Here is a 55,786-nt window from a genome sequence, read left to right on the forward strand (position 1 = left end):
CGGCGCCAACGGCTGGACGATGGCCTGCGGCTCGGCACGGCTGTTGGCAGACATGGTGGGCGCCAAGGAGGCGGCCTTTCCTACCTCGCATCTGTTGCCCACGCGATTTTTGGCATAAAAAGTGTTGTCCTTGGGCAAAATGTACTGACACAATCCAGCCAGGGAGATGTTCAGCCCATGAGTCCAGAGCTTTCACAAAAACTTGCCGCCGCCGTGGACGGCATGCCCGCGTTTCCCAAAAGTGTGCAGCGCATCTTGGAGTTAACGCGCGACGTCAACAGCACACCCAAAGATTTGGTCGATGTCATCGACAAAGACCCGGTAGTCACGGTCAAGATCCTCAAAGTCGTCAATTCGGCGTATTACAGCCTGCCCAAGCAAGTCACTTCCATTGGTCATGCGGTGGTGTACCTGGGCTTCAACACCATCAAAAACCTGGCCTTGAGCATCGCTGCCATTGGCATGCTGCCCAAAGACAATGCCGCCGGCTTTGATGTGAACCAGTACTTGCTGCACTCGCTGGCAACGGCAGGTATCGCCAAGCAACTGGCCCTCAAGGTCAACGATGCAGACCCCATGGACTGCTTCATCGCTGGATTGCTACACGACTTCGGCAAGGTGGTGTTTGCGCAATTCATGCCGGCAGAATTCAAGGCGGCCCTGCAAATCAGCCGCGAGACCCAAAGCTCCCTGCACGCTGCCTTGCAAACCACTATTGGCGCTGACCATGCGGTAGTAGGTGCCATGCTGGTCGAAAAGTGGCGATTTGCCCCCCATTTGATTGACACCATCCGGCATCAGCGCGTGGACGACCTCAAAGATACGGACATGATTGCCTGCGTGTTCGCCGCCAACCAGATCAGCAAGAAATTGCAGTTCGGTTTTGCAGGCAACTATGGCATTGAAGAACTCCCGCCCGGTGTCCAAAAGCGGCTGGGCGGTACCCTGGATCAGGTCATTGCATCGATGGGGGACTTGAACACCCTGTTCGAAGAAGCCCAAGTGTTTGCCAAACTATGAAGGAAACGGCATGAAGGTGAAGTTCTGGGGGGTACGCGGGTCCATCGCATCGCCTGGGCCGAAAACGGTTCGCTATGGGGGCAATACCACCTGCATCGAGATCCGCACCGACAACAACGAGCTGATCATCCTGGATGCCGGAACGGGCATTTTCCCCCTGTCGCAGACACTGCTGGCCGAAATGCCGGTAACGGCCAATGTGCTGATCACCCACTCCCACTGGGACCACATCCAGGGACTTCCTTTCTTCATTCCGAACTTCATTCCCGGCAACACCCTGCGCCTGCACGGCTGCTTCGACCCGGTATCGGGCAAAGGCATCGAGCAGGTCATGGCCGTGCAGCTCCAGTACAGCTACTTCCCGGTGCGCGAAGCTGAAATTAAGGCCCGCATTGAGTACGTGACCCTGATGCCAGACCAGCCGATCCAGATCGGATCGGCCACCGTCACCCCCTGCCTGCTCAACCACCCGGTGATTGATTTTGGTTACCGCATTGAATGCAATGGCAAGTCAGTGTTCTTCACGGGCGACCACGAGCCGCCCTACAACATTTACGAACCCGGTGACGAGGCCTATGCGGAATACCAGGTGTTCGTGGATGAAAAAGAACGCTCCATCCAGGATGCCATCCGCGGCGTGGACGTCTACATTGCAGACAGCTCCTATACCGATGCCGAATACCCTGCCAAAAAAGGGTGGGGCCACGGCACCTTCAGCAGCAGCATTGCCAGCGCCCATGGTGCAGGCGCCAAACTGCTGTTTTGCACCCACCACGAGCCCACACGAAGTGACGATGCGCTCGAAGCGGCATTTGCCGAAGCACTGAGCACCAACGCCGCACTGACCCAGGGCATGGACGTTCGCCTGGCGCGCGAAGGCGATGTCTACGAATTCTGAGTGGGTACTGGGCCCGCAAGGCCCAGTTGCACTGCGTGCTTACCCGCTGTGCACCGTGCAGCAATCCCGGGCCCTGGAAACCCAGGCAGCCAGCGCCCTCCCCGACCACACCCTGATGCAGCGCGCTGGCCTGGCACTTGCCCGGCTCGCCCTGGCCCATGCGCCCCACGCACACAGCTTTTGGGTGGCATGTGGGCGTGGCAACAACGGGGGGGACGGCCTGGAGGCCGCCATACACCTGCACCGCTGGGGAAAAGTGGCCGTCGTCACCTTGCCGGAAGGTACCAATGCCTTGCCGGCAGACGCCGCGCGTGCCCTGCAACGTGCGCGCGACGCAGGCGTAGTGTTTGTGGATACGCAACCTACCGATTGGGACGTCTGCATAGACGCTTTGCTGGGCATCGGTTTGCGCCACGCACCCGATGGGGCCACGCTGCAATACATGCGTGCCATTCGCGCCGGGTCGGGCCTGGTGGTGGCGGCCGACCTTCCGAGCGGGCTGCAGGCGGACACAGGACAGCCTCCCGGTGAATGTGTGCGGGCGGACGTAACCCTGTCCTTTCTCGCCCTCAAGCCAGGCTTGCTCACCGCGCAGGGGCGCGACCTGTGCGGAGACCTCTGGCTCAACACCCTGGACGTTGAACCATCGACCTCGCCCTGCGCGTGGATCAACGCCCCCCAGATGCCTGCGGAACGCCCTCACGCGTCCCATAAAGGTTCCTTTGGCGACGTAGGCGTGCTGGGCGGTGCCACCGGCATGGCCGGCGCTGCGCTCCTGGCCGCCAGCGCGGCGCTGCATGCCGGTGCTGGGCGGGTGTACCTGGGGCTGCTGGACGCCACACAAGCGGGTGGTGCACTGGCGGCGCACCCCGAGCTGATGGTCAAGCCCCTGGCGCAGTGGAATTTGCATGCCATGTCGGTGGTGGCGGGTTGTGGCGGCGGCACAGACATTGCCACACATCTGCCAAATCTGATTCAAAACGCCCAGAACTTGGTCATGGACGCCGACGCGCTGAACGCACTTGCAACCCAGCCGGCCTGGACCACCGTGGTCAAGGCACGCAAGCCAGGCAGCACCGTGCTCACTCCGCATCCGCTGGAGGCCGCACGCCTGCTGGGATGCACCACAGCGGCCGTGCAGGCGGACCGCCTGGCCAGTGCCCATGCACTGGCGGCCCAATTCGACTGCACGGTCATTCTGAAAGGGTCCGGCAGCGTGATCGCCACGCCAGGCCAGGCAGCCCATATCAATCCCACCGGCAATGCGCGGCTGGCTACGGCTGGAACCGGAGACGTGCTGGCGGGCTTGGTGGGCAGTCTTTTGGCGCAAGGCCATGACGGCTGGCAGGCCGCTTGCCAGGGCGTCTATCGCCACGGGGCAGTGGCAGATGGATGGCAACACCCCCATGCGTTGACGGCAGGTGAGCTGGCCCGAAGCCTATAGAGACCGCCAACCATCGGCCCGTTGCCTGTCAGGTCACGGGAACCAAAAATTCACGGCTGATATGGGCGCCCAGGTCATTCACGCGGTCCAGGAACTGCGTGAGGTAGGCGTGCAGGCCAGTGGCGAGGATTTCGTCGATGCGGCCGAACTGCAGCTCGGCGCGCAGCTTACCGGCGCGGCGCAGGGTTTCGCTGTTCGGGTCGCTGGCCACCAGGCTCAGGTTGTTCACCACCTCGTTCAGGCTGGCGTGCAGGGAGCGCGGCATGTCGGGTTTGAGGATCAGCAGTTCGGCCACGCGCTCGGGCTTGATGACATCGCGGTAGACCTTGCGGTAGACCTCAAAGCCCGAAACGCTACGCAGGATCGCGCTCCAGTGGTAGAAGTCGTACTCTTGGTCCTTCTCGCTGGCGGCGCCAAAGAAATCGCTTTGCACGGCGTGGAATTTCACATCCACCAGACGTGCCGTGTTGTCGGCCCGCTCCAGGAAGGTACCCATGCGCATGAAGTGCAGGGCCTCGTCCATCAGCATGGTGCCCACCGTGACGCCACGCGACAGGTGGGAGCGGAACTTCACCCACTCAAAGAATTGGGCCGGGTCTTTCTCAAACTCCCCAGTCTTGATCATGCGTTTGACTTCGAGCCAGGTGGTGTTCTGCGTTTCCCACACCTCGGTGGTCAGCGTGCCGCGCACGGCGCGTGCATTCTCACGCGCGGCACTCAGGCAGGACATGATGGAAGACGGATTGCTCTCGTCCTTGACCATGAAATCCATGACCTCACGCGCCTGAATTTCGCCATGGCGCTCCTGGTAGCTGTAGAGCAATTCGCTGATGGACAGCAGACCCTGCCAGCCCAGTTGGGCCACGGCCTGGGATTGGGGCAACAGCGATGTCTGGTAGTTCACATCCAGCATGCGCGCAGTGTTCTCCGCCCGCTCGGTGTAACGGGACATCCAGAACAGGTGGTCAGCGGTTCTTGACAACATAAGGTGGTTCCTCCGCAGTTCGCTTATTGTTTTTGGGTTTGGGTCGCAGTGGCCACCGCAGGTGCATCGTCTTCCAGGATCCAGGTGTCCTTGGTACCCCCGCCCTGTGAGGAGTTCACCACCAGCGAGCCGTCCTTGAGGGCTACGCGGGTCAGGCCACCGGGCACCATCTGCACCGTCTTGCCGCTCAGCACATAAGGCCGCAGATCGATGTGGCGCGGTGCAATGCCACTCTCCACAAAGGTCGGGCAGCTGGAGAGGCTGAGCGTGGGTTGTGCGATGTAGCCACTGGGGTTGGCTTCCAGCGCCTTGCGGAAGTCCTCAATCTCGGCCTTGGTGGATGCGGGCCCCACCAGCATGCCGTAGCCACCCGCACCGTGCACCTCTTTCACCACCAGGTCTTTCAGGTTCGCCAGCGTGTAGGCCAGATCGTCCTTGTTGCGGCACATGTAGGTGGGCACATTGTTCAGGATGGGCTTCTCACCCAGGTAGAACTCGATCATCTTGGGCACATAGGGGTAGATGGACTTGTCGTCTGCAATGCCGGTACCCACCGCATTGCAAATGGTCACGTTGCCCGCCTTGTAGGCGCCCAGCAGGCCGGCGCATCCCAGTGTGGATGTGGGACGGAACACCGTCGGATCCAGGAAATCATCGTCCACGCGGCGGTAGATCACGTCCACCCGGCGCGGCCCCCGAGTGGTGCGCATGTAGACGAAGTTGTCCTTCACAAACAGGTCCTGCCCTTCGACCAACTCCACGCCCATTTGTTGGGCCAGGAAGGCGTGTTCAAAGTAGGCGCTGTTGTACATGCCGGGCGTGAGCACCACCACCGTGGGCTCTGCCGTGGTGGCCGGGCTGCTGGCGCGCAGGGTTTCCAGCAACAGGTCGGGGTAGTGCGCAATGGGCGCCACCCGGTGTGCGCTGAACAGGTCCGGGAACAGCCGCATCATCATCTTGCGGTCTTCCAGCATGTAGCTCACGCCACTGGGCACGCGCAGATTGTCTTCCAGCACGTAGTACTCGCCGTTACCCTTGTCGTCCGGTGCGCGCACGATGTCGATGCCGCTGATTTGGGAATAGATGTTGTTGGGGACATCCACGCCCACCATCTCGGGACGGTACTGGGCATTGCCCTCGATCTGCTCGCGCGGGACGATGCCGGCTTTCAGTATTTCCTGGTCATGGTAGATGTCGTGGATGAAGCGGTTCAGCGCCGTGACACGTTGTGTCAGGCCCTTCTCCATGCTGGACCATTCGTGCGCGGGAATGATGCGGGGGATCAGGTCAAACGGAATCAGGCGTTCGGTGCCAGCGCCATCCTCGTCCTTCTCGCCGTATACGGCGAAGGTGATGCCCACGCGGCGGAAGATCATTTCCGCTTCTTCACGGCGCTTGGCCATCATGTCGCCAGGTTGGCGCGCCAGCCATTCGTCGTAAATCTTGTAGTGGTCTCGTATCTGCTTGCCCTGAGTGAAAAACTCGTAGGGAAGCTGGGTGTACATCTCGTCGAATTTCCGCATAAAAGACCTCTCTGAACACGCTGTATGCAAGCTTAGTGCCACGGCCCCTACGCTCTGCTTATGCACCACTATGGCACATGATGATGCCAGTAACGACGATCCTCCTCCCGGGAACATGCCACATTTTGGGGCTGCTCCGAGTGCCAGCGCATGGCACCACAACGGGGCGATGACACCAAATTGATGCGCGCCTGTGTATAGCGCTCCACCACCGGTGCCGCAGGGTGGCCAAAGCGGTTGCGATACCCGGCCTGCACCAGCGCCCATTGCGGCGCCACGGCCTGCAGGAATTCGGGTGTGCTGGAGGTCTTGCTGCCGTGGTGGGGTACCAGCAACACATTAGCATGCAGGTGGTTGGTGCCCTGCCAAGCCTGCACCAAACGTGCCTCTTGCGCCGCTTCAATGTCCCCCACCAACAGCGCAGTGCGGACACCATTGCTGATGCGCAACACGCAGGACAGCGCATTGGGTTTGGGCGGCGGGCTGGCCCCATAGTCGGCAGGCTGCGGGCTCAGCACCTCGAACTGCACACCGTCCCACTCCCAATGCTGACCAGCCTCACAGCGCTGGGCTGTGCGCAACTGCTGCAGGGGGTGATCGGCCTCGATCGAACTCAGCAAGGCGGCTCCGGGCTGCATGGCCAGCACAGCGGCGGCACCTCCCACGTGGTCGATGTCGCGGTGGCTGAGTACCACTGTGTCCAGCGCCACATCCAATGCTTTGAGCAATGGCACCAACACGCGGTGGCCCGCATCGCTCTCCAGGCTGTAGCGCGGCCCGGCGTCAAACAGCAGCGCGTGCTGGGCGGTGCGCACTAGCACCGCATTGCCTTGCCCAATGTCCGCCACCAACAGCTCGAACTGACCAGGAGCCGGCAAGGCCGGGCGCCACAGCAGCGTGACCAACACCAGCGGAACACCCAACGCCCGCACCTGCCAGGGCACGGGTAGCACCAACACAATGCCACCGATCACCGCCACAAGCCCCAACCCCGGGGGTGGCAGAGGAAGCGTCAGCGCCGCACCCGGCCACGTTGCCAACCAGGCCAGCCACTGCCACAACAAGGCGATGGCCCACACGGCGCCATCCCACAGCCCCGGCACCAGCGCCCCCAGCATGGCCAACGGCGTCACCACCAGCGTGACCCACGGAATCGCCAGCAAATTGGCCACCAGCCCCACCACGGACAGTTGCCCAAACAGCAGCAAGGTCAGCGGCGCCAATGCCAGCGTGATGACCCATTGTTCCCGCAGCATGGCCCATACCTTGGAGCCAAATCGGCCGGCAGCCCCCGTATCTTCTTTACGAGCAGCTCCTGAATCTGTAGCAAACAGCACGCCCACCGCGACAAAGCTAAGCCAGAACCCGGCCTGCAACAGCGCCCACGGGTCAAGCGCCACCACCACGGCGCAGGCCAGCATCCACACCAGCGGCCATGGCCAGCGCGCGCCCGAGAGGCGCAGCAGGGTCACAGTGGCCAGCATCAGGCAGGTGCGCTGCGCGGGCACGCCCCAGCCGGCAAACACCGCATAGGCACTGGCCAGCAGCACCCCGCCAACCAGCGCAGCAGACGGCGCAGGCACCGCCAGGCACAGGCGCCGTGAGCGCCGCCACAGCCAACCCGTGAGCCACGCCGCCCCCCAGGCAAACATGGTGATGTGGAGCCCGGAGATGGAGACCAGGTGGCTGACGCCCGTGGCCCGGAACACATCCCAGTCACTGCGGTCCACCGCGGCCTGATCCCCCACCACCAGGGCGGCCATGAGCCCGGCGGCGCGCCTGTCGGACACTGCCGCCAGAATGCGGTCGCGCAGTACCTGCCGCGCCAGCGCCACCGGGGCGCTCCAGGTCTGGGCCAGGCGCTGGGGCGGCACATCTTTGTCGCCCGCCCGCACATAGGCCGTAGCCTGCACGCCCTGCTCCCACAACCACAGTTCAAAGTCAAAGCCATGGGGGTTGATGCCTCCATGGGGTGCCTTGGGGCGCAGGGTCAGCGTCCAACGTTCGCCCGCCTGCACCTCGGCAGGTACGCGCTGCAACCCTGCATGCTCACCCGCCAGTGCATAGCCGCCGGCGTACCACCCCACATCCATGCGCGCCGGCACCTCCACGGCTCTGCCGTCCAGCAGCGCCTGCTCCACGGCCAGGCGAAAGCGCAGGCCCGCCTCCGAGCGCTGGGGCATGTCGGTCACCACGCCAGTCACGCGCAGATCAGCCCCCTCCAGGCTGGGGTTCAAGGTGCTACTGGCAAATGCCGCGGCACGCAGGCCGGTGGTACCAAAACCCAGCGCCATGCCAGCCAGCAACACCGCGCTCGCGGCATGCCGCAATGCTATTGTTTTAGGAGCTATCTGCGCATAAACGACGAGGGCTAGCAACCCAAGCCCTATGTAGACCCAGGCCGACCAGAGCTCGGACTGCAGCAACTGCAGTGCCGTCCCCAACACCACGCCCAGCAGCGCCGCAAACACCGTGCGGGGCCAGGCGCTGGTGCGATAGGCGACAGAGAACATGGCTGCATGCTAACCCGGCTCCGAGCACCTCCCGAGACGGCCTGCGGTATGGCGCAGGACTTGCTTTACCCCCTGTCAACATCGATTGTTAGTATGGTGTTGGTGCAGCTACCGCTGCACAGGCTTCCCAGTGAGATTACCGAGAGACCGGCCCATGTCCATTCACGCAGCGCTGAACCACGTCACCCACTACACCTACGACCGACTGGTCAATCTCGGTCCCCAGGTCATCCGCCTGCGCCCTGCCCCCCACTGCCGCAGCAAGGTGGTGTCGTATTCGCTCAAAGTCGAGCCCGCCACCCACTTCATCAACTGGCAGCAAGACCCGTTTGCCAACTACCAGGGTCGCCTGGTGTTCCCCGAAAAGACCAAGGAATTCAAGGTCACGGTGGACCTGGTGGTTGAGATGGCGGTCTATAACCCGTTTGACTTCTTCCTGGAACCCGAGGCCGAAGAATTTCCCTTCACCTACGCCCCCGAGCTCAAGCAGGAGCTGGCGCCCTACCTGGCCGCGGACCCGGTAACACCCCTGGTGCAGGCCTACCTGGACAAGATCGACCGCACCAAGCGGCGCAGCGTGATCTTTCTGGTCGACCTCAACACCATGGTCCACAAGTCGGTGGACTACACCATCCGCATGGAGCCTGGTGTGCAAACGCCGGAGGAGACGCTGGCACTGGGCTCTGGCTCTTGCCGCGACTCGGCCTGGCTGCTGGTGCAGCTGCTGCGCAACTGCGGGCTGGCAGCACGCTTCGTGTCAGGCTACCTGATCCAGCTCGCCCCCGATGTGAAGTCGTTGGATGGCCCCAGCGGCACCGAGGTCGACTTCACCGACCTGCACGCCTGGTGCGAGGTGTATTTGCCCGGCGCTGGCTGGATCGGTCTGGACGCCACCAGCGGACTGCTGGCGGGCGAAGGCCACATTCCGCTGGCCTGCACGCCGCAGCCCAGTGGCGCCGCCCCCATCGAAGGCGGCGTGGACAAATGCGAGGTCGAGTTCAGCCACCACATGCAGGTCACCCGCATCTACGAATCCCCGCGCGTCACCAAGCCCTACACCCCCGAGCAATGGGCCAGCGTGATGGCCTTGGGCGACAGGGTGGACGCCGAGCTGGTGGCGGACGACGTGCGCCTGACCATGGGCGGCGAACCCACCTTTGTGGCGGTGAATGACCGCGACGCCGCCGAATGGAACACCGATGCCCTGGGCCCCACCAAGCGTGGCTTTGCCACCGAGCTGGTGCACAAGCTGCGCGACGAATACGGCCAGGGCGGCTTCCTGCACTTTGGCCAGGGCAAGTGGTACCCCGGAGAACAACTGCCACGCTGGGCTCTCAACATCTACTGGCGTGCGGACAAACAGCGGGTGTGGAACAACCCCGCGCTGTTTACCGACGAACGCAAACCCACCCACTACACAGCTGAAGATGCGGGCTACTTCATCCGCACCCTGGCGGGCAAGCTGGGCCTGACCGACAAGTACGTGCAGGCCGGCTATGAGGACACCTGGTACTACCTGTGGCGCGAACGCCGCCTGCCCGTCAATGTGGACCCTTTCAACGCCAAGCTGGACGACGAGATGGAACGCGCCCGCCTGCGCCGCGTGTTCGAGCAAAAGCTCGACTCCGCCGTGGGCTATGTGCTGCCGCTGAAGGTGGCGGACTCGGCAGGCCTGAACCCCTCACTGGCCGGCCCCATGTGGACCACAGGCCCCTGGTTCTTCCGCGACGAGCGCATGTACCTCATGCCCGGCGACTCGCCCATGGGCTTGCGCCTGCCGCTGGACTCGCTGCCCTGGGTCAGCCAGGCCGACTACCCCTACATGGTGGAACGCGACCCCACGGTGGAACGCGGCGCGCTGCCCCAGCACTCCACGTTTGCCGCGCGCTATGCGCCTGCGGTGAAGGTGTCTGCATCTGGCTCGAGCGGCGTGTCGCCCACCGGCCTGCCCTACCTCGCAGGCAACCTGGCCGCGTCCGAAGCGAGCCGCAAGCTGCAAACCCCGGCAAGCGCCGCCCGCCATGGAGACAGCAGCGTTGCACTCAACGCCCAAAGTGCCCTTCAGCCGGAACCTGCGCGCTACGCCGAAGCACCCAGCCGCTTTGAATCCGCCCACTGGATCACACGCACCGCGCTGTGTGTGGAAGTGCGCGACCCTCGCCGGGCCAGCGGCCCCAAGGCCGAGGCCGTGGGCGAAAAGTCCGGCGTGATGTACATCTTCATGCCGCCGCTGGAGCGCCTGGAAGACTATCTGGACCTGCTCGCCGCGATTGAGGCCACCGCCACCGAGCTGAAAATGCAGATCGTGCTGGAGGGCTACCCGCCCCCGCGCGACCCACGCCTCAAGCTGCTGCAGGTCACCCCCGACCCCGGCGTCATCGAGGTCAACATCCACCCGGTCACCAACTGGAAAGAGCTGGTCTACAACACCGAGTTTTTGTACAACGCCGCGTTTGAGTCGCGCCTGTCGGCCGAGAAGTTCATGACCGACGGCCGCCACACCGGCACCGGTGGCGGCAACCACTTTGTGATGGGCGGCGCCACGCCGGCCGACAGCCCGTTCTTGCGCAAGCCCGAGCTGCTGGCCAGCCTGCTGCTCTACTGGCACAACCACCCGTCCTTGAGCTACCTGTTCAGCGGCATGTTTGTGGGCCCCACCAGCCAGGCCCCGCGCGTGGACGAGGCGCGCAACGACCAGCTCTACGAGCTGGAAATTGCCATCGAACAAATCTACAAGAACCGCGAGCTGTATGGCCAGACCATGCCGCCCTGGCTGGTGGACCGCACGCTGCGCAACATCCTCATTGACGTGACCGGCAACACCCACCGCAGCGAGTTTTCCATCGACAAGATGTATTCGCCCGACTCCAGCACCGGCCGCCTGGGCCTGCTGGAGCTGCGCGCGTTTGAAATGCCACCGCATCCGCACATGAGCAGTGTGCAGCAGCTCTTGCTGCGCGCGCTGGTGGCGCGCTTCTGGAAGACACCGTACAAGGCCCCCGTCACCCGCTGGGGCACCGAGCTGCACGACCGTTACATGCTGCCCACCTTCATCAAAATGGACTTTGACGACGTGATGGCCGACATGAACTTGGCTGGCTACGCGTTTGACAGCAGCTGGTTTGCCCCGCACTACGAATTCCGATTCCCACTGCTGGGCGCGGTCAAGGCGGCCGGCGTGGAAATGACGCTGCGCAACGCGCTGGAGCCCTGGCATGTGATGGGCGAGGAAAGCTCGGCCGGCGGCACCGCGCGCTACGTGGACTCCAGCCTGGAGCGCATTGAAATACGTGTAACCGGCCTGAACGAAAGCCGTTATGTGGTGACCTGCAATGGCCAGGCCCTACCCATGCAGAGCACAGGCACCGTGGGCGAATTTGTGGCCGCTGTGCGCTACAAGGCCTGGAACCCGCCCAGCAGCCTGCACCCCACCATCGGCGTGCACGCACCGCTCACGTTCGACATCGTGGACACCTGGATGAAGCGTTCGCTGGGCGGCTGCCAGTACTTTGTGGCCCACCCCGGCGGGCGCAACTACGACACCTTCCCTGTGAACAGCTATGAGGCAGAGAGCCGCCGCCTCGCCCGCTTTGCGGCCATGGGCCACACGCCCGGCACGCTGGTAGTGCCACCCGCCACCATCCATGTGGCAGGCAGCAAGGAATTCCCGTTCACCCGGGATTTGCGCAGGGGCTAGACGCCCACTGGACAAATAAGGCGTTAGCCCCCGTGGAATATGCGCAAGCAGCTATCGAATAGATAGCGCTTCTGCTGTTCTCGGTGCCAGCATAGTGCTGGCGCGCTTGGTGAGCTGATGAAAGACTGCGGGTAGTGCAGAGGGGGCAGCTTTGCGGCGAAAGCCGACATTCAAATATTCACCCGAATGGGGGATGGGCTAGTGCCCACTGTGATGTGAGAATTGTTCGGATAAAAGCTGCGCTAGAAGATCCTACAAGTTTTGGCTTGACAGCACACACATTTCAAGCACGTTGAGGAGAACGCCGTATATGAAAGCGGCAACAGTAGCCCGAACCACCAAGTTCACTACCATCTTGGTGTTCACCGTTCTTGCAAGCGCCTGCCAAAACGGCCTTCAGGTGTCCTCCACTGACCGCGACAAAGTGTCTGCAATGTCCCAGGCAGGAAAGGCATATTACGAGGAGAAGTGCAAGACTGTTGCGGGCGAAAAAATCTATCGCACTGTGCCGGATGTTGAAGGCGTACTACTGATGAAGGTGCGGCCGGATCGCAGCCAGACCCAGTTGGAAGATCCAATGTGGCCCGGGGCTGCGTTTGCAATCGAAAGTTATGCCGATGATTACATCAAGACATTTTTGGGGTACGAGTATGGAACCGGCAATAACGACGGCAGCAAGAATCCAATTACTAGAGAGCATCGAGGATACATCGCACCTGAGAAACGCATGGGTGGCTTGCCCGGTTATCGCTATGTTGACGTGATAGATGCAGATGCCGCTGATGGTCAGCGTATTCGAATCAAGGGTATTTGGAAAGTAACAGGCAAAAAAGATGTCACGGCTTACAACGTCAAAGTCGAATTGGACAAGAACCCCAACTACGACTTGAACGTGTACAGCTACGTTCTCGATAAATCCTTCGCTACCGTACCGCTCCCTCGCTATGGAGTGACGTTTGAGGACCACGTCATTCCAGAGGAACGTGCCATCGGTGTAGCCAGCAGCACCGTCAAAGTGCTGGACTTAAAGACCAATGAAGTGCTCGCAGAGATGACCCGCTACGCGTATCGGCCTCGCGGCATACGCCTGACAGAGTGGCTGACCGCAAATAAATGCCCAGCCCACTACGTTGGCTCTGATGAAGCCACCCGTAAGTTTGTAGACAAAGTATTGATACCCAAGGGAGAGTAGAAGAATGACCGCACCGACCATCGCTGAATACCTGAAGTTCACCAGTGTCCAATTAAAAGCAGCCTGTAACATCTGATACGGCGATCGACGCTGACTTCCCATCAGTCGGTTCTTGGGCCTACTGTCCGCCGTCGAACGACTGCTTTGGAGCTTTGTGAAAGTCGGTTAACAGTCTGTAGACGCCTCGGCTTCGCGACGGTAGCGGTCTTACGACGGTGTCCTCCAGTTTGATACGAATTTGGCAATAACCACAGGAAATCCAATGTCCTTAACCCGCGCCTCGCTTAGCCTTGCACTCGTTGTTTGTGCAAGCGCAGCCTTTGCTGCTGACCAAATTCCGTCAGACTTAGTTGGTGTCTGGGCTACCGACGGCGCTGTGCTGAAAGGCCAACTGCTATTCGAGGGCCAAGCGATATATCTAGGCACGGATGGTGTTGGCGCCATCGTTGGCGGCCCACCGCCAATCGGGTTCAAAATTATCGCAACCTTCAATGCACAGAAGAACACACTTGAGTTCGACGTATACGAAGGTAAACAACGAGGCCCACACGGCTCGGTTACTTTCGACCTAATATCTAAAACCATTGATTCCGGTGCGCCGAAACATGACCAGTTGCACCGTAAATTCGACACTTTCCCAGATGAAACAAAGCGAGCGCTTGGCGTCATGTAACGACGGCTCACTCGTACGCAACGACTGCTTTGGAGCGCCGCGAATGTCTGCAGTCAGTCTATCGTCGCCTCAACCACGCAGCTAAAGCAGACCTTCGCAGAATCGACAGAATGGGGGAGATGATCTCTTTGGTCAGCATAAAGGACCACCCTATCCCTCGCACTGCGACATGTTCGTTTCCGACTCATTGACTCCGTAGTGTTCACTCCAGTTCTATCTGCGTACCAAATTAAGTTTTTCATCCAACGAAAGCCCATGAACCTCAAATACTCCCTATTACTCGCAGCAGCCTCTTTAATGCTGGCTTCATGCAGCGCACCGATGGCGAATAAATTCGCACCGTCAGACCCAGGCAGTGGTTATGTCTATGGGATTTTCCAGCTTCCTAAGTCAGACCAGAACTGCAACTTCGGAGCGGGCTTCATCCTCAAGGAGGTAGGGACTGCGGAGGAGCGGTTTCTGGCGTTCTCTAGGTCCGATCCCGTGTCTGTGTTCCCAATCCCACCCGGCAACTATCAAATCAAACAATTCGTCGCGAAGAACTGCTCAGGCTTGGAAGCGGATCGCAAAGACTTTTCTTCCCCGGTAGTTGCTGGGACGATTGAAGTAAAGCCTATGACCGCGCTCTACATCGGCAACTACGCAGCGCAAACATACATCGCCCCTGCTTCCAATGGCTCGGCAATGGAAATGTTGTTCTTGAGCCGCCTGTGCCGAGACCTTTCAATCACAACGGAAAAGTTCCGGACCGGTTGGCCCAACTTGTCCACACTCCAGTCTGTTGACGCCACATCGGGCGGGGAAGCTTGTATTCGCCCTGTTTCATGACAATCACCTAACGATTGCTTCGGGTCGCTGTGTGCGGGCGCCCACATGCCCGCCCTGTTGATGCTTTTCCGGTAACCACTCAACGGCGGCGCATTTTGGGCAACATGGCCAGAAGCACGCCGTCCTTGAGCACCAGGTGGTGAAAGATCGCAGCGCCGGCATGGGCAGCGGCCAGCCAGATGATGGCGTCGCCTAAAAAGCCATGCACATCGCCCCAGTCCGCCAGCTCGGCAATGGAGGAATTGGCGATGAGGGGCATCTGGTCCACACGCACGCCACCCAGCAGTGTCAGCGGATGCCCTTCGCTGCCCAACGCCAGAATGGCCGTCACGGGCAGCGCCAGCAGCAGCACCCACAGCGCAACGTGCACCAGCTTCGACGCCCACTGCATCCAGCCCGCCATGGCAAATTGCGGTGCAGCAGGCCGAAAGGCCACCCAGACCAGCCGCAGCAGGGTCAAGGCAAACACCAACAGACCCAGCGACTCGTGCCAAACGATGTCGCTGCGCGTGGCCGGGTCGACGCCATTTCGCATCAGGCGCCCAAACCCGCCGGGCCCAAGGATGAAGGCAATGGTCACGGCCACCGCCGTGATCCAGTGCAGGATACGACTCGCCGTGTCGTAGTGGGTCGAAGAGGTCTTGTTCATAGGTGGGTCCAAAGTGAATGAAGCCATTGTGAGCAACCATTGTTAACCGAACATTAAGGCATGGCTAGCCTTGCGTGAACCCGCTCGGCCGGGGCCTATCGACGTGCGGAGACGTACGGATTAACATGCGAATCACGTTGGAACAGCCAAAAAAGACTGGGATTTGAGAAAACAAGCATGCGAGTCGACCTGTCAGACGAGAGCTGGGCATTCCTCTCGACCAAGCCCGCTGGGCGCCGTGAGAACCGCTACGCATGGGTCGCCGTGCTGGCGTCTGCTCTGGTGTTCCTGTGTGCTGTGCCGTTTGCAAGAACACCGCTGGCCCAGTTTCCGGCCTTCATCCCCATCTATGTGTCCTGCCTGGTGATCTGTGACCTGATCACCGCAGCTCTGCTGTTCGGACAGTACAGCGTGTTGCGCTCATGGGCGCTGTTGGCAGCGGCAACGGGGTATCTGTTCACCGCCTGCGTCACCATCACCTATGCCATCATTTTTCCCGGCCTGTTTGCCCCACCCGGCCTGTTTGGCGCCGGCCCGCAGAGCACGTCGGCCTTGTACATGTTCTGGCACGCAGGGTTTCCGCTGTTTGTCATGGCCTACACGCGGTTGCAGACCAACGGTGCCAGCCCTGCACTCCCACTGCCCGGCGGACGCTCGCGCCAGAAGGCCCGCGTACCCATTTTGGGCAGCGTTGGCGCGGTTCTGGCCGTGGTACTGGCCTACTTCGTCTTTGCCACCCGCGGCCAAGCCTACATCCCCGAGTTTCTCCAAGGCAACGTGACCACCGCCCTGGGGCATGGCGTGCTGATCGGTGTGTGGCTGCTGAGCTTGGTCGCACTGGCGGGCCTCTGGCGTCGCAAGCCCCACACCGTGCTGGACGTCTGGCTGATGGTGGTGATGTGCGTATGGCTGTTCGATATCGCATTGGCTGCACTGCTGAATACCGGTCGCTACGACCTGGGCTGGTATGTGGGGCGGATTTACGGCCTGCTGGCCGCCAGCTGTTTGCTCATGGTGCTGCTCATTGAGGATGGCAAGCACTATGCCCAATTGGTGCGCCTCTCGGTGGCCCTGCGTGCGGCCAACACGCAATTGGCCCATTTGTCCCGACACGACGGTCTGACTGAACTGGCCAACCGGCGCTTTTTCGACGAGTACCTGGCCGAGCAGATTGCCGTGGCGGGTCGTTACAACCGTGCCCTAGCCCTGGTCATGTGCGATGTGGACCAGTTCAAGGCCTACAACGACCACTATGGCCACCAGATTGGCGACGCCTGCCTGCAGCAAGTGGCAGCGGCTATCCAGTCGTGCTGCAACCGCCCGGCGGACAAGGCCGTGCGCTATGGGGGTGAAGAATTTGCGCTCATCCTGCCAGACACCGAGCTGGCCGGGGCGGCCCGCATTGCAGAAGCCGCGCGTGAGGCGGTGTTGCGACTGCAAATTCCCCATGTGCAATCCTCCGTGGGCTCCCACGTCAGCATCAGCGGTGGTGTGGCGGTACTGCTGCTGCGCATGGACATGACGGCGCAGCAGCTCATTGCCGCAGCTGACGAAAGCCTGTACCGCGCCAAGAACCTGGGGCGCAACCGGGTAGTTTGCGCCTAGCCACGCCGCAGGTGTCAGTGCCAAAATGGCGCCGTACCGGCCTTACCTGGGCCCCGCAAGGAACACCACCATGACCCCTGCCCCCATCCCCAGCAACGAGGACGATCGCCTGCAGGCGCTGCGTGCGCTGCTGATTCTGGACACGCCGCCCGAAGAGCGGTTTGACCGCATCGTGGCCTTTGCGGCTGAAGAGTTCGACGTGTCGTCGGCACGGGTTTCCCTGGTGGACTCGGAGCGCCAATGGTTCAAGGCCGCCTATGGCGAGGAACAAGGCGAGTCACCGCGCGAGACTTCTTTCTGCGGTCATGCCATCCTCAAAAACACACCCCTGGTGGTGCCGGATGCGGGACAAGACCCCCGCTTTGCAGACAACCCCATTGTGACCGGGCCACCGCACATTCGCTTTTATGCCGGTGCGCCCTTGACACTGCCCACGGGGCACAACGTCGGTACGCTGTGCATCTTTGACAGCCAGCCCAAGGAAATGGATGCCATCGGGCTGGCCATCCTGGTGTCGCTGCGCGACCTCGTGGTGGAAGAACTGGTGCGCAGCGCCACGCCACAGTGAGCAACGCAATGCCATTGCACACCCACGACATTCTGCTGGTGGAACAAAGCGCCATGGTGGGCAACATCATCGTGTCCACCGCACGCCAGCTGAACATGCCCAAGGTCCGCCTGGTGACCAGCATCCGCAGTGCGCAGCAGCAGCTGGAAACGCAGCCTTTTAGCGGCATGATCACCTCACTGGAGGACGAAACCGCAGCACTGGAGCTGATACAAGGCCTGCGCGGCAGCGCGTTCAAAAGCCAGGCCAGCACGCCTGTGGCCATTACGGCCGCCCTGTGTGACGTGCACCTGGCCCAACGACTCAAGGTGCTGGACGTGCGCCGCATCCTGCTCAAGCCGTTCAAGATTCGCGATGTCGTCTCCACCATCGACCTGTTGACCCAACCGGCCATGGCCTGATTCGTCGAACGGTGGCCTTGTCACACAGCCCTAGCACGCAACTTGCATACTCAGGGTCTTTCACAAGGAAACACACACATGGCCTCGATCAATTTCATAGGCGGCGAAAAAGGCGGGGTGGGCAAATCGGTGGTGGCCCGCGTGCTGGCACAGTACTTCATCGACCAGGGCCGCGCCTTCACCGGCTTTGACACCGACCGCTCACACAACTCCTTCACGCGCTTCTATGCCGATTACGCCGCCCCTGTGGTGGTGGACACCTACGAAGGCCTGGACCTGGTGGCGGGGGTCTTTGAGGATGAACCGATTGAGGGCACCTACCCCAACGTAATCGTGGACCTGGCCGCGCAAACCGCACTGCCGCTGGCGCGCTGGGTCAAGGACTCGGACCTGGTCTCGCTGATGGCCAGCCTGGGCGTCACCGTGAATTTCTGGCACGTGGCTGACGCGGGCAAGGACTCGGTGGACCTGCTGGACCGCCTGGTGGCCACCTATGGTCCGGGGCCCAACTACATCGTGGTGAAAAACCTGGGTCGCGGCAGCGATTTCTCGCAACTACAGGACTCCGCAGCGCTCAAGAAGGCCGTGGCACTCGGCGGGCACGTGGTTTCACTCAACCAGTTGCACGAAGCCAGCATGCGCAAGATTGACCGGCAGAACGCCAGCTTCTGGGCCGCCATCACCCACAAGGGTGGCGAGGACGGCCTGGGCATGCTGGAGCGCCAGCGCGTCAAAACCTGGCTCAAAACCACCTACGCCACACTGGACACACTGCCGCTGGGTTAGCATGCAGGCCAGCATTGTTTAGAGGGAGTCCACCGATGTCGTTGCAGCCTTTTCACCTGGCCATTCCCGTCTATGACCTGGCCCTTGCGCGCCAGTTTTATGGCGAGGTATTTGGCTGTGCAGAAGGCCGCAGCAGCGCCCAATGGGTGGACTTCAACTTCTTCGGCCACCAGCTGGTGATCCACCTGGCACCCAAGAACGATTCACAAACCCACGCCCACACCAACGAGGTGGACAGCCACCACGTGCCGGTGCCGCACTTTGGCGTGGTGCTGGCCTGGGACACTTGGCACGCACTGGCCGAACGGCTGAAAAGCCGCAACACGGCCTTTGTGCTGGAGCCCGGTATCCGCTTCCAGGGTCAAGTGGGCGAGCAAGCCACCATGTTCCTGCTGGACCCCTGCGGCAACGCGCTGGAGTTCAAGGCCTTCAAAGACATGGGCCAGTTGTTTGCCAAATAGCCTCCCTCTCTGAACAGGTGCCCCATGGAAACATTGATCAGCGAATTCGGACGCGAAGTGTTCGATGCAGGCGTCACGGTGTTCAGCGTGGGCGACGCCGGTGAATCTGCCTATGTGATCGAGTCGGGATGCGTGGAAGTGCTGGTGGGCCCACCGTCGGCCCAGCAGCGTGTGGCCGTGCTGGCGCAGGGCGCCATGTTTGGTGAGGTGGCCCTGCTGGACCGCCAGGCCCGTACCGCCACCGTGCGCGCCCTGATCCCCACCACACTGGTCCGCATCGACCGCACCCACGTGGAGGAACTGCTGGTCCGGGCGGACCCGGTGATCCAGTACCTGCTGCGCCTGCTGCTGGAGCGCTTTCGCAACCAAACCCAGGGCGCTGACGCGGCCTTGCCCCCCACCCTGCCCCCAGCCGCCGAGGCATCGGCCGCCACCGATCTCCATGCGGCAGCGGTGCGCACGCTGTCGCTGGCACACGACCTGTCTGATGCGATCGACCGCGGCCAGCTAGACCTGTACTACCAACCCATTGTGCGGCTGACCGACGGGTCTCTGGCAGGGTTTGAGGCCCTGGTGCGCTGGCGCCATCCGCAGCTGGGCGTGGTGCGGCCCGACGAATTCATTCCCCTGGCCGAAAAAACCGGCCTGGTACACCGCATCGGCCAGTGGGTACTCAAGCGCGCCACCACCGACTGGCCGCTGCTGCGCCAGCGCTGCTGCGCCACGGCGCACAGCGCGCCCTTTGTCAGCGTCAACCTGTCGGCGCCCGAGCTGTGCAACCCCGGCATTGTGGAAAGCATTCGCGACTGTATTGCGAGCTCACACATCGCGGCCTCCGAGCTGCGCATTGAGCTGACCGAGACCGTCATCATCAGCAGTGTGGAGCTGGTCTCTAGCGCGATTGCGCAGCTGCGCACCATGGGCGTGGGCATTGCACTGGACGACTTTGGCACGGGCTATGCCGGGCTGGACTACCTGCAGACCCTGCCCTTCACAGCCATCAAGATTGACCGCGCCTTTGTGGCGCAAATGCACGATTCGGAACGCAGTTTCCAGATCATCAAATCGGCGCTGGAACTTTCACGCTTGCTGGGCATTGCCACCGTGGCCGAGGGCATTGAAGACGCCAAGACCGGCGCCATGCTGGCCAGCATGGGCTGCGACTACGGCCAGGGCTATTACTACGCGCGCCCCCTGCCGCTGCAAGACCTGCTGGGCGCTGCCCCTACATAGCCGGGCGCACCTTGCGCAAGCCGGTGTTCAGCGCGCGCAGGGCCTTCTCGCCGGCCGGTGTGCGCTGAAAACATACATAGAGGTTTTTCACCTCCAGCACCTTGGCATTGGTCTGCAACAGATGGGCCACCCGACCCACCTCGGGGTCGATGCGCACCAAATGCTGGTAGACGTGGCTGTCGATCACCACTAAGTCGACCCGACCGGCCGCCAGCTTGAGGATGTTGCTGCGGTCGTCCGGCGTCTCCTCGGCCAGCACGGTCTTCTGGGCAATGCGGGCATCCAGCTCTTCGGTGTTGACAAAGCCACGCACCACGCCAATGTGCCGACCCACCAGGTCGTCGTAGCTTGTCCAGTGCACGGGGCTGTCCATACGCTCCAGAAACACCATGGTGCTACGGCCTATGGGTTCGGAAAACAGGTAGCGGGCGGCGCGTTCGCGCGAGTAGTAGGCGGGGAAAAAACCAATGTAGGGCGAGTTGGTTTCGACCAGACGCACGGCCCGGGACCAGGGGAAAAACTCGATGGCCACCGAGGTGGAGGTGGCCTTCAGGGCTTCGGTAATGGTGGCAGATACGAAACCCAGGCCGGGCAAACCGGCACCCGTATAGGGTGCCCATTCCAGGGTGGACATTTTGTAGTCAGCCGCCATCGCCTGCGGGGCCAGATGGACCCACAAGCCCAGCCCAAGCCCTAGTACCACCAAGCTTCGCCACACAATTGCCATAAGGTCTCCAACGTTGCGTTTGCGGCATGTTTTCGTCATGGTAGCGCCCTTTTTGAGAAACCGGGCGGGCACGGGGCTTGCGTGCCTCCCGGCCATGCCAGGCCCCATGCGCTGGCATACTCTGCGCCAGTGATTTCCTCTTCCGATTCCCGCCCTGTGGACCCTGCGTCCCCCTCCACCGACGTGCTGGCCAGCGCGCGCGCCTGCACGGCTGCGGCCGAACACTACGACGAGCTGCGCGGCATGACCGCCGCCAAAGCAGGTGGCCACAGCACTGCCGACGCCCAATCCGCTACCAATTCCATAGCTGCTGGCGCAGAATTCACGGGGGCTTGGGGCCAATTCTTCTCCAATCTGGAAACCCCAAGCGGCACCGACATGGACGCGCGCGCCGCCAGTCTGCAGCGCCAGATCCGTGACAACGGCGTCACCTACAACGTGTATGCCGATGCCGAGGGTCCCCAGCGCCCCTGGTCGCTGGACCTGTTCCCGCTGGTGGTGGATGCCCCCAGCTGGCAGCACATCGAAGCCGGGGTGCAGCAACGCATGCGCCTGCTGGAGGCCGTGATGGCCGACGTCTACGGCCCGCAGACCTACCTGGCCCAGGGCCTGCTGCCCCCCGCTTTGGTGCATGGCCACCCAGGTTACCTGCGCCCCATGGCCGGCGTGCGCCCCGTGGGCGGGCGCCATCTGCATGTGGCCGCGTTTGACCTGGCCCACGGGCCTGACGGCAACTGGTGGGTAGTGGGCCAGCGCAGCCAGGCTCCCAGTGGCCTGGGCTATTTGCTGGAGAACCGGCTGGCGGTGTCGCGCCAGTTTCCACAGGCCTTTCAGGCGCTCAAGGTGCAGCGCCTGGCCGGTACCTACCGCGCGCTGATGGACAGCCTCAAGGCGCACTGTCCGGCCGGCGCCGATGCCCACATCGCCCTGCTGACACCGGGCCCGTACAACGAAACCTATTTCGAGCACGCCTACCTGGCCCGCTACCTGGGACTGAGTCTGGTGGAAGGCAGTGACCTCATCGTGCGCGACGAACGCCTGTTCCTGCGTACCCTACGCGGTCTGGTGCCGGTGCACGGCCTGCTCAAACGGGTGGACGACCAGTACCTGGACCCACTGGAGCTGCGCCCCGACTCCACGCTGGGCGTGCCCGGTCTGCTGCAGGCCATCCGCGCGGGCAATGTGCTGGTGGCCAATGCACCCGGCTCGGCCTTCCTGGAGTCCCCCGCGCTGCTGGGTTTTTTGCCGGCACTGGCACGCCATGCGCTGGGCGAGGAACTGAGCCTGCCGGCCTTGCCCACCTGGTGGTGCGGCGAGCGCAGCGCCATGGAAGACGCGCTGGCCCGCTTGCGCGAGCACACCATCAAACCCACCTACCCCGGCTCGGCCATCCACACCAGCTTTGAATCGGTGATTGGCCACAGCCTGGGCCAGACAGCGCTGGACGCCTGGGCTGGCCGCATCATGCGCCAGAGCGAGGACCACACGGTACAGGCCTATATGCCGCTGTCGCAAATGCCCACCTGGCACAGCAGCGGCCCCGGCCAGCGCGGCACCATGGTGTCACGCTCGGTGCTGCTGCGGGTGTTTGCCGTCTCCGACGGCCTGGACGCCTCGGGGCGCCCGCACTGGCGTGTGCTGCCGGGCGGCCTGGCCCGCGTGGCCGGCACCAGTGCGGACATCGCCAGCATGCAGCGCGGCGGCAGCAGTGCCGATGTCTGGGCCCTGACCGAGGGCGAAGTCGACACCACCACCTTGCTGCCCACGGCGCTGACCCCCGCCGTACTGGCCCAGCGCAAGCGCCTGGTGACCAGCCGCGCGGCCGAAAACCTCTACTGGCTGGGACGCTATACCGAGCGTTCCGAGAACACGCTGCGCCTGGCCCGCCTGACCCTGGAATGCCTGGGCGGCGAAAACCAGACCTCGGCGCCACTGCTGCAGTGGCTCTCGCAGTTAGCCGTGGCTAACACCCTGGTGCTGCCGGGCACGCCATCGGCCGTGCAGGCGCGCCGGGTGTTCGAACGCACACTGATCGCCAGCCTGGCCTCGGCCGAGGGCGCCACCAGCGTGGGCTTCAATGTGCGGGCCTTAAAGATGGCCGCCGCCACGGTGCGCGAGCGGCTCTCGCAAGAGCACTGGCACACCATCGTGCGCACCGAGGAAGAGCTGTTTTCCCAATGCGCACGCCTGGCCGCCCAGAGCGACTACACGCCCGCACAGGCCCTGCGCGTGCTGGGTGAGGTCAGCGACCAGCTGGCCGCCATCACCGGAGCGCAAACCGACCGCATGACGCGGGACGACGGCTGGCGCCTGCTGAGCATTGGCCGCCATGTGGAACGCCTGCACTTTCTGGCCAGCGCGCTGGCGCGCAGCTTTGAGACCGGTGCGGTGGACACCGACGGCGGCTTCGAGGCCCTGCTCACGCTGTTTGACAGCACCATCACCTTCCATGCGCAGTACCAGCAGAGTCGCGACATTGCCGCGTTGACCGACCTGCTGGTGCTGGACCGTGACAACCCCCGCTCACTGGCCTGGGTGGCGCACACACTGCGTGGCCGCCTGGCCAAGCTGGCGCAAAGCCCGGCGGGTGAGCTCAGCACCATGTCGCTGCAAGTGCCCAACCCCGATACCTGGGACCTGGCACACCTGTGCGAAACACCCGAGGGCGAGCCCAGCGCACCGGCGCTGCGCGCCTTGCTGGAGGGATTGAGCGACTGCGCCTTTGAGGTATCCGAGGACATCAGCACCACCTACTTCACCCACTCGGGCCAAACCAAACACAGCGTGGGCACCTGATGCTGTTGCAAGTCACGCACAACACCCGCTACGACTACCAGCCGGCCGTCGAGACGGCGCAGCACGTGGCCTACCTGCAGCCGCTGCGGCACGCCAGCCAGAACCTGCTGAGCCACAGCCTGTCCATCAGCCCGCTGCCTGCGCAGCAACGCAGCACGGTGGACGTGTATGGCAATGCACGCTGTTTTTTCTCGCTGCAGGTGCCGCACACAGTGCTGGAGGTGAAGGCCCAAAGCCTGGTGACCACCGCCCCCCACGCCCTGCCTGAGAGCAGCCAGCCCTGGGAGCAGCTGCGCGACCGCCTGCGCTACCAGGCCCACACACCGTTTGAGGCAGCCTCCGAATTCGTCTTCGCCTCGCCCTTTGTGCCGCGCCGCCAGGAGTTCTCCGGTTACGCAAGGCCCAGCTTTGTGGCGGGCGCCAGCGTGCTGGCCGTGGCGGTGGACCTGATGGAGCGCATCCACGCCGACTTCACCTACGAGAGCGAAAGCACCCAGATCAACACCCCTGCCCTGCAGGCACTGGAGCAGCGCAAGGGCGTGTGCCAGGACTTTGCCCACATCATGCTGGCTGGCCTGCGCAGCATGGGCCTGCCAGCGCGCTATGTCAGCGGCTACCTGCTGACCCGGCCCGCGCCGGGCGAGGTCAAGCTCATCGGTAGCGATGCCTCGCACGCCTGGGTCAGCGTCTATGTGGGCGACCTACCTGAAGGCCAGCGCTGGGTGGACCTGGACCCGACCAACAACCGCTGGGGCTGGAATGCGCCGGGCGTGGACTATGTGACCGTGGCCACCGGGCGCGACTTTGGCGATGTGTCACCACTGCGTGGCGTGATCCACGGCGGCGCCAGCCACACACTCACCGTGGGTGTGACGGTGGAAGAAATCCGCGGCGACAATAGCCGTTCCGAGCCCGCGGCTGTGGCTGCGCAAACACCAAGCCAGGGGCAAAGCCAGTCCCAGGGTGGTGGTCAGAGCCAAAGCCAGGGCGCTATCAATTAAGTAGCTGCTTGCGCAATACCCACGGGGGCTAGAAGCACTTTTTATAGAAAATGACAGGAAACATCATGAGCATTTACGACAAACTCACCGCCCTGAACATCACCCTGCCACCCGTGGCCGTGCCCGCTGCCGCCTATGTGCCCTTCGTGCAGACCGGCAACCTGGTGTTTATCAGTGGCCACATCGCCAAAAAAGACGGCAAGCCCTGGGTCGGTCAGTTGGGCAAGAACACCACGACCGAGGAAGGCAAAGCCGCTGCACGTGCCATCGCCATCGATCTGATGGGCACGCTGCACGCCGCGGTGGGCGACCTGAACAAAGTGAAGCGCGTCGTCAAGGTCATGTCCCTGGTCAACTCCACGGGCGACTTCACCGAGCAGCACCTGGTGACCAACGGCTGCAGCGAACTGCTGGGTGAAGTGTTTGGCCCGCAGGTGGGCGCGCACGCGCGCAGCGCCTTTGGCGTGGCACAAATCCCCATGGGCGCGTGTGTGGAAATCGAGCTGATCGCTGAAGTGGCCTAAGCCACAACCCAACCAACTAGTTCAACAGCAGCGCCGAGCCATGGTTGGTGCCCAGACTGGGCGCCACCTTGAACACGGCCACCGCCTGGGCTAGTTGGGCGGCCTGGTCGCGCAGGCTTTCGGCCGCGGCAGCACTCTCTTCCACCAACGCGGCGTTCTGCTGCGTCATCTGGTCCAGGTTGCCCACTGATTGGTTCACCTCGGCGATGCCCGCGCTCTGCTCGCTGGACGCTGCGGTGATCTCGCCAATCACGTCCACCACGCGGCGCACGCTTTGCACAATCTCCTGCATGGTGGCGCCCGCATCGGTCACCAGCTTGGTGCCCGACTCGACTTTTTCCACCGAGGTGCCGATCAGGCCCTTGATTTCCTTGGCGGCCTCGGCGCTGCGGCCGGCCAGACTGCGCACTTCAGATGCCACCACCGCAAAGCCGCGCCCCTGCTCACCCGCACGCGCGGCTTCCACGGCCGCGTTCAGCGCCAGGATATTGGTCTGGAAGGCAATGCCGTCAATGACGGAAATGATGTCGTTGATCTTTTTGCTGCTGGCGTCGATCTGCTGCATGGTGCTGACCACCTGCGACACCACCTCGCCCCCGCGCTGGGCCACGTTGGATGCATTGGCGGCCAGCGTGGCAGCCTGGTGGGCGTTGTCCGAGCTCATGCGCACCGCATGCGTCAAGCTGTCCATGCTGGACGCCGTGGACGCCAGGTTGCTGGAAGTCTGCTCAGTGCGCTGGGCCAGGTCGTTGTTGCCGGAGGCAATCTCGGTGCTGGCCGTGGCAATGCTGTCGGTGCTGTGGCGGACCTGCGAGACCATCAGGCCCAGCGAGCGGTTCATGGCCGCCAGCGAACGCATCAGGTCACCAAACTCGTCCGCCCGGGTTTCGTCCACGTGACCACTCAGGTCGCCTTCGGCGATGCGAGCGGCCAGGTCGTTGGCTTGCAGCAGAGGCTGCTTGATGGAACGGATCAGAAAGCCCGCGCCCACCAGAATGCCGCTGATCAGTACCACCAGCCCCAGGCTGGACATGAGGATGAGCTTGCGTCCCTCGGACTCAAAACTGTCACGCAGTGCGTCGTTGGCACTGTCCTGCATGGCCACAAAGTCCTGGTGGGCCTTTTGCAGGGCCAACACGGCGGGACGGTATTGGGTTTCCACGAACGCGCCCATCTCAGCGGGTTTGGTGACTTTCAGCAAGGCCGTCTGGTTGGTCAGATCGGCGAGTTGCTTGCGCAATTCCACAATTTTGGCCAGTTGGGCCTTGTCCGCTTCTGTGGGGTCGGCGGCTTCAATGGCTTTTTGCAGCTCCTCAATCTTGGTATTGCCTTGCGCAATTTCATCCTTGAAGGCCTTGGCCACGCCGGGGTCGACCGACACCACCACGGCATACGCCCGCGTCGCATTCACGTCCACCAAAGCCGCCCACTGGTTGGCGGCCTTGATCTGGGCGACCATGGCGGCGTTGACGGCGCCATAGGCTTCACGGGATTTGCGGGACTGCAGGGCGGTGAACGCAATGATGGCAGCCAGCAGCAGCACCATCAAACCCATGGCCGACCACAGCTTGGTGGCCAAACGCAGTCGGTCAAAACGCATTCCAATCTCCTTTAATTATTCTGTAATTAAATCACGGTAACCGTGCGCACAGAACGGAGAAATGACCGGATTTACCCTGCCCCCTCAGGCGTCAAAAGCCACAGCGCTTGGTCCTGCACACGGGCCAGCGCCGCCGCTTCGACCCGCGCCGGAGCAATGTCCGCGAGCGGGCGCAGCACAAAGGCCCGCTCCTGCATGCGGGGGTGGGGCACGGTCAGTGTGGGGCTGCAAATGGAGGCGCTGCCGTACAGCAGCAGGTCCAGGTCCAGCGTGCGGGGGGCGTTGCGGTAGGGGCGTTCGCGCCCGGCTTTCAGCTCCAGCTTTTGCAGCACCTGCAGCAAATCCGGCGCAGTCAGGGAGGTGGACACTTCGGCCACCGCGTTCACGTAGTTGGGACCGCTGGAGTCCATCGGCGCACTGCCGTAGAAGGGTGATTGTTGCGTAAGCGTGACTTGCGGCACCGCTGCCAGATCGCGCAGCGCCAGTTGCAGGGCGAGCACCGGGTCACCCAGGTTGGCGCCCAGGCCAATATAGGCCAGCACCCGGCTGCGCATGGGCTGGACCGTTTACTCGGCGCCGCCAGCGCCGCTGCCATCCCCGGCGCCTTTGGCCGCGCCAGAACGGCGGCGACGGCGGCGCTTGCGGGGTGCGTCGCTCACGTCCGAGGGAAATTCGGCCTCCGGCGCATCGTCACCTCCCACAGCGGGTTTGACCTGGGCGGGCGCAGTGTCCTTGGGCGCGCGGTGTACGCGCGGGGTCTGCTTGCGTTGCTGCTGCTCGGCGCGCACCTGGTCCACCATGTCCTGGCGCAGGTCGTCACTGGCCATGCTGAATTCCTGCCACCAGTCCGCCAGCACGTCGTCAATCTCACCCGCATCGGCGCGCAGGCGCATGAAATCGAACGCCGCGCGGAAGCGCGGTTGCTCCACCATGCCAAATGGGGTGCTGCCCACGCGCTTTTCAAAGCGGGGCTGCATGAGCCAGATCTCGCGCATGTCGCCAGCCAGTTTGCCGCGGCCGGACACATCGCCAATGCGGGCGTTGAACACGTCTTCGATCGCGTCCTGCAGCGCGGGATGGCTGTGCTGGCCGGTGCGGATGCGCTGGGCCCAGCCGTCGCGCACATCGGACCAAAGCACGCAGGCCAGCAAAAAGCTGGGCGCGACAGGCTTGCCTTCGCCCACGCGGCGGTCGGTGTCCTTCAATGCGGCGGCCACGATGCCCTGCTCGGCGCGCTCCACCACCACATCCAGCAGCGGGTAGATGCCGCGTGCCATGCCCAGCACCTTGAGTTGCTCCACCGAGGCCAGTGCGTGGCCGGTCTGCAGCAGCTTGAGCATTTCATCAAACAGGCGGCTTTGCGGCACGTCGTTCAGCAGGCTTTGGCTCCTGATCAGCGGTCCGGAGGTTTTAGCTTCGAGCTTGAAGCCCAACGGACTGAGCTTGGCGGAGAAACGGATGGCGCGGATGATGCGCACCGGGTCTTCGCGGTAGCGCGTGGCGGCATCGCCAATCATGCGCAGCGTGCGGCTCTTGGCGTCTTTCAGGCCATTGTGGTAATCCACCACGATCTGTGTCTCGGGGTCGTAGTACATGGCATTGATGGTGAAGTCGCGGCGCACCGCGTCTTCTTCCTGCGGGCCCCAGACGTTGTCACGCAGCACGCGGCCGGTGGAGTCCACCGCGTGCTTCATGCCCGCCAGCTCGCTCTTGCTGGTCTTTTCGTTGCCCGCCACCTGCTCGGCCGCGGCATTGTCCAGGTAAGCTCGGAAAGTGGAGACTTCGATCACCTCATGCTCGCGTCCGCGGCCATAGACCACGTGCACGATGCGAAAACGCCGACCAATGATGAAGGCGCGGCGGAACAGGCCCTTGACCTGTTCGGGCGTGGCGTTGGTGGCGACGTCAAAGTCTTTGGGGCGCAGGCCGACCAGCAGGTCGCGCACGGCACCGCCCACCACATAGGCTTCAAATCCGGCTTGCTGCAGGGTGCGCACGACATGGATGGCGCGCTCGTCCACCAGGTTAGGGTCGATGCCGTGCACAGAGACAGGCACTTCCACCCGTTTGCCGAACTGGGGCTTCTTGCCCACGGCGGACGGGGCTTTGCCCAGCAATTTGTCGATGAATTTCTTGATCAAGAGAAGGTTCCAAGCGGTCAGGGCCGCGGGTCAGGGAAAGAGGTCAAGTATGCGCCATCCGCGCTCTTGGGCCAGGGCGCGCAGCCGCGCGTCAGGGTTGGTGGCCACGGGAACGGTGGCCTTTTCGAGCAGCGGCAGGTCGTTCAGCGAGTCGGAGTAGAAGGTGGTGTGCACCTGGCCCCAGTCCAGCCCGTGGTCGGTCAGCCACTGGTTCACCCGCGTGACCTTGCCTTCGCGGAAGGACGGTACGCCGGCAATCTCGCCGGTGTACCAACCGGTACCGCCCGGTGCGGCGTCGCGTTCCAGCTCCACCGCAATCAGCTCGTCCACGCCAAAAGCTTTGGCAATCGGGCGAGTGACAAAGGCGTTGGTGGCGGTCACCACGATCACCGTGTCGCCCGCCACCTGGTGATCCTGCACCAGCTTGAGCGCTTGGGGTGTGATGGCCTTTTGGATCACAGCCCCCATGAAATCTTCGTGGGCAGCTATGGAATTGGTAGCACCCTGGCGCACGATCGCCGCCGTGGCAAAGCGCACGTAGGCGTGCACATCCAGGGTGCCGGCCTTGTAGTGCTCATAGAACGCATCGTTCTGGCGCTTGAACTCGGCCGCATCGGTCCAGCCACGGGCGGTGGTGAACTCGCCCCAGGCGTAGTCCGAGTCCAGAGGGATCAGCGTGTGGTCCAGATCAAATAAGGCCAGTTTCTTGAGAGTCATTGGTTGTCCAGCATGGCTTTGATCATCGGAATCGTGATGGCGCGCTGGGTTTGCAGGGCGTAGCCGTCCATCAGTTCCAGCAGCTCCATGAGGCTGCCCAGGTCGCGGCTGAAGCGGTTGAGCATGAAGTCCATCACCTCATCACTCAGAAACACCCCGCGCGCATCGGCAGCCTGGCGCAGCACCGCGCGGCGCTCGGGTTCGCTCAGCAACTGCAGGCCAAAAATATGGCCCCAGCCCAGGCGAGTGCGCAGGTCGTCGCGCAGCTTCAGCTCCACGGGGGCAAATTCACCCGCCGCCAGCACCGGGCGCTGGTGGGTCTGGGCGTTCACAAACCAGTTGAAGGCCATGTGCTGCTGCTCGGCGGTGTACAGGTGCACATCGTCCATGAGCACCGCGGCCCAGCCCTCCTCAAACTCAGCGGGCTCCAGCACGTTGGCGTCCATCCAGCCCACGCGGGCACCCTGCTCGCGCAGCGCCTCGCGCGCCGCCTTGAGCAGATGGCTTTTGCCACTGCCCTCTGGGCCCCAGAAGTAGGTGGGCACAGGCGAGCGGTTGTGCGCGCTGCCCTTGGCTCCGATCCATAGCTCTAGGTGCTTGAGCGCGGCCTCGTTGGGGCCGGCAAAAAAGTTGGCTACCGTCGGCCCGGCAGACAATCCGATGTCCAACGCTATCTGTTGCATCACCAAGTTTCAGCCCAAGTAAAGACGGCTGGCGAGATAGCCCGCCCGCATGCGCCGCACGGCCACCAGCAGCACGGCGCTGGCCGGCAACGCGATCAGCACGCCGACAAAACCAAACAGCTGCCCAAATGCCAGCAGCGCAAAAATCACCGCCAGCGGATGCAGGCCAATGCGTTCGCCCACCAGGCGAGGCGTCAGGTACAGGCTTTCCACCAGCTGACCCAGGCCGTACACCACCACCACCATGACCAGCGGGTAGACCAACCCGCCGCTGGAAAACTCCAGCAAACCGGCAAAAGTGGCCAGCACCAGCCCCACGCCAAACCCAAGGTAGGGCACCGCAATCGCCAGCCCCGTGAAGATACCAATGGGCAGGGCCAGGTCCAGCCCGAACAGAGCCAGGCCCACGCTGTAGCCCACAGCCAGAATTACCATGACCAGCAACTGGCCGCGCAGGTACTGGCCCAGCACTTCATCCGCTTCGGCCAGGAAACTGTCCACGCCCTCGCGCAGGCGCGGCGGCACCAGGTCGCGCACCTGGTTCACAAACCGGTCCCAGTCCATCAGCAGGTAGAACAGCGCCACGGGAATCAGGATGGCATTGCCAATGATGGCAAAGGCCACGCTGCCTCCCAATTTGAGGGAGGCGAGCACCGAAGCCAGCGCATCTTCCACATTGGCGTTCAGGTACTTCATGACAAAGCCCTTAATGCTGGCCACATCCAGCGAGACACGGATGCCCCACTGGGCCAGCCAGGGTTTGACCGTGCTGTTCAGGCTGTCCAGCAGCACCGGGAACTGCTCCCGCATCAGCGGCAGCTCTTTGGCAAAGATGGGCACGATGAGCAGCAGCACACTGAACAACACCACCACAAACATCAGCTCCACCACCACCACGGCGGCCAGGCGTGGCACCCGGCCACGCCCGACATCGTCCAGCCAATCCACCAAGGGGGTCAGCGCATAGGCCAACACGGCTGCCACCACGAAGGGGGCAAGCACAGGGGCCAACAACCACAGCGCAATCACCACCAAGCCCGCAATCAGGGTCCAGGCGGCGAATCTTTTTTGGGCGGTGGTGAGTTGCATAGAGGAAGGTAAAATCTGCGCAAATTCTATCGGGGTCTGCCTCTGCTCTGCCCCAAACGCCACCTCCCATGACCCAATCTGCCTCCCCCACTCCCCTTTCTTACAAAGACGCCGGTGTCGATATCGTTGCTGGCGACGCACTGGTTGAACGCATCAAGCCCCTGGCCAAAAAGACCATGCGCGAAGGCGTGCTGGCCGGCATTGGCGGTTTTGGCGCCCTGTTTGAAGTGCCCAAACGCTACAAGGAACCGGTGCTGGTGAGCGGCACTGACGGCGTGGGCACCAAGCTCAAGCTGGCATTTGAATGGAACATGCACGACACCGTGGGCATCGACCTGGTGGCCATGAGCGTGAACGACGTGCTGGTGCAAGGCGCCGAGCCCCTGTTCTTCCTGGATTACTTTGCCTGCGGCAAACTGGATGTGGACACCGCCGCGGCCGTGGTCGGCGGCATTGCCAAAGGTTGTGAGCTGTCCGGCTGCGCCCTGATTGGCGGCGAAACTGCTGAGATGCCCGGCATGTACCCCGCCGGCGAATACGACCTGGCCGGCTTTGCGGTCGGTGCGGTCGAAAAATCCAAGATCCTGACGGGCGCCGATGTGAAACCCGGTGACGTGGTGCTGGGCCTGGCCAGCCACGGCGTGCACTCCAACGGTTTCAGCCTGGTGCGCAAGTGCATCGAACGCGCTGAGGCCGCCGGCACGGTGCCCGCGACCCTGGATGGCAAGCCCTTCAAGCAAGCCATCATGGAGCCCACCCGCCTGTATGTGAAGAATGTGCTGACCGCACTGGCCGCTCACCCCATCAAGGCCCTGGCCCACATCACCGGTGGCGGCCTGCTGGAGAACATTCCCCGCGTGCTGCCCGAAGGCACGGCGGCCCACCTGAAGAAGGGCAGTTGGCCGCAAAGCGAACTGTTTGCTTGGTTGCAAGCCACCGCAGGCATTGACGACATCGAAATGAACCGCACCTTCAACAACGGCATTGGCATGGTCGTGGTGGTGGATGCCGCGAACGCCGAAGCCACGGCCGCCACCCTGCGTGCCAGCGGCGAATCGGTGCACACCATTGGCGTGATTGCGCCCCAAGGCAGCGGCGCACAAGTCGTCGTCGGCTGATAGGCAGACCGGGGCCTGTTGCCCCGGCGCCACCCCGTGCTAGTAAATTTATAGCTGCCTGCACAGGCAGTATCTGGACTTTTGGCACTTTTTAGCCCAAACTTTGTGCTTCGTTGGTTACCACACGGAGCAGCATGCCGGTCATTGCAGTCGTCAACCGCAAGGGCGGAAGTGGAAAAAGCACCCTGTCTACGCACTTGGCCGCCTGGTTGGCGCACCAGGGCGTGGCCGTCATGCTCGGTGATGTAGACCGCCAGCAAAGTACCCGGGCCTGGCTTAAACGCCGCAGCCCCACCCTTCCTGCCATCGCACCCTGGGCGCTGGACCAAAAGAACGTACTGAAAGTGCCACCGGGCGTCACCCACGTGGTGCTCGACACGCCGGGTGGCCTGCATGGCTTTGAACTGGCGCGCATCGTCATGTCCGCCGATGCCATCGTGATGCCCGTGTGCAATTCCATGTTTGACCGCGAATCCGCCGCGGCCTGCCTGGCCGAGCTGGCGACCCTGCCCCGTGTTGCCTCCGGTCGCTGCGCCTTGGGCGTAGTGGGCATGCGGCTGGATGCGCGCACCAAGGGCGCCGACACCCTGCGCAGCTGGGCCGAGGCCCAGTCGGTGCCGTTTTTGGGCGTGCTGCGGGAAACCCAGGGCTATGTGCGCAGCCTGGAAAACGGCCAGACCCTGTTCGATCTGCCGGCCTCAGGCCAAGCGGCCGACCTGGCCCAGTGGGCGCCAATTCTGGAGTGGCTGCAACCCGTGATGCGTCTGCAACCGCCAGCCCCTGCGCCGTTGCCCGACCAAACCCAAAAACCCGTGGTAAGCAAGAACATCCAGGCATCCCGTGCGGCGAGCCTCATGCCTGCGCAGGAAGCGCTGGTACACGGCAACCGCCTGTCGGTGTTCACGCCATCACAGAAAACATCAGGTCGGGACGATGGCATGGAGCTGGTCAGCCCGCTGCCGCAGTACGCCAGCGCAGTCCCGCAGTTTTTGCGTCGCCATTAGCCGGGCGCGACAGCGCGGTTAGTGCCGGATCTGCCGGCGCAACAATTCCACCTGCTCGGCAATCGCGTCCACATCGACCACGTCTTCGGCCCGCACCAGGTAGCACTCCAGGTCGGCCAGCGCTTCTTCCTGGTGGCCCAGTTGGGCATGGGCCATACCCCGGTCGCGGTACTCGGACCAGGACTCGGGCAGCAACACCACCAAGCGCTCTTGCACCGCCAGCAGACGCTGCCAGTCTTTCTGCGATTTGTAGATTTCCTTGAGGTTGCGCAGCATGCGCGCCACAATCTCGCGCGGCGTAGCGGCCTGCAGGTACAGCCCCAGCGGGGCCTCAAAGTCGTCCACCAAGCCACTGCGCCGGCGGTAGGGCTCCAACATCTCGGAGAGCTCTTCGCGACTGAGCGACTTGCCGCTCAGCGGGTCGATCACGGCCTGGCCCATGGGCAGGCTCACCTTGACCATGAAGTGCCCCGGGAAACCCACGCCATGCGCGGACAGGCCCAGCCCCTGCGCCAGTTCCATCCAGACCACCGCCAGCGAAATCGGGATGCCGCGGCGCGTGCGCAGCATCACGCTGGCGAAGCTGTTGTCGGGGTCGTAGAAATTGTTGACGTTGCCGCCAAAGCCCATGTCCTGGTAGAAGAAATGGTTGAGGATGCGCAAGCGCTGCAGGGCCGAGGCATCGGGTGCCAAGCGCCGGCGCACGCGTGCCAGCAGTTGGTCCACCTCACCGAGCACGGTTTGCACATCGGTCTCGGGGTATTCGTCCTGCGCCAGGCTTACCGCGGCCTCAAACAGCGCGAAGTTGCCATCGCTGTGAACCAGCGCGGCAAAGTAGTCCAATGGCGTAGGAACCGACAAATCCAGTTGCATGGCTGCCCTCCGTTGCTCCCTATCGGCGCAAAAACTGCCGCACGTTCAGACCGGCCGCCCACACGGCCCCCAGGTAAACCCCCGAGGCGCCCAGCAGCAGCATCGCCAGCCAGCCCATGCGCAACAGAGTATGGCTGCGCAACGCCACCCAGTCCACCAGCCCGGCCGCCCACAGCAGGTAAATCACCAGCAGTGCGGCACCGGCCAGCACCTGCAGCATAAACCGGCCCCAGCCCGGCTCGGGGCGGTAGCTCTTGCTGCGCAGCAGCCCGATCAGCAGCCAGCCCGCATTCACCATCGCACCCAGGCTGATGGAGAGAGACAAACCGGCTTGTTTGAACACGGGAACCAGCACCAGGTTCAGCAACTGGGTGATGATGAGCACCACCACGGCAATGCGCACGGGCGTCTTGATGTCCTGCCGGGCGTAGTAACCAGGCGCCAGCACCTTGATGGCCACTATGCCGACCAAACCTGCCCCCCAGCCCATCAGCGCGTTGGTGGTCTGCTGCACATCCACCTCGGAAAACGCGCCATAGTGGTAGAGCACCGCCACGATGGGCTTGGCAAAGGTCAACAGCCCCAGCGAACAGGGCACGGCCAGCAGCACCACAATGCGCAAGCCCCAGTCCAGCAATGACGAATATTTGTCCGCATCGCCCGCTGCCTTGGCCCCGGAGAGCTGGGGCATCAGCACCACGCCCAGGGCCACGCCCAGCATGGCGGTGGGAAACTCCATGAGCCGGTCCGCGTAGGTCAGCCAGCTCACGCTACCCGTGGGCAGGTGCGAGGCGATTTGGGTGTTGATCACCAGCGAGATCTGCGCGACGCCCACGCCCAACAAGGCTGGCAGCATCAGGCTGCCAATGCGGCGGGTTTCGGGGTCGGCGACCGCCAGGCGCACGGCCTGCCAGGTCAGGCCGATGCGGGGCAGCATGCCCAGCGATTTGAGCGCGGGAATTTGCACCGCCAGCTGCAGCACACCGCCCAACATCACGCCCATCGCCATGGCGTAAATGGGGGGCCAACCCAGGGTTTGCAGCCACGGCGCCAACAGCCAGGCCGCTGCAATCATGGCCAGGTTCAGTAGCACCGGGGTGGCGGCCGACACCGCGAAGCGCTTCCAGGTGTTGAGCACGCCCGAAGCCATGGCCACCAGGGACATGAACCCAATATAGGGAAACATGAAGCGCGTCATGACCACGGTCACCCGGTAGCCTTCCGGGTCTTTTTGCAGGCCGCTGGCCATGCCCCAGACCAATACCGGCGCCAGAATCACCCCGGCGGCACACAGCAATGCCAGCGCCCAGGCCAGCAAGGTGGCGACCCGGTCCACCAGCAGGTGGGTGGCTTCGTCACCGTGCTGGGCCTTGGTGGTGGCCAGCACGGGCACAAACGCCTGGCTGAAGGCCCCCTCCCCCAGAATGCGTCGGAACAGGTTGGGAATGCGGAAGGCCACATTGAAGGCGTCGGTCATGGCGCTGGCGCCGAACATCGCCGCCACCAGCAGCTCGCGCACCAGTCCGGTAATGCGGGAGGCCAGTGTCCACAGGGACACGGTAGATACAGATTTGATCAAGCTCACAGGGGGAGTGTACCCACCCCCACCGCTGCAAAAACGGCCCCCCGGGGGACGATTTGGCCGGAAAAGGCGTTGCTGGTACAATCGTGGGCTTTGCTGACAACATCCTCAGACACAAGGAATATTTACTATGGCATCTGGAAAACCCAAGAAAAAGAACCCGCGCCTGGCGTCGGGCCGTAAACGCGTCCGCCAGGACATCAAGATCAACGCAGCGAACACTTCCCTGCGCTCCAAATACCGCACTGCGGTGAAGAACGTGGAAAAAGCAGTGGTGGCCGGTGACAAGACCAAAGCCGCTGAACTGTTTGCCAAGATGCAAGCCGTGGTGGACACCGTGGCCGACAAGGGCATCTTCCACAAGAACAAAGCAGCCCGCGACAAGAGCCGTTTGGCTACCAAGGTGAAAGCCTTGGCACTCGCAGCCTAACTCGTTAGGCAATCGCACGAATCCTGCTGGTCAGGATTCGCCGTTTGTAGTGGGTGCGCTGTCAGCAAAGCAGAAAAGCCGTTCATCTGAACGGCTTTTTTGTTTCCGGGTGTCTGTCGCTCAGCGAGCGGGAATTTCGGGACGGGTTTCGCTGACCTGCAGCTCGTTGTCGCGCGCAAAGTTCAGGCAGAAGTCCCAGGCCATGACGTCGTAATCGCGCAGATCGCGGTGCACGATCACGCACTTGGTCTGCCCGATGGAGGTGGGCACACACCACGGGGAATAACCCAGATGGCTGCCCGGCTGGGGGCCGCCGGGGCGGAACTGGCTCATCACCCCGGCCAGCCGCTCTGCCCAGTCGCTGGGGCGAAACGTCTTGCCTTGCAAGGTCAGTCCCAGGATGTAGAGTTCTTTGGAAGGAGTGGAAGCCATCGGGTACAGGGTTATGGCGGCAGAGGTCGCACGGTGTCCATAGACGGTGCTGCGCCGCACAAGAATTCTACCCGCTCCGCTGTCATGCAGATGACATCCGGGTTACCAAACCGCGCATCACTGTGATGTGCATTTGTCACCAAACCGCCATGGGGCCTGCGCCTAAAATCAGGCTTCAACGGCCCAACCTGCCTTTGTTCATGTTGGGCCGCCTTGTTTTCTAGCCAACCCCGGAGTTATTGCATGACCGCCGCCAAGCCTGCCACCACGCCGTCCTCACCCCACGTGATGAACACCTATGGCCGACTGCCCATCGCCCTGAGCCATGGCCAAGGCTGCCGCGTGTGGGATACCAACGGCCGCGAGTACCTGGACGCGCTGGGCGGCATTGCCGTCAACACGCTGGGCCACAACCACCCCAAGCTGGTGCCCGCGCTGCAAGACCAGGTGACCAAGCTGATCCACACCTCCAACTACTACCACGTGCCGCTGCAGGAAGAACTGGCCAAGCTGCTGGTCGAACGCTCAGGCATGACCAACGTGTTCTTTTGCTCCACCGGCCTGGAAGCCAACGAAGCCGCCCTGAAGCTGGCCCGCAAATTTGGCCATGACAAGGGCATTGAGCGCCCTGAAGTGGTGGTCTATGAAAAAGCCTTCCATGGCCGCTCCATCGCGACGCTGAGCGCCACGGGCAACCCCAAGGTGCAGGCCGGCTTTGGCCCGCTGGTGGAAGGTTTCATCCGTGTGCCGGTGAACAACATCGCGCAACTGAAAGCAGCCACCGAGGGCAACCCCAATGTGGTGGCCGTGTTCTTCGAGGCCATCCAGGGCGAAGGCGGCGTGAACCCCATGCACATGGACTACCTGCGCGACGTGCGCACGCTGTGCGACAAGCGCGACTGGCTGCTGATGATTGACGAAGTGCAGTGCGGCATGGGCCGCACCGGCAAGTGGTTTGCCCACCAGTGGGCCGGCATCCAGCCCGACGTGATGCCCTTGGCCAAAGGCCTGGGCTCTGGCGTGCCCGTGGGTGCCGTCGTGGTCGGCCCCAAGGCCGCCAGCATCTTCCAGCCCGGCAACCATGGCTCCACGTTCGGCGGCAACCCCTTGTCCATGCGTGCCGGGGTCGAGACCATCCGCATCATGGAAGCCGAGGGCCTGCTGGCCAATGCCGACAAGGTGGGCGCGCACCTGAAAGCCGCTCTGGCCAAAGCGCTGGCCACCGAGATCGCCAACGGCGGCGTGAAAGAGATCCGCGGTCAGGGCCTGATGCTGGGCATCGACCTGGCCAAGCCCTGCGGCGTTCTGGCCCAGCGCGCCGTGGATGCCGGCCTGCTGATCAGCGTGACCGCCGACACCGTGGTGCGCCTGGTGCCGCCGCTGATTCTCAGCACGGCCGAGGCCGAACAGATCGTGGCCATCCTGGCGCCGCTGATTTCTGCGCTGCTGAAGGAGTCCGCATGAACCCGGTCGTTCCCAGCACCCTGCCCCAAGGCGCGCCGCCCGTGCGGCATTACCTGCAGTTTGCCGACTTCAAGACCGAGGAATACCACTACCTGCTGGCCCGCGCGGCGCTGATCAAGAAGAAGTTCAAGAACTTCGAAAAGCACCACCCGCTGGTGGACCGTACGCTGGCCATGATCTTTGAGAAAGCCTCTACGCGCACCCGCGTGAGCTTTGAAGCCGGCATGTACCAGCTGGGTGGCAGCGTGGTGCACCTGACCACGGGCGACAGCCAGTTGGGCCGCTCCGAGCCCATCGAGGACAGCGCCAAGGTCATCAGCCGCATGACCGACATCGTGATGATCCGCACCTACGAGCAGACCAAGCTGGAAAGCTTTGCCGCCAACTCGCGCGTGCCCGTCATCAATGGCCTGACCAACGAGTTCCACCCCTGCCAGATCCTGGCCGACATCTTCACCTACATCGAACACCGTGGCCCCATCGAAGGCAAGACCGTGGCCTGGGTGGGCGACGGCAACAACATGGCCAACACCTGGCTGCAGGCGGCCGCCCTGCTGGGTTTCCACCTGCGCGTCAGCACTCCCAGCGGCTACGAAGTGAATGAAAAAACGGCCGCTGCCCCCCGCCAAATGGGCGCGGGAAGCTACAAAACCTATAGCAACCCGATGGAGGCCTGCGCCGGTGCCGACCTGGTCACTACCGATGTGTGGACCAGCATGGGCTATGAGGCCGAGAACGAGGTGCGCCGCAAGGCCTTTGCCGCCTGGTGCGTGGACCGCAAGATGATGGCCGTGGCCGCGCCCGATGCCCTCTTTATGCACTGCCTGCCCGCCCACCGCGGCGAAGAGGTGGAAGCCGAAGTGATCGACGGCCCGCAAAGCGTGGTCTGGGACGAAGCGGAAAACCGCATGCACGTGCAGAAGGCACTCATGGAATACCTGCTGCTGGGCAAGCTGTAAGGCCTGCGGCGTCCGCCGCGCAATTTCGTTCAATACAAACCGCGGCCATCGCGCAACACTCCGGGCCTTGATCAACAAGGACGGAGCGTGCAATGCCTGCAGTGTGGATATCGATGGCCCTGTTTGCTCTGGCCGGGGCCATCTCGCCGGGGCCGGTGAATGTGATTGCCTCCAGCCAGGGCGCCCGCCACGGCTTTTGGCGCGCCCTGCCCCATGTGGCGGGTGCCAGCCTTAGCTACTGTGCCGTGGTGTTGCTCATGGGTGGTGGCATGGGCTGGTTGTTGCAGACCTGGCCCGCACTCGCCACGGTGACGCAGTACGCCGGTGCGATGTACCTGCTCTACCTGGCCGCCAAGATTGCGCTGACCCCCACGCAAGCCTTGAACACTGCTGAGGCGCCCACGCAGAGTGCGCACTGGCAGCGCAATGCCATGCAAGGCGCACTCACCCAAGGGCTCAACCCCAAGGCCTGGCTGGTGGCACTCTCAGGCGTGAGCCTGTTCGTGCCTGCGGGTGAAAACGCGGGCCTACGGCTCTGGCTGTTCTGCGCCATCTCCGGGGTCGTCTGTTTCGGCTCCGTGGCCTGCTGGGCCGCACTGGGCACGTTGATCCGGCAGTGGCTGCAACCCGCCCACCACCAGCGGCTGTTCAACCGCGTGATGGCGGGGCTGCTGGTGCTCACCGTGCTGGACATGGTGGACCTGCTCTGAGCGTTTCGATTTACCATCCCCGCATGCCCGCCAGCCCCCACGTATTTACGCGCCACACCAGCCTGCCGCACCTGGAGCTGCGCACCACCACGCAGGCCAGCGACAGCTACCAGACGCACACCCATGCCGAGTATTCACTGGGCTGCATTGATGCAGGGGCTGCGATCTACACCCATGGCACGCAGGCCGTGGCGCTGCGCCGTGGCATGACCGTGATGATGGAACCCGGCCTGGCCCATGCCTGCAACCCCAGCCCGCAGCAGCCCTGGTCCTACCGCATGCTGTATGTGGACGCGCAGTGGATGCACCAGAGCTTTCTGCCGTTTGACGCCCAAGCAGCACCGCGGCAACTGGCCTTGGCGCGCCACCATAGCGACGATGCCACCATCTTCCAGGCACTGGTGGAACTGCTGGACGGCCTTACCGGCACGCCTGATCCTTTGCAGGTGGATGAGCAGTTGCTCCTATTTTTATAGCAGCATGTGCTTGTTCCACGGGGGCTAGAGCCCGAAAACTCTGTCAATCATGACGGCGTGGCCCGGGCGCGTGACCTGCTGCATGCGCGCGTGGAGCAACCCCTGGCGCTGGCCGAGCTGGCAGCGGCCAGCGGGCTCGACGGCTTTGCGCTGATCCGCAAGTTCAAGCAGGCGTACGGCCAGACGCCACACGCTTACCAGATCGACCTGCGGCTGAACCGGGCCAAGCAGTTGCTCAAACAGGGCGCGGCCCTGGCCGACGTGGCCCACCAGATGGGCTTTGCCGACCAGGCGCACTTCCAGCGCCACTTCAAAAACCGCCACGGCACCACGCCCAAAAACTACCAGGGCGACCTGGGCGCCGCTGCATCCCATGGCTGAATCGGCCTGCACATCTTGCGGCGCTTGCTGCGCCTGTTTTCGCGTGGAGTTTTCGGTCTACGAGATGGCTTTTGCAGGCGGAACCGTGCCGGCCGAACTGGCCGACGAGGTCAACGGCAACACCTGGCGCATGCGGGGCACCGGCACTGTGCCCATCCGTTGCACGGCACTCACCGGCACCGTGGGCGAACAGGTGGGCTGCAGCATCTACCCGCTGCGGCCCGCCCCTTGCCACGCACTGTCGGAAGGCAGCGAGGGTTGCAAGCGGGCACGGGCCAAGCTAGGCTTGCCCGCGCTCGACGCGCTTTAGCGCATCAGGTCTTCAATCGCGTCCACCACCATGCTGGTGCCCACGGCAATCAACAAAATGTCATTCGCCACACGCACGTACTTGTAGCCCGCAGGCGGCGCACCCAGCTTCACGATGACCGGATTGGGCAAAGGGTAGAAAACCACATCCCTGGGCAATGGCTGACCCCGGGACCATTTCTTGGCCTGGCCGGGGGGCATACAGCCATTGTTCTTTTTGGCGAGCCCGGGCGGGCAGAAGCCCTTGGCTTTCTGGCCGCCGTAATAGTCCTGCGCAGCCCGGCGCTGGTCATCACGAAAATAGCTACCGACCCGAACGTCCACCGATGGACCCTGCTCCTGCCGGTGGTCTTCTTCGCCGTGCTTGCCCTTGCCTTTGCCGGCCCAGTCCGGCTTGCCCGCGTGGGCAGCGCAGCTCAACAGCAGACAGGCCAGCCCCCAGGTTGCTGCACGTGCGGACCATGGGAAAGAAACTCTACGATGATCCATGACGGCTCCTTGTGGTTCTGCAAAACATGCATTGTGAACGTGTTGGCGCAACGGCTCAGCCCAACGGAACCGGCAGGTCCGCCATCTGCCCCTTGAATTCCTGCAGCGAAAAATGCGACTGCACCTGCCGCACGCCCGGCAGGCGGTGCAGCTTGCGTTGCAACAGCTCGGAATAGTGGTCCAGATCGCGCGCCACGAGCCCCACCAAAAAGTCTGCCTGTCCCGAGATCGCGTGGAACTGCACCACCTCGGGAATCTCGGACACCGCCTGCACAAAAGCCTGGGACGATGTCTCGTTCTGGTGATCAATACCGATCAACACAAACGCCAGCACGCTGTAACCCAGCGCCCGCCGGTCCAGCGCGGCGTGGTAACCCTTGATGGTGCCGTTGTCTTCCAACTGCTTGACCCGCCGCCACGTTGGCGACTGAGACAGATTGGCGGCTTGCGCCAGCTCGCCCGAGGTCAGGCGAGCGTTGTCCTGCAGGGCCCGCAGCAGCAGCCGATCGGCTTTGTCAGTCACTTGTTGCATAAGTTATTTCAAAAAACCACTTTAAAAGACTAATTTAGTCCATTTTTTAAATTCTAAAGATTAGATATCAACATTCCAAAGCTCTCAACACATAATTTCCAAAAACCAGCCCCTCCTACACCATGGCCACACCCCTCACCTTGAACGACTGCCGCGTCCGCGATGCGGCCGACACCCTGCGCCCCCTGCGCGACCTGTTCGACATTCCCCAGGGCGTGATCTACCTGGACGGCAACTCCCTGGGCGTGATGCCCAAAACCGCTGCCGCACGCGCCGCTGAAGTGGTCACCCAGGAATGGGGCCACGGCCTGATCCGCTCGTGGAACACGGCCGGCTGGTTCAGCCTGCCGCAGCGCCTGGGCAACCGCATCGCCCCGCTGATTGGTGCCGATGCCGACGAAGTGGTGGCCACCGATACCACCTCCATCAACCTGTTCAAGGTGCTATCCGCCGCGCTGTCCATTGCCGCGCAAGACGCGCCGCAGCGCAAACTCATCGTCAGCGAGCACAGCAACTTCCCCACCGACCTCTACATCGCCGAAGGCCTGTGCAAGGAGCGCGGCTACACGCTCAAGCTGGTGGAGCCGGAGGAGATTGCCGACGCACTGACGGCCGACGTGGCCGTGCTGATGCTCACCCACGTGAACTACCGCACCGGCGCCATGCACGACATGCCCGCTGTGACCGCCGCGGCCCACGCCGCCGGCGCGCTCATGGTGTGGGACCTGGCGCACAGTGCAGGCGCCGTGCCCGTCACGCTCAAGGCGTCCAACGCCGACTTCTCCATTGGCTGCGGCTACAAGTACCTGAACGGCGGCCCCGGCGCACCGGCCTTTGTGTGGGTGCACCCCAAACATGCGGATCGCTTCTGGCAGCCGCTGTCTGGCTGGTGGGGCCACGCGGCACCGTTCGCCTTCACGCCCGACTACCAGCCCGCCCCCGGCATCACGCGTTACCTGTGTGGCACCCAGCCCATCGTGAGCATGTCGTTGCTGGGCTGTGGTCTGGAAGGCTTTGAAGCGGCCGACAAACTGGGTGGCATGGCGGCGCTGCGCACCAAGTCGCTGGCGCTGACAGACCTGTTTATCCAACTGGTGGAAGAGCGCTGCCAGGGCTATGGCCTGGGCCTGGCCACCCCGCGTGCCCACGCCCAGCGCGGCTCGCAGGTCTGCATCACCCGTGATGAAGGCGCGTTTGCCATCGTGCAGGCGCTGATTGCGCGTGGCGTGATTGGTGACTTCCGTGCGGGTGATGGCGGCAAGCACAAGGACATCCTGCGCTTCGGCTTGACGCCGCTATACATCGGGTTTGAAGATGTGTGGAATGCCGTGGAGCACCTGCGCCAGGTGCTGGAAACTGGCGAATGGCAGAAGCCCGAGTTCAACCAGAAACATGCGGTGACCTGAGATGAGCACGCCCTCCAACGGATGCCCTATGCACGCTGCCTCGGCCGGCGAATCCATCGTCGCAGAAGAGAAGGCCCAGCTCGACTTCAGCCAGAGCATGAGCTACGGTGACTACCTGCAGATCGACACCATCCTGTCGGCGCAGAAGCCGCTTTCGCCCACGCATGACGAGCTGCTCTTCATCATCCAGCACCAGACCAGCGAGCTGTGGATGAAGCTCATGCTGCACGAGCTGACGGCCACCATCGCGCACATTGCGCAGGACGACCTGCCGCCCGCGTTCAAGATGCTGGCGCGTGTGAGCAAGATCATGGAGCAGCTGGTCCACGCCTGGGACGTGCTGGCCACCATGACGCCGCCGGAGTACACCGCCATGCGGCCCTACCTGGGCGCCAGCAGCGGCTTTCAGAGCTTTCAGTACCGCTGCATCGAGTTCTCGCTGGGCAACAAGAACGCCGCCATGCTCAAGCCCCACGCCCATGCGCCCGAGCGTCTGGCGCTGGTGCAGGCCGCGTACGCAGCGCCCTCGCTGTACGACGAAGCCCTCAAGCTGATGGCCCGCCGCGGCATTGCCGTGCCCGCCAGCCACCTGCAACGCGACTGGACCCAGCCCTATGTGGCCGACGCGGGTGTGGAAGCGGCCTGGTTGCAGGTGTACCGTGCGCCGCGTGAACACTGGGACCTGTACCAGCTGGCCGAAGAGCTGACCGACCTGGAAGACGCCTTCCGACTCTGGCGCTTCCGCCATGTGACCACGGTGGAGCGCGTGATCGGCTTCAAGCGTGGCACGGGTGGTACCGGTGGCGTGAGCTATCTGCGCAAGATGCTGGACGTGGTGCTGTTCCCTGAAATCTGGTCGCTGCGTACGGCGCTCTAGACGGATTGAAGGCCAAATAGGCCTCTAGCCCCCGTGGAATATGCGCAAGTAGCTATTTATTTGGTAGCAATCAACGGAAACAGCGCGTCATCCATTTCGGCGCCATCGGGCAACCTGTCGGCCAGACCGGTGAACGGGGGCGAGGTGCGCCAGCTGCGCACCGCGTGGCGCGCGTCGTCGCCCAGGTAGCGGGCCGAGAACACGCGCCGCCGCGTGCCGGGCCCCACGCCGCTGCTGGCGTGCAGCGTGAGCATGTGGAAGGCCACGGCATCGCCCGGCTGCAGCGCCCAGCCCAGTTGTTCAAACTGGTCGGGATGCGCGTCGATCTGCGGCAGCTCGGCCAGGGCGCCTTCGGGGAACCATTTGGCCTGCTGGTCGCGGAAGGTGCGCGGCATGTACCAGGTACCGGCATGTGAGCCCGCCACAAAGCGCAGCGTGCTCTCCAGCGGCACCGGGTCCACCGGAATCCAGAAGCTCACGTTCTGCCGGCCTGCCACGTTGTAGTAGGGCTGGTCCTGGTGCCAAGGCGTGGGCTGCCGCGTGCCGGGCTCTTTGACCAGCAGGTGGTCGTGGTAGATGCGCACCGTGTCGCTCTGCATCAGTTGCGCGGCCACACGGGGCAAGGCGCTGTGTTGCATCACCTCGGCATAGTCGGGGTTGTGCTGCCAGGTGCAAAAGTCTTCGACAAACTTGCCCGGGTCATCGGCCTGGCTGGCCACCAGGGCCAGCGGACTCAGGTGCGCCAGGTTGTGCTCGATGCCGCGCGCCAGCGTGGCGACCTCTTCCGACGTGAGCACACCGCGCAGCACCACGGCGCCCTGACGCGCGTAATCCTGCACGGTGGCAGCGGGCAACGCGTAGGCGTTGTGCATGCTTGGCATTCAGGTGCGGCGGTTCACCGCCTGGCGGATGGCGCCCAGCAGCAGGTCCAGGTCTTCTTCGCGGGTGCGGTGGTTCACAAAGGCGACCCGAATGGCCGTCTTGCCGCCCACGCGCGTGGTGGACGGCACGGCAATGCCGGACTCCTGCACGTCGGCCACCACATCGGCATTGAACGCATCCAGATCCGGCACATCGGCCAATACACGGAAGCACACCACATTCAGCGTCACGGGTGCCAGCAGCTCCAGCGAGGCATCTGCCCCCACACGCTTGGCCAACTGCTGTGCCAGCGCACAGTTGCTGGCCACCACCTGGCCCAGCTTGTCGGTGCCATAGGTTTTCAGCGTCATCCACACCTTGAGCGCGCGAAAACCGCGCGACAGGTCCGGCCCAAAGTCGGTAGGCCAGGGGTGGTTGCCCGCCAGGCCGCGCGCGCTGCGCTGCAGATAGGCCGGCTGCGTGGCAAAAGTGGACGCATGCAGCGCGGCGTCGCGCACCAGAATGCAGCCCGCGTCGTAGGGCACCTGGGCCCATTTGTGAAAATCAAACGCCACCGAATCTGCACCGCTGAGCCCCGCCACCAGATGCCGCTGCGCTGGCGACAGCATGGCCAGCGCACCAAAGGCGGCATCCACATGGAACCACAGGCCCTGCGCCCGCGCGAGTGCGGACAAGGCCACCAGGTCATCCACGGCGCCCGTGTCCACCGTGCCCGCGCTGCCAATCACCATGAAGGGTTGCAGGCCCGCGGCACGGTCTTTGGCAATGGCGGCTTGCAGTACGTCCATGTCCATGCGATGGCATGCATCCAGCGTGATCAGGCGCAGTGCCTCGCTACCCAGGCCCGCCATGTCCATCGCACGCGCTACGCAGTTGTGGGCCTCGATCGAGGTATAGGCCACCAGCGGCTGGCCTTGCAGGCCCTGCTGGCGCACCGCGGTGCCCAGCGCCCGCGTGCGCGCCACCAGCACCGCAATCAGGTTGGCCATGGAGGTGCCGGTAACCAGCACGCCGCTGGCATCCTGCGGAAAACCCAGCATCTGCGCCGCCCAGCGGATCACCTGGCGCTCCACCTCGATGGGAGCGTGGTCGCGCCCGCCCAGGTTGGGGTTGGTGGCTGCGGTCAGCAGCTCGGCCAGCATGCCCACGGGGTTGCCACCGCCCTGCACCCAGCCCACAAAGCGCGGGTGGATGTTGCCGCTGCCATAGGGCTGCACCAGTGTCTGAAAGTCGTGGTACACCGCGGCCAGGTCGCCGGGCGCCGTGGGCACATCGCCGCTGCGCAGCGCGTGGCGCACATCAGTCGGCATGGGCTGCCACACCGGCGCATCACGCAGGCCAGCCAGCATGTCCACCATGTCGTCCAGCATGCGGTGCCCCATCTGGCGCACCGCGTTCCAGTCGGTCGGGTCCAGGCTGTCTGCCGCCTGGAAAGGCGTGTTGGCGGGTTGTGCCATCGCCTCAGGCCACGGCCGCCGTGAACGCGATCTCCAGCAGGTAGTCAGGGCTGGCCATTTCGGCGCTCACGCAAACACGCACCGGTGCGCAGCCCGCGGGCAGCCAGGCCTGCCACGCGGCGTTGAATGCCGCACGGTCTGCCATGTGCTTGAGGTAAATCGTGGCGATCAGCAAGCGGCCCGAGTGGCTACCCGCAAGCGCCAACGTGCGCCCGGCCTGGGCAAACACGGCCTGGGCCTGGGTGGTGATATCGGTTCCGCTTTCGGGCACTTCCACAAAGTACACCGTGCCGTTGTGCACCACGGCGTCGGACCAGGAGGGTTGGGGGGCAATGCGCTGGATGTCTGGAGCTGTCATGCCGTGAATTTTAGGTTCTGCATGCTGGGCACGTACTCGACAGAAATCCACTGCGCAATCACCTCGGGCGTCATGCTCTCGGGGTGGCCCGCCTCTTCGCTCACGCGCGCCACTTCTTCGGCCCCGGTCAGGGTCCCCACAAACATCTGCAGCACCGCCTGCAAGCCGCCCTGTGCCAGCGCCATGTCGCCCAATGCCTTGAGCGCCTCCCAGGCTTGGGCTTCTGAGGCTTCACGCGTGGAAATGTAGGGAGTAGACATATAAACGGCGGGCTGAAATGACGATGGCGCAAGTCTAAACGGCGTGGGCTGCGCAAACACCATGCGTTGGACTGGCGGGGGGCTAGAGCCAGCCGTTGTCCACAAATTCCATGACGGAGTAGCTGCGGTTATCCAGCGGGTGGGCCTGTACCGCGGCCACAATGCGGGCCACGCCGTCAGCGTAGGGCGAGTCACCGTAGACCCGAGTTTCGAACTGCAGGCTGCACTCGCCATCCTGGATCAGGATGCGGTGGTAGGCGTGGCGAGCCAGGTGCGCCTCTGGAATCTGCAGTTCATCCCGTTGCACCGCTGCCTGTCGCACCGATTGGATGTCGCTGTCCTGCAAGCCCAGCGACTGCGCCATGTTCACGGCGGTGCCAGGCACCGAGGTCTTGCCGGCCTGGTGCGACTCAGTGAGCTGGATGGTGTGGTTCTGAAACAGGTGCCCGCTCTTGGCCAGCATGGCCATGAACTTGAGCATCAGGATGTTGGTGTTGGGGCACACCACCACCGGAAAGCTGTGCTGCGCAGACTCCAGCGCAGACCCCGTGGACAGTTCGATCAGGGGCGACTGCGTGTCCGCACAGTAGGCAGTGACAGCGGCGAGCTCTCGGCCGGAACCCGCGTGGATGACCACAGACTTGTCCGCACCCTGGGTCCGGTCTGCCCACGAAGAGACCTGCCCCCCGCTGTCTGGCTTGAGCGAATGGAGCAGTTCGGTGGCCAGCTTGCCAGTCCCGACGACGATGATTTGCATGAGATGGTTCAGATTGGTAGCACGGAGGGTTGCCCATTCTAGGCACGCCCCGCATTTGCCTGGGACGAACGCCGCGGCCGTTACGCGTATCGAAACCAATCAGCGGCAATTCCATTTAGTGCACAAGGTTTATTTCATGCAACTACATTAGTTACATGAAATCAAACAATCAATTATCCGACGTCCTCCATGTGCTGCTGCACATGGCCGAGGGCGAAGGCCCGGCCACCTCGGAGGCGCTGGCCGCCGCCATGCAGACCAACCCCGTGGTGCTGCGCCGCCTGATGGGCGGCCTGCGTGAAGCCGGGTTTGTGGTGTCTGCCAAAGGCCATGGCGGCGGCTGGGTGCTGTCATGCGACATGGACCGCATCACGCTGGGCGACGTGTACCAGGCACTGGGTGCGCCACCGCTGGTGTCGCTGGGCTTTAGAGAAGACAACCCCACCTGCCTGGTGGCCCAGGCCGTGAACGACGCCCTGGCTGGCGCCGCGCAGGAGGCCGAGGCCCTGCTGCTCAAGCGCTTTGGCGCCGTCACCCTGGCCACGCTCTCCAAGGACTTTCACCGCCGCATGGCGCAGCACAAAGCATCGGGCCATGCGGGCCACCACCATCTGAAGGAACACAGCGCATGAAGCACATAGCCTTTGCCGTCATCGGCGGCAGCTACGCCGGCTTGTCTGCCGCCCTGCAACTGGCCCGCGCGCGCCGCAACGTGCTGGTGGTAGACGCCGGCCAGCGCCGCAACCGTTTTGTGGACGCCGCGGGCGAAACATCGCACGGCTTTTTGACGCAAGACGGCCGCGCACCGGCCGAGATAGCCGCCGACGCCCGCGAGCAGCTGATGAACTACCCCAACGTGGAATGGATGCACGGCACAGCAGACGAGGCCCGCGTGGCCAGCAACGGCCGGCTGGAATTCCGCGTGGGCAGCGAGCGCATCAGCGCCCACCGCCTCATCCTGGCCACCGGCGTGCGCGACGAACTGCCGCCCGTGCCCGGCCTGGCCGAGCGCTGGGGCCGCAGCATCTTCCACTGCCCGTATTGCCATGGCTACGAGATGAACGCCGGCCCCATCGGCATCATCGCCGCGTCACCCTTGGCGCTGCACCACGCGCTCATGCTGCCGGACTGGGGCAGCCCCACGCTGTTTCTGAACGGCGCCTACACGCCCAGCGACGAAGACCTGGCCGCCATCGCCCGCCGCGGCACACAGATAGAAGCGACGCCCATTGCGCGCATAGACGGCCATGCCGACGTGGTGCTGCAAGACGGCCGCACCATCCGCTTGAACGGCCTATTCACCCAGCCACGCACGCTGCTGAGCAGCCCCATGGCCGTGCAACTGGGCTGCGCGCTGGAAGACGGCCCTATGGGCATGTTCATCAAGGTGGATGACTTCAAGGCCACCAGCGTGCCAAATGTGTTTGCGTGTGGGGATGCCGCGCGGGCGGCGGGGAACGTGACGTTAGCCGTGGCGGATGGGGCGATGGCGGGGTTTGGGGCGCATCGGGGGTCGATGGGTTGAGGTGAAATTGCCACGGGAGAGATAAAGGTTGAGTCCCAGAACTGGACTGCCTCCACGCCGCACCTAAAATCAGCTTACCAAATACCTCAGCAACACACAAACAACAATAGATTGGTTGAAATGGAAAATTACGCCATCGCTGCTGTCAGACATTGGAAAGACGCTGAATTGCTTGAACGTGAAAATCGCATTGAAAACGCGGACCATCACTATGGGTTTGCAGCCGAATGCGCCATAAAAAAGGTGTTGATAGCGTACCCTGCTTTTTCAACATCTGGGGTGTTAAGTGCATCGTACAAACAACACATCAATGTGCTCTGGGATAAGGTAGGGCACCAGAGTCTGCAAAAGGCCTATCCAAAATTAGTTGCAATATTAAAAACGCCTAACCACTTCTCCGACTGGGACGTCAATCAGCGCTATTTTTCAAATGGAAATGTAACCGAGCCAACATTGGCGTCGCATAAGAAAGTTGCAAGTCGGTTGTTTGGTGCTGTCAATTTATCTGGCGAAAGACGTGCATGACACAAATCAAATTTGATGAAGCTATTTCTAGCGTACGGGATCTTCTCGCGAAAAAATTGAGCCCAAATGTCGATGTCACTCTGGTACGAGACAGCTTTGGTGCGTTGACTGTGGTGATACCCAACAATGTGATATCAGAAGCAGATGATAGAAACACTTTAGCCAATCAACTGCATAAATCTTTGGGAGCCTATAGCGCAGGAAACAACCAAGTCTTGTTGCAGGAAAGCGATTTGATTGACCCTGCAGATGTCTTGGACTCACCGGATCGAATCCGCCTACACGATGCCCACAATATATGGCTAGTGGATCGCTTATTAACCAATCAGGATTGGCTACGTGCCTCCCTAGTTGAGCATTCGCCGCTGCCAACAGCAGTTGCATTTAGCATTAAAGGTGGCGTTGGAAGAACAACAGCTTTTGCGCTTTGGGCGTGGTCTCTCGCGCGCGCAGGAAAAAACGTAGTTCTCGTAGACCTCGATTTAGAAGCACCAGGTGTAGCGGGGCTTCTACTAAATAAAGATCGCCTACCCGACTATGGTTTAGCCGACTGGCTTGTTGAGGCCTTAGTTGGGCAAGCTGATGAGCCGTTATTACTTGAATGCCTCGTCGATTGCGATTTAGCACGTAATGAGCCAGGAAAAATTCGTGTATTGCCTGCATTTGGCAAGAAGACCAAGGAGTATGTTAATAAACTTGGGCGCATTTACATGCCTACATTTTCCAGTGAGACTGGACAGTTTCTTGGATTAGCTGATCGTTTACTGGTACTACTGCAGCAATTGTCTGATCTGCAAGATCGCCCAGATTTAGTTTTGCTCGACAGCAGAGCGGGGTTGCACGATATTGGGGCAGCTGCAGTCACTCGTTTGGGTGCTGAGGTTTTCTTGTTTGCACGCGATGACTATCAGAGCTGGCAGGCCTACCGTCAGCTGTTCGAACATCTAAGCAATTCACGCAGCGTAGCTGTTGGCATGAATGACTCTGACTTGCGCTGGAAACTGAAAATGGTTGGGGCCCAATTAGAGCCTTCCGAATCCGCTCAACGGCGCTTTACTGATACTTGCTATAGCGTTTGGAGCGATGCTCTATACGATGCCGGTGTTACCAATGCTGAAGAGGAAACCTTAAAGAACTCCCAACTACCTGTACCTGTAGTTTTTGAATTGAGTCAGGATAACGCCCCTCACGCACCACTGTTCGTTCATTTTGATTCCAGTGTTAAAGGTTTTGACTTAATCCAAAGTGAAAATCGACCAGATTGGCGCGCCATCGACGCGACATTTGGTAAGTTTTTTGCTGACGCTACTGCGCGCATGTTTCCGGATGAAACGGTCGCTGGGCAGACATAATATGAAACAACCTACGTTCTCCTTTGATGCTGTAAGCATTCGCCAGGCACTTATCGATTTGCCCTTAGTTTCTGCAAAGGAAGATCTTCATCCACCTCAACCATCAGAAATTTACGTTCCATCACTACACAACAAAGCCTTGCTGCAAGAAGTCAGCATTGTTGAAGGTATGCGTGGAGCTGGCAAAAGCTTTTGGACAGCTGCACTTTTGGACGATGACACTCGTCAACTTATTTCTGACGTAGTGCACGTCCAAAAACTAGGCCAACTAATTGTAAAAATTGGTTTTGGCATGAGTTTAGACAATGATGCATTTCCGACTGCAAAGCGAGTGACATCACTGATGAATAGTGGATGCACTGCGGACGACATATGGCGTTCTGTTTTGCTCAGGCAATTGCTTGAAGCTCTAGGAAAACCAAAGCCATTCAACAACGATGTAGATTCCGCAGCATTTTGGGTTAAAGACAATCGAGATGCGGCGGACAATCATCTGACCGCTTGTGATCGAGATTTGGTCCAGCAAGGAAAAATATTCCTGCTGCTTTTTGATTCACTGGACAAAGTGGCAGCAGACTGGGCGCATATTCGTCTATTACTTTCCTCAGCTCTTCAGCTCGGTTTGGAATGTCGCACTCGTCGTGCTATCCGATTCAAGTTTTTTCTACGCACTGACATGGTAGAAGAAGACGATGAAGTATGGCGATTTGCGGACAGCTCAAAATTGCTGCATAGCAAGGAAACACTGACTTGGCGACCCAACGATTTATTTGGACTTGTCTTAATGCATCTAGCCAACTCTGGGTCAGTTGGAGCAACATTCCGCCAAGAGATTAGCAATAAAACTCACTCTGAATTTGAGAGTGTTGGTGGTACATATTCACTTCCTCCCGGTCTGACGGCTCGAGAACAGCCGTTGCGGAGTATTGTTGAGGCCTTGGCAGGTCCATGGGTTGGCACTAACGCTAAGCGCGGCTTCACCTTCACTTGGATTCCGACACATTTATCAGATGCCAAAGGCCGTCTCAGTCCTCGAAGTATTCTTTTGGCTTTCAACAAAGCGGCTCAGTGGACAAAAGATCGGTATCCCGATCACCCAACCGCTTTGCACTACGAAGGTATTCAACAGGGCGTCGTTGAAGCTTCCAAAATCAGGATTAGCGAGATTAAAGAAGACTACCCTTGGGTTGGGCCGCTGCTTGATGCACTGGATGGTGCAACGGTTCCTTTGACAATAGGTGAACTGACGAAGCGATGGACTGATAGTTGTATTCGGGCGTCTCTCGACGCCGCCACTCAAAATGAGCGACTCCCTCCGCGTCGCTACACCAGTGACCCCCATCGTAAAGGCGATTTACAAGCATTAGTTGATGACTTAATTGAGTTGGCTGTTCTCTATCGCACCGAAGATAGGCGACTCAACATGCCGGACATATTTCGCATCGGCTTCGGCATCAAGCGGCAGGGCGGAGTAAAACCACCGCGTTGAATCGGATCTACTGTACTGACATAGCTCAGAGAGAGTTCATTTCGCCACCCGCCAAAGCATTCCCAAAACTCCTCCCGCAGACTCCGTTGCATCACCACGCAAAAGGAGTCCCCATGCCCATCACCTGCTTTATCCGCTACGAAATCGACCCATTCCAGAAAGACCAGTTCACGGCCTACGCCAACAGCTGGGCGCGCATCATTCCCCGCCTGGGTGGGCATTTGCTGGGTTACTTTGTGCCGCACGAGGGCAGCAACTACGAGGCGTGGGGACTGATCTCGTTCTCTAGCCTGGCGGCGTATGAGGCCTACCGCCAGCGCCTGCGCGAGGACGACGAGGCGGTTGCCAACTTTGCGTTTGCGCAGCGCGAGCGTTTCATCCTGAAAGAGGAACGCACCTTCCCCCAGCCGGTGCCCGCCAGCTACCTGCAGGTGCCCACGGGCTATATTGAAGCGGTATGACTTCTCCCTCCCCCGCCCCGTTTGAACCCCGGCTGGCCAGCGTGGCTGCGGTGATTGCCGACGCCACACGCGCCCGCATGCTCAGCTACCTGCTGTCTGGCGAATACGCCAGCGCGGGGGAACTGGCACGGGCCGCGTCCGTATCGCCAGCCACGGCCAGCGGGCACCTGGGCAAGCTGATGGCCGCGGAGCTGCTGGTGTGCGAGCAGCGCGGGCGGCACCGCTACTACAAGCTGGCCGACGACGAGGTGGCCCACGCGCTGGAGGCGGTGGCGCTGATGGCCGAGCGCCGCACCCACACCGCCGCCTGGGCCAACCCCACGCGCCAGCGGCTGCGCTTTGCGCGCTGCTGCTACGGACACCTGGCGGGGCAACTGGGGGTGGAGATGTTTTCGCAGCTGCTGTCCAAGGAATGGCTCAGCCCCGCGGGAGATGGCTACCTGCTCACCGCCCAAGGCAAGGCCGGGCTGGATGCGATGGGCTTTGCGGTGGACGGCATGGACAAACCCGCTGCATCCACCCGCCTGGCCTACCGCTGCCTGGACTGGTCCGAGCGCCGCGACCACATGGCCGGCAAGCTGCCCAAGGCGCTGCTGGCGCACTGCCTGCAGCACGGCTGGCTGCGCCGCCATGAAGGCGAACGCGCGCTGGAGGTGACGCCACTGGGGCGCAAGCACCTGGCGGGGTTGCTGCCTTCGGTCAACGCGTTATGAAGGAAATACGCCGCTAGCCCCCGTCGAATATGCGCTAGCAGCTACTAAATCAATAGCGTTTTTCAGAGGAGAGCGTATTTTGTAGGCTCCCTTTGGCGTCAGCCCAGGTAGGGGCGCTCCGTCACCAGCAGTGCCTTTTTGGCAAAGTCTCGCCAAGCGGCTGGCGCCTTGCGGCCCATCACAATCACCCCCACCACATAGGCTTGCGCGCGCATCTGGGGCAGCACGTTTTCCAGGGCCTTGTCTGCCTGCGCCGTGTCCTGGGTCGTCTGCATGATTTCCACAAACTTGCGCAGCGGCAGCGCCTCCTGGTTCGGGTCCGCTTTCAGCTGGGCCAGCAGCGGTTCGGCATTGCGCTGGTGGCGCAACGCCAGGCCCAGCGCACTCCAAAACACGTCGCCGTCCATGCCCTGATTGGGCGCAAGCGTCAGGCTGCGCTCGATGAGGTCGGCGGGCGCGCCTTCCGATGCAGCGATCAGCCGCAGGGCGCGCTCATTGCCGGTGGCAGCTTTCCAGCGTTTGGCCGCGCTATCCACCTGACCACGGTTTAGATCGAAGTAGATCCTGGCGGTGTCGCCCTCTGACATGCCCTCGCCCGTTTCAAGAATGCGGTTGGTCCGCAAGGCAGCGGATTTGGGCAGGAGGTCCTGCACATTGGCATTGGCGCCCTGCGACAACCGCCGCACGCGCGCCAAGTCCGCCGCGGCCTGCTCTGCCAGCGTGGCCTTGCCCACCGCGACCCCGTAGGCCTTGGCGGACTCTGGCCAATTGCCCACAGCGGCAAAGTCGTACCCGGCTGCATACGCAAACCAGCCGTTGTCGGGATGGTTTTTGTAGCCTGTCTTGAAGGCCGCTTCGCGCGCGGGGCCTGGCTCCATGCAGCGCACCGCAAGGTATTGCAGGTCTGCGTTGTCCGCGTGCTGGCCGGCCAGCGCCGTCTGCCGTGCACACGTGGCCGGGCGACTGCCAGCGATTTCCTGTTCGGCGCGCAAGGACACGATATCGAGCGGGTTGTCGGCCAGTCTGCCCTGGAGAATGGCCGGGTACTCCGGCAAGCTGGAGGCCAGGCCGACCCAACCCATCAGGTTGGCCGACTCCGGCGCGTCCCAGCGGGCGTGGGCAAAAATCAGAGCGTTGCGCGTGCGCTCTGTTTCCGTGTTGCCCAGGTTGCTGTGCATCGACGTGTCAGGCGGTGCACTCAGCACCGTGCG

Annotated in this window: 57 protein-coding genes (2 of these 57 running past the window's edge); 35 read left to right on the top strand and 22 right to left on the bottom strand. The window is 62.5% G+C overall.

The annotated features are described in order from the left end of the window. The 4 genes in view from AC07OE_RS06295 to AC07OE_RS06310 are tightly spaced (at most 59 nt apart) and all read left to right on the top strand, a layout consistent with a single transcriptional unit that may run on beyond the window. A protein-coding gene (locus tag AC07OE_RS06295; protein WP_495069705.1) for an FAD-dependent oxidoreductase crosses the window boundary here: on the top strand, positions 1 to 118 show its 3' portion. Its footprint begins 1,142 nt before the window's first position; only the last 118 of its 1,260 coding nucleotides appear in the window; its start codon lies beyond the left edge, outside the window; it ends in the stop codon at positions 116 to 118. A 59-nt stretch (positions 119 to 177) separates the two neighbouring features. After that, on the top strand, positions 178 to 1,020 hold the full coding sequence (locus AC07OE_RS06300) for an HDOD domain-containing protein (RefSeq protein ID WP_495069706.1): 843 nt from the start codon (positions 178 to 180) through the stop codon (positions 1,018 to 1,020). A 10-nt stretch (positions 1,021 to 1,030) separates the two neighbouring features. Further along, on the top strand, positions 1,031 to 1,918 hold the full coding sequence (locus AC07OE_RS06305; protein ID WP_495069707.1) for an MBL fold metallo-hydrolase: 888 nt from the start codon (positions 1,031 to 1,033) through the stop codon (positions 1,916 to 1,918). Beyond that, positions 1,902 to 3,362, top strand: a complete 1,461-nt coding sequence (locus AC07OE_RS06310) for an NAD(P)H-hydrate dehydratase (RefSeq protein WP_495069708.1) — start codon at positions 1,902 to 1,904, stop codon at positions 3,360 to 3,362. The genes AC07OE_RS06305 and AC07OE_RS06310 overlap by 17 nt, the downstream gene beginning before the upstream one ends. A 28-nt stretch (positions 3,363 to 3,390) precedes the next feature. Here the strand turns inward: AC07OE_RS06310 and AC07OE_RS06315 are convergent, their stop codons facing one another. From AC07OE_RS06315 to AC07OE_RS06325, 3 genes are all read right to left on the bottom strand, one after another. Next, positions 3,391 to 4,347, bottom strand: coding sequence for an alpha-E domain-containing protein (locus tag AC07OE_RS06315; protein WP_495069709.1), 957 nt, complete (start codon positions 4,345 to 4,347; stop codon positions 3,391 to 3,393). A gap of 23 nt (positions 4,348 to 4,370) precedes the next feature. Next, positions 4,371 to 5,870 carry a circularly permuted type 2 ATP-grasp protein gene (locus AC07OE_RS06320; protein ID WP_495069710.1) on the bottom strand — a complete coding sequence of 500 codons (1,500 nt, stop codon included), beginning with the start codon at positions 5,868 to 5,870 and terminating at the stop codon, positions 4,371 to 4,373. Positions 5,871 to 5,938: 68 nt separating this feature from the next. Continuing rightward, entirely contained in the window at positions 5,939 to 8,383 is a 2,445-nt protein-coding gene (locus AC07OE_RS06325) for a DNA internalization-related competence protein ComEC/Rec2 (protein WP_495069711.1), read from the bottom strand. Between the two features lie 154 nt (positions 8,384 to 8,537). On the opposite strand from AC07OE_RS06325, the gene AC07OE_RS06330 reads away from it, so the two are divergent. The 4 genes from AC07OE_RS06330 (at position 8,538) to AC07OE_RS06345 (ending at position 14,773) form a co-directional block, all read left to right on the top strand. Then, entirely contained in the window at positions 8,538 to 12,080 is a 3,543-nt protein-coding gene (locus AC07OE_RS06330; RefSeq protein WP_495069712.1) for a transglutaminase family protein, read from the top strand. A 310-nt stretch (positions 12,081 to 12,390) separates the two neighbouring features. Beyond that, a complete protein-coding gene (locus tag AC07OE_RS06335) occupies positions 12,391 to 13,272 on the top strand; it encodes a hypothetical protein (RefSeq protein WP_495069713.1) in 882 nt (293 codons plus the stop codon). 262 nt (positions 13,273 to 13,534) lie between these two features. Beyond that, complete coding sequence (locus tag AC07OE_RS06340) at positions 13,535 to 13,945, top strand: hypothetical protein (RefSeq protein ID WP_495069714.1); 411 nt, start codon at positions 13,535 to 13,537, stop codon at positions 13,943 to 13,945. 255 nt (positions 13,946 to 14,200) lie between these two features. Next, the gene (locus tag AC07OE_RS06345) at positions 14,201 to 14,773 is read left to right on the top strand and encodes a hypothetical protein (protein WP_495069715.1); all 573 of its coding nucleotides are present in this window, start codon (positions 14,201 to 14,203) and stop codon (positions 14,771 to 14,773) included. Between the two features lie 79 nt (positions 14,774 to 14,852). On the opposite strand, the gene AC07OE_RS06350 is transcribed toward AC07OE_RS06345, so the two are convergent. After that, complete coding sequence (locus AC07OE_RS06350; protein ID WP_495069716.1) at positions 14,853 to 15,422, bottom strand: cytochrome b; 570 nt, start codon at positions 15,420 to 15,422, stop codon at positions 14,853 to 14,855. A 177-nt stretch (positions 15,423 to 15,599) separates the two neighbouring features. Between AC07OE_RS06350 and AC07OE_RS06355 the strand changes: the two genes are divergently transcribed. From AC07OE_RS06355 to AC07OE_RS06380, 6 genes are all read left to right on the top strand, one after another. Beyond that, on the top strand, positions 15,600 to 17,027 hold the full coding sequence (locus AC07OE_RS06355) for a sensor domain-containing diguanylate cyclase (protein WP_495069717.1): 1,428 nt from the start codon (positions 15,600 to 15,602) through the stop codon (positions 17,025 to 17,027). Between the two features lie 70 nt (positions 17,028 to 17,097). Beyond that, positions 17,098 to 17,595: a GAF domain-containing protein gene (locus AC07OE_RS06360; protein WP_495069718.1), complete on the top strand. Its 498-nt coding sequence runs from the start codon at positions 17,098 to 17,100 to the stop codon at positions 17,593 to 17,595. An 8-nt stretch (positions 17,596 to 17,603) separates the two neighbouring features. Next, on the top strand, positions 17,604 to 17,996 hold the full coding sequence (locus AC07OE_RS06365) for a histidine kinase (protein WP_495069719.1): 393 nt from the start codon (positions 17,604 to 17,606) through the stop codon (positions 17,994 to 17,996). Positions 17,997 to 18,074: 78 nt separating this feature from the next. Further along, a complete protein-coding gene (locus tag AC07OE_RS06370; protein ID WP_495069720.1) occupies positions 18,075 to 18,782 on the top strand; it encodes a P-loop NTPase family protein in 708 nt (235 codons plus the stop codon). A 35-nt stretch (positions 18,783 to 18,817) separates the two neighbouring features. Beyond that, the gene (locus AC07OE_RS06375) at positions 18,818 to 19,243 is read left to right on the top strand and encodes a VOC family protein (RefSeq protein WP_495069721.1); all 426 of its coding nucleotides are present in this window, start codon (positions 18,818 to 18,820) and stop codon (positions 19,241 to 19,243) included. 24 nt (positions 19,244 to 19,267) lie between these two features. Beyond that, complete coding sequence (locus AC07OE_RS06380) at positions 19,268 to 20,476, top strand: EAL domain-containing protein (RefSeq protein WP_495069722.1); 1,209 nt, start codon at positions 19,268 to 19,270, stop codon at positions 20,474 to 20,476. Here the strand turns inward: AC07OE_RS06380 and AC07OE_RS06385 are convergent. Further along, a complete protein-coding gene (locus tag AC07OE_RS06385; RefSeq protein ID WP_495069723.1) occupies positions 20,469 to 21,203 on the bottom strand; it encodes a substrate-binding periplasmic protein in 735 nt (244 codons plus the stop codon). The two genes, AC07OE_RS06380 and AC07OE_RS06385, sit on opposite strands and share 8 nt — an antisense overlap. 243 nt (positions 21,204 to 21,446) lie before the next feature. Between AC07OE_RS06385 and AC07OE_RS06390 the strand changes: the two genes are divergently transcribed. The 3 genes from AC07OE_RS06390 to AC07OE_RS06400 all read left to right on the top strand — a co-directional run bounded on the left by AC07OE_RS06390 (position 21,447) and on the right by AC07OE_RS06400 (position 25,524). Beyond that, positions 21,447 to 23,999, top strand: a complete 2,553-nt coding sequence (locus AC07OE_RS06390) for a circularly permuted type 2 ATP-grasp protein (protein ID WP_495070081.1) — start codon at positions 21,447 to 21,449, stop codon at positions 23,997 to 23,999. Then, entirely contained in the window at positions 23,999 to 25,000 is a 1,002-nt protein-coding gene (locus tag AC07OE_RS06395) for a transglutaminase family protein (RefSeq protein ID WP_495069724.1), read from the top strand. Before AC07OE_RS06390 ends, AC07OE_RS06395 begins: the two co-directional genes overlap by 1 nt. Positions 25,001 to 25,065: 65 nt before the next feature. After that, complete coding sequence (locus tag AC07OE_RS06400; protein ID WP_495069725.1) at positions 25,066 to 25,524, top strand: RidA family protein; 459 nt, start codon at positions 25,066 to 25,068, stop codon at positions 25,522 to 25,524. Between the two features lie 16 nt (positions 25,525 to 25,540). On the opposite strand, the gene AC07OE_RS06405 is transcribed toward AC07OE_RS06400, so the two are convergent. The 6 genes from AC07OE_RS06405 to AC07OE_RS06430 form a co-directional block, all read right to left on the bottom strand. Further along, a complete protein-coding gene (locus AC07OE_RS06405; RefSeq protein WP_495069726.1) occupies positions 25,541 to 27,124 on the bottom strand; it encodes a methyl-accepting chemotaxis protein in 1,584 nt (527 codons plus the stop codon). A 71-nt stretch (positions 27,125 to 27,195) separates the two neighbouring features. Then, on the bottom strand, positions 27,196 to 27,678 hold the full coding sequence (gene folK, locus AC07OE_RS06410) for a 2-amino-4-hydroxy-6-hydroxymethyldihydropteridine diphosphokinase (RefSeq protein WP_495069727.1): 483 nt from the start codon (positions 27,676 to 27,678) through the stop codon (positions 27,196 to 27,198). 12 nt (positions 27,679 to 27,690) lie between these two features. After that, on the bottom strand, positions 27,691 to 29,265 hold the full coding sequence (gene pcnB, locus AC07OE_RS06415) for a polynucleotide adenylyltransferase PcnB (RefSeq protein WP_495069728.1): 1,575 nt from the start codon (positions 29,263 to 29,265) through the stop codon (positions 27,691 to 27,693). Positions 29,266 to 29,295: 30 nt separating this feature from the next. Then, entirely contained in the window at positions 29,296 to 29,982 is a 687-nt protein-coding gene (locus tag AC07OE_RS06420; RefSeq protein ID WP_495069729.1) for a histidinol-phosphatase, read from the bottom strand. Next, positions 29,979 to 30,665 carry a DnaA regulatory inactivator Hda gene (hda, locus tag AC07OE_RS06425; protein ID WP_495069730.1) on the bottom strand — a complete coding sequence of 229 codons (687 nt, stop codon included), beginning with the start codon at positions 30,663 to 30,665 and terminating at the stop codon, positions 29,979 to 29,981. The genes AC07OE_RS06420 and hda overlap by 4 nt, the downstream gene beginning before the upstream one ends. Before the next feature lie 9 nt (positions 30,666 to 30,674). Next, positions 30,675 to 31,754 (bottom strand): AI-2E family transporter, encoded by a 1,080-nt coding sequence (locus AC07OE_RS06430; protein WP_495069731.1) that lies wholly within the window; start codon positions 31,752 to 31,754, stop codon positions 30,675 to 30,677. Between the two features lie 68 nt (positions 31,755 to 31,822). Between AC07OE_RS06430 and purM the strand changes: the two genes are divergently transcribed. Both purM and AC07OE_RS06440 read left to right on the top strand, forming a co-directional pair. After that, a complete protein-coding gene (purM, locus tag AC07OE_RS06435; protein ID WP_495069732.1) occupies positions 31,823 to 32,872 on the top strand; it encodes a phosphoribosylformylglycinamidine cyclo-ligase in 1,050 nt (349 codons plus the stop codon). A 134-nt stretch (positions 32,873 to 33,006) separates the two neighbouring features. Then, positions 33,007 to 33,876, top strand: a complete 870-nt coding sequence (locus AC07OE_RS06440; protein WP_495069733.1) for a ParA family protein — start codon at positions 33,007 to 33,009, stop codon at positions 33,874 to 33,876. An 18-nt stretch (positions 33,877 to 33,894) separates the two neighbouring features. Here AC07OE_RS06440 and AC07OE_RS06445 read toward each other — a convergent pair whose 3' ends face one another. Together AC07OE_RS06445 and murJ are read right to left on the bottom strand one after the other, a co-directional pair. After that, positions 33,895 to 34,749, bottom strand: a complete 855-nt coding sequence (locus AC07OE_RS06445; protein WP_495069734.1) for a SirB1 family protein — start codon at positions 34,747 to 34,749, stop codon at positions 33,895 to 33,897. Positions 34,750 to 34,768: 19 nt separating this feature from the next. Continuing rightward, a complete protein-coding gene (gene murJ, locus AC07OE_RS06450; protein WP_495069735.1) occupies positions 34,769 to 36,334 on the bottom strand; it encodes a murein biosynthesis integral membrane protein MurJ in 1,566 nt (521 codons plus the stop codon). A gap of 127 nt (positions 36,335 to 36,461) precedes the next feature. Here murJ and rpsT point away from each other — a divergent pair, with 127 nt between their 5' ends. After that, positions 36,462 to 36,761: a 30S ribosomal protein S20 gene (rpsT, locus tag AC07OE_RS06455; RefSeq protein ID WP_094478292.1), complete on the top strand. Its 300-nt coding sequence runs from the start codon at positions 36,462 to 36,464 to the stop codon at positions 36,759 to 36,761. 120 nt (positions 36,762 to 36,881) lie between these two features. Here the strand turns inward: rpsT and AC07OE_RS06460 are convergent, their stop codons facing one another. After that, positions 36,882 to 37,193: a DUF3579 domain-containing protein gene (locus AC07OE_RS06460; protein WP_495069736.1), complete on the bottom strand. Its 312-nt coding sequence runs from the start codon at positions 37,191 to 37,193 to the stop codon at positions 36,882 to 36,884. A 243-nt stretch (positions 37,194 to 37,436) separates the two neighbouring features. On the opposite strand from AC07OE_RS06460, the gene AC07OE_RS06465 reads away from it, so the two are divergent. From AC07OE_RS06465 to AC07OE_RS06490, 6 genes are all read left to right on the top strand, one after another. Beyond that, positions 37,437 to 38,657 (top strand): aspartate aminotransferase family protein, encoded by a 1,221-nt coding sequence (locus tag AC07OE_RS06465; RefSeq protein ID WP_495069737.1) that lies wholly within the window; start codon positions 37,437 to 37,439, stop codon positions 38,655 to 38,657. Continuing rightward, on the top strand, positions 38,654 to 39,616 hold the full coding sequence (gene argF, locus AC07OE_RS06470) for an ornithine carbamoyltransferase (protein WP_495069738.1): 963 nt from the start codon (positions 38,654 to 38,656) through the stop codon (positions 39,614 to 39,616). Before AC07OE_RS06465 ends, argF begins: the two co-directional genes overlap by 4 nt. Positions 39,617 to 39,708: 92 nt before the next feature. Then, the gene (locus tag AC07OE_RS06475; protein ID WP_495069739.1) at positions 39,709 to 40,326 is read left to right on the top strand and encodes a LysE family translocator; all 618 of its coding nucleotides are present in this window, start codon (positions 39,709 to 39,711) and stop codon (positions 40,324 to 40,326) included. Between the two features lie 23 nt (positions 40,327 to 40,349). Next, positions 40,350 to 40,802, top strand: a complete 453-nt coding sequence (locus tag AC07OE_RS06480) for an AraC family ligand binding domain-containing protein (RefSeq protein WP_495069740.1) — start codon at positions 40,350 to 40,352, stop codon at positions 40,800 to 40,802. A gap of 57 nt (positions 40,803 to 40,859) precedes the next feature. Continuing rightward, a complete protein-coding gene (locus tag AC07OE_RS06485; protein ID WP_495069741.1) occupies positions 40,860 to 41,183 on the top strand; it encodes a helix-turn-helix transcriptional regulator in 324 nt (107 codons plus the stop codon). After that, positions 41,176 to 41,493, top strand: a complete 318-nt coding sequence (locus tag AC07OE_RS06490) for a YkgJ family cysteine cluster protein (RefSeq protein ID WP_495069742.1) — start codon at positions 41,176 to 41,178, stop codon at positions 41,491 to 41,493. Before AC07OE_RS06485 ends, AC07OE_RS06490 begins: the two co-directional genes overlap by 8 nt. On the opposite strand, the gene AC07OE_RS06495 is transcribed toward AC07OE_RS06490, so the two are convergent. Then, positions 41,490 to 41,981 (bottom strand): hypothetical protein, encoded by a 492-nt coding sequence (locus tag AC07OE_RS06495; RefSeq protein ID WP_495069743.1) that lies wholly within the window; start codon positions 41,979 to 41,981, stop codon positions 41,490 to 41,492. The genes AC07OE_RS06490 and AC07OE_RS06495 overlap by 4 nt on opposite strands. A 55-nt stretch (positions 41,982 to 42,036) precedes the next feature. After that, complete coding sequence (locus AC07OE_RS06500; protein ID WP_495069744.1) at positions 42,037 to 42,513, bottom strand: Lrp/AsnC family transcriptional regulator; 477 nt, start codon at positions 42,511 to 42,513, stop codon at positions 42,037 to 42,039. 122 nt (positions 42,514 to 42,635) lie between these two features. On the opposite strand from AC07OE_RS06500, the gene kynU reads away from it, so the two are divergent. Together kynU and kynA are read left to right on the top strand one after the other, a co-directional pair. Next, positions 42,636 to 43,919, top strand: a complete 1,284-nt coding sequence (kynU, locus tag AC07OE_RS06505; protein ID WP_495069745.1) for a kynureninase — start codon at positions 42,636 to 42,638, stop codon at positions 43,917 to 43,919. Between the two features lie 28 nt (positions 43,920 to 43,947). Then, the gene (gene kynA / locus AC07OE_RS06510; protein WP_495069746.1) at positions 43,948 to 44,796 is read left to right on the top strand and encodes a tryptophan 2,3-dioxygenase; all 849 of its coding nucleotides are present in this window, start codon (positions 43,948 to 43,950) and stop codon (positions 44,794 to 44,796) included. Positions 44,797 to 44,852: 56 nt separating this feature from the next. On the opposite strand, the gene AC07OE_RS06515 is transcribed toward kynA, so the two are convergent. From AC07OE_RS06515 to AC07OE_RS06535, 5 genes are all read right to left on the bottom strand, one after another. Next, a complete protein-coding gene (locus AC07OE_RS06515) occupies positions 44,853 to 45,677 on the bottom strand; it encodes a phytanoyl-CoA dioxygenase family protein (protein ID WP_495069747.1) in 825 nt (274 codons plus the stop codon). After that, a complete protein-coding gene (locus tag AC07OE_RS06520; RefSeq protein WP_495069748.1) occupies positions 45,678 to 47,135 on the bottom strand; it encodes a pyridoxal phosphate-dependent decarboxylase family protein in 1,458 nt (485 codons plus the stop codon). Between the two features lie 4 nt (positions 47,136 to 47,139). Then, a complete protein-coding gene (locus AC07OE_RS06525; protein WP_495069749.1) occupies positions 47,140 to 47,493 on the bottom strand; it encodes a RidA family protein in 354 nt (117 codons plus the stop codon). Continuing rightward, a complete protein-coding gene (locus tag AC07OE_RS06530) occupies positions 47,490 to 47,753 on the bottom strand; it encodes a hypothetical protein (RefSeq protein ID WP_495069750.1) in 264 nt (87 codons plus the stop codon). The genes AC07OE_RS06525 and AC07OE_RS06530 overlap by 4 nt, the downstream gene beginning before the upstream one ends. Before the next feature lie 82 nt (positions 47,754 to 47,835). Further along, on the bottom strand, positions 47,836 to 48,510 hold the full coding sequence (locus AC07OE_RS06535) for a dihydrodipicolinate reductase (protein ID WP_495069751.1): 675 nt from the start codon (positions 48,508 to 48,510) through the stop codon (positions 47,836 to 47,838). 155 nt (positions 48,511 to 48,665) lie between these two features. Here AC07OE_RS06535 and AC07OE_RS06540 point away from each other — a divergent pair, with 155 nt between their 5' ends. The 7 genes from AC07OE_RS06540 to AC07OE_RS06570 all read left to right on the top strand — a co-directional run bounded on the left by AC07OE_RS06540 (position 48,666) and on the right by AC07OE_RS06570 (position 54,575). Continuing rightward, positions 48,666 to 49,142, top strand: a complete 477-nt coding sequence (locus AC07OE_RS06540) for an Rrf2 family transcriptional regulator (protein ID WP_495069752.1) — start codon at positions 48,666 to 48,668, stop codon at positions 49,140 to 49,142. Next, on the top strand, positions 49,139 to 50,035 hold the full coding sequence (locus tag AC07OE_RS06545; protein ID WP_495069753.1) for an NAD(P)/FAD-dependent oxidoreductase: 897 nt from the start codon (positions 49,139 to 49,141) through the stop codon (positions 50,033 to 50,035). The genes AC07OE_RS06540 and AC07OE_RS06545 overlap by 4 nt, the downstream gene beginning before the upstream one ends. A 120-nt stretch (positions 50,036 to 50,155) precedes the next feature. Next, complete coding sequence (locus AC07OE_RS06550; protein ID WP_495069754.1) at positions 50,156 to 50,560, top strand: hypothetical protein; 405 nt, start codon at positions 50,156 to 50,158, stop codon at positions 50,558 to 50,560. Next, positions 50,557 to 51,912: a KGGVGR-motif variant AAA ATPase gene (locus tag AC07OE_RS06555; RefSeq protein WP_495069755.1), complete on the top strand. Its 1,356-nt coding sequence runs from the start codon at positions 50,557 to 50,559 to the stop codon at positions 51,910 to 51,912. Before AC07OE_RS06550 ends, AC07OE_RS06555 begins: the two co-directional genes overlap by 4 nt. A 1-nt stretch (position 51,913) precedes the next feature. After that, a complete protein-coding gene (locus AC07OE_RS06560; protein WP_495069756.1) occupies positions 51,914 to 53,401 on the top strand; it encodes a hypothetical protein in 1,488 nt (495 codons plus the stop codon). A 113-nt stretch (positions 53,402 to 53,514) separates the two neighbouring features. Next, positions 53,515 to 53,862: an NIPSNAP family protein gene (locus AC07OE_RS06565; RefSeq protein WP_495069757.1), complete on the top strand. Its 348-nt coding sequence runs from the start codon at positions 53,515 to 53,517 to the stop codon at positions 53,860 to 53,862. Next, positions 53,859 to 54,575, top strand: a complete 717-nt coding sequence (locus tag AC07OE_RS06570; protein WP_495069758.1) for an ArsR/SmtB family transcription factor — start codon at positions 53,859 to 53,861, stop codon at positions 54,573 to 54,575. The genes AC07OE_RS06565 and AC07OE_RS06570 overlap by 4 nt, the downstream gene beginning before the upstream one ends. A gap of 98 nt (positions 54,576 to 54,673) precedes the next feature. On the opposite strand, the gene AC07OE_RS06575 is transcribed toward AC07OE_RS06570, so the two are convergent. Further along, positions 54,674 to 55,786, bottom strand: partial view of a M48 family metallopeptidase gene (locus AC07OE_RS06575; protein WP_495069759.1) — the 3' end only. It continues 2,673 nt past the right edge of the window; 1,113 of the gene's 3,786 nt are visible here — the last part of the coding sequence; its start codon lies off the right edge, out of view — the gene reads right to left on this strand; it ends in the stop codon at positions 54,674 to 54,676.

This window comes from Rhodoferax sp. GW821-FHT09E07 (assembly GCF_059416145.1).

Bases quoted from the DNA above. Each gene is read 5' to 3' on its own strand.
- AC07OE_RS06300 (WP_495069706.1), top strand. From the start codon at position 178: ATGAGTCCAGAGCTTTCACAAAAACTTGCCGCCGCCGTGGACGGCATG.
- AC07OE_RS06305 (WP_495069707.1), top strand. From the start codon at position 1,031: ATGAAGGTGAAGTTCTGGGGGGTACGCGGGTCCATCGCATCGCCTGGG.
- AC07OE_RS06310 (WP_495069708.1), top strand. From the start codon at position 1,902: ATGTCTACGAATTCTGAGTGGGTACTGGGCCCGCAAGGCCCAGTTGCA.
- AC07OE_RS06315 (WP_495069709.1), bottom strand. From the start codon at position 4,347: ATGTTGTCAAGAACCGCTGACCACCTGTTCTGGATGTCCCGTTACACC.
- AC07OE_RS06320 (WP_495069710.1), bottom strand. From the start codon at position 5,870: ATGCGGAAATTCGACGAGATGTACACCCAGCTTCCCTACGAGTTTTTC.
- AC07OE_RS06325 (WP_495069711.1), bottom strand. From the start codon at position 8,383: ATGTTCTCTGTCGCCTATCGCACCAGCGCCTGGCCCCGCACGGTGTTT.
- AC07OE_RS06330 (WP_495069712.1), top strand. From the start codon at position 8,538: ATGTCCATTCACGCAGCGCTGAACCACGTCACCCACTACACCTACGAC.
- AC07OE_RS06335 (WP_495069713.1), top strand. From the start codon at position 12,391: ATGAAAGCGGCAACAGTAGCCCGAACCACCAAGTTCACTACCATCTTG.
- AC07OE_RS06340 (WP_495069714.1), top strand. From the start codon at position 13,535: ATGTCCTTAACCCGCGCCTCGCTTAGCCTTGCACTCGTTGTTTGTGCA.
- AC07OE_RS06345 (WP_495069715.1), top strand. From the start codon at position 14,201: ATGAACCTCAAATACTCCCTATTACTCGCAGCAGCCTCTTTAATGCTG.
- AC07OE_RS06350 (WP_495069716.1), bottom strand. From the start codon at position 15,422: ATGAACAAGACCTCTTCGACCCACTACGACACGGCGAGTCGTATCCTG.
- AC07OE_RS06355 (WP_495069717.1), top strand. From the start codon at position 15,600: ATGCGAGTCGACCTGTCAGACGAGAGCTGGGCATTCCTCTCGACCAAG.
- AC07OE_RS06360 (WP_495069718.1), top strand. From the start codon at position 17,098: ATGACCCCTGCCCCCATCCCCAGCAACGAGGACGATCGCCTGCAGGCG.
- AC07OE_RS06365 (WP_495069719.1), top strand. From the start codon at position 17,604: ATGCCATTGCACACCCACGACATTCTGCTGGTGGAACAAAGCGCCATG.
- AC07OE_RS06370 (WP_495069720.1), top strand. From the start codon at position 18,075: ATGGCCTCGATCAATTTCATAGGCGGCGAAAAAGGCGGGGTGGGCAAA.
- AC07OE_RS06375 (WP_495069721.1), top strand. From the start codon at position 18,818: ATGTCGTTGCAGCCTTTTCACCTGGCCATTCCCGTCTATGACCTGGCC.
- AC07OE_RS06380 (WP_495069722.1), top strand. From the start codon at position 19,268: ATGGAAACATTGATCAGCGAATTCGGACGCGAAGTGTTCGATGCAGGC.
- AC07OE_RS06385 (WP_495069723.1), bottom strand. From the start codon at position 21,203: ATGGCAATTGTGTGGCGAAGCTTGGTGGTACTAGGGCTTGGGCTGGGC.
- AC07OE_RS06390 (WP_495070081.1), top strand. From the start codon at position 21,447: ATGACCGCCGCCAAAGCAGGTGGCCACAGCACTGCCGACGCCCAATCC.
- AC07OE_RS06395 (WP_495069724.1), top strand. From the start codon at position 23,999: ATGCTGTTGCAAGTCACGCACAACACCCGCTACGACTACCAGCCGGCC.
- AC07OE_RS06400 (WP_495069725.1), top strand. From the start codon at position 25,066: ATGAGCATTTACGACAAACTCACCGCCCTGAACATCACCCTGCCACCC.
- AC07OE_RS06405 (WP_495069726.1), bottom strand. From the start codon at position 27,124: ATGCGTTTTGACCGACTGCGTTTGGCCACCAAGCTGTGGTCGGCCATG.
- folK (WP_495069727.1), bottom strand. From the start codon at position 27,678: ATGCGCAGCCGGGTGCTGGCCTATATTGGCCTGGGCGCCAACCTGGGT.
- AC07OE_RS06420 (WP_495069729.1), bottom strand. From the start codon at position 29,982: ATGACTCTCAAGAAACTGGCCTTATTTGATCTGGACCACACGCTGATC.
- hda (WP_495069730.1), bottom strand. From the start codon at position 30,665: ATGCAACAGATAGCGTTGGACATCGGATTGTCTGCCGGGCCGACGGTA.
- AC07OE_RS06430 (WP_495069731.1), bottom strand. From the start codon at position 31,754: ATGCAACTCACCACCGCCCAAAAAAGATTCGCCGCCTGGACCCTGATT.
- purM (WP_495069732.1), top strand. From the start codon at position 31,823: ATGACCCAATCTGCCTCCCCCACTCCCCTTTCTTACAAAGACGCCGGT.
- AC07OE_RS06440 (WP_495069733.1), top strand. From the start codon at position 33,007: ATGCCGGTCATTGCAGTCGTCAACCGCAAGGGCGGAAGTGGAAAAAGC.
- AC07OE_RS06445 (WP_495069734.1), bottom strand. From the start codon at position 34,749: ATGCAACTGGATTTGTCGGTTCCTACGCCATTGGACTACTTTGCCGCG.
- rpsT (WP_094478292.1), top strand. From the start codon at position 36,462: ATGGCATCTGGAAAACCCAAGAAAAAGAACCCGCGCCTGGCGTCGGGC.
- AC07OE_RS06460 (WP_495069736.1), bottom strand. From the start codon at position 37,193: ATGGCTTCCACTCCTTCCAAAGAACTCTACATCCTGGGACTGACCTTG.
- AC07OE_RS06465 (WP_495069737.1), top strand. From the start codon at position 37,437: ATGACCGCCGCCAAGCCTGCCACCACGCCGTCCTCACCCCACGTGATG.
- argF (WP_495069738.1), top strand. From the start codon at position 38,654: ATGAACCCGGTCGTTCCCAGCACCCTGCCCCAAGGCGCGCCGCCCGTG.
- AC07OE_RS06475 (WP_495069739.1), top strand. From the start codon at position 39,709: ATGCCTGCAGTGTGGATATCGATGGCCCTGTTTGCTCTGGCCGGGGCC.
- AC07OE_RS06480 (WP_495069740.1), top strand. From the start codon at position 40,350: ATGCCCGCCAGCCCCCACGTATTTACGCGCCACACCAGCCTGCCGCAC.
- AC07OE_RS06490 (WP_495069742.1), top strand. From the start codon at position 41,176: ATGGCTGAATCGGCCTGCACATCTTGCGGCGCTTGCTGCGCCTGTTTT.
- AC07OE_RS06495 (WP_495069743.1), bottom strand. From the start codon at position 41,981: ATGGATCATCGTAGAGTTTCTTTCCCATGGTCCGCACGTGCAGCAACC.
- AC07OE_RS06500 (WP_495069744.1), bottom strand. From the start codon at position 42,513: ATGCAACAAGTGACTGACAAAGCCGATCGGCTGCTGCTGCGGGCCCTG.
- kynU (WP_495069745.1), top strand. From the start codon at position 42,636: ATGGCCACACCCCTCACCTTGAACGACTGCCGCGTCCGCGATGCGGCC.
- kynA (WP_495069746.1), top strand. From the start codon at position 43,948: ATGCACGCTGCCTCGGCCGGCGAATCCATCGTCGCAGAAGAGAAGGCC.
- AC07OE_RS06515 (WP_495069747.1), bottom strand. From the start codon at position 45,677: ATGCCAAGCATGCACAACGCCTACGCGTTGCCCGCTGCCACCGTGCAG.
- AC07OE_RS06520 (WP_495069748.1), bottom strand. From the start codon at position 47,135: ATGGCACAACCCGCCAACACGCCTTTCCAGGCGGCAGACAGCCTGGAC.
- AC07OE_RS06525 (WP_495069749.1), bottom strand. From the start codon at position 47,493: ATGACAGCTCCAGACATCCAGCGCATTGCCCCCCAACCCTCCTGGTCC.
- AC07OE_RS06530 (WP_495069750.1), bottom strand. From the start codon at position 47,753: ATGTCTACTCCCTACATTTCCACGCGTGAAGCCTCAGAAGCCCAAGCC.
- AC07OE_RS06535 (WP_495069751.1), bottom strand. From the start codon at position 48,510: ATGCAAATCATCGTCGTCGGGACTGGCAAGCTGGCCACCGAACTGCTC.
- AC07OE_RS06540 (WP_495069752.1), top strand. From the start codon at position 48,666: ATGAAATCAAACAATCAATTATCCGACGTCCTCCATGTGCTGCTGCAC.
- AC07OE_RS06545 (WP_495069753.1), top strand. From the start codon at position 49,139: ATGAAGCACATAGCCTTTGCCGTCATCGGCGGCAGCTACGCCGGCTTG.
- AC07OE_RS06550 (WP_495069754.1), top strand. From the start codon at position 50,156: ATGGAAAATTACGCCATCGCTGCTGTCAGACATTGGAAAGACGCTGAA.
- AC07OE_RS06555 (WP_495069755.1), top strand. From the start codon at position 50,557: ATGACACAAATCAAATTTGATGAAGCTATTTCTAGCGTACGGGATCTT.
- AC07OE_RS06560 (WP_495069756.1), top strand. From the start codon at position 51,914: ATGAAACAACCTACGTTCTCCTTTGATGCTGTAAGCATTCGCCAGGCA.
- AC07OE_RS06565 (WP_495069757.1), top strand. From the start codon at position 53,515: ATGCCCATCACCTGCTTTATCCGCTACGAAATCGACCCATTCCAGAAA.
- AC07OE_RS06570 (WP_495069758.1), top strand. From the start codon at position 53,859: ATGACTTCTCCCTCCCCCGCCCCGTTTGAACCCCGGCTGGCCAGCGTG.